This window comes from Peribacillus sp. NPDC096447, assembly GCF_044762725.1.
Lineage (GTDB): Bacteria > Bacillota > Bacilli > Bacillales > DSM-1321 > Peribacillus.
Genome location: NZ_JBIWEV010000013.1, coordinates 1 through 56,069 on the forward strand (window position 1 = coordinate 1; position 56,069 = coordinate 56,069).

Sequence of the window (56,069 nt, forward strand, 5' to 3'; positions counted from 1 at the left end):
AATGTTTGACTTGCTCATTTGCTTTTTTGATAGTGTGTGCTCACTTAAAATTTAACGTTGGCGCTTTGTTTTGTTCAGTTTTCAAAGAGCAATTTGTTTGCCGCATCTCTTAGCGACTTTAATATCTTAACATCTTATTACTACTTCGTCAATAACTTTTTTAAAAAAGTTTTTTCATTCTTTTTCAAAAGCTTTTACGTTGCAGCAACTTTTATAATATACCAGCGTATAAATCAATAGTCAATAGATTTTTTTAATATAATTCACTTTTGAATCTCATGACTGATTCCACTTGGACAAATTCTTTTTTCCCCTCATATACATTAGGCATTCCTCCTCGGAGCTCACCCTTTTAAACAGTCTGAAAAGGATGTTATATTTCTCGTTTATTGCCCTTTTGACTAAGTGATCGATTCTGTCATTCTGCAGATCGAACAGTATTTCATCCATCTCTCTTTTTAAAAGGTACTCCAATTCCATCTTTTCCTTGTCATTAATCAATAAACCGAGCATAGTTCACACCTCCACCAGACAGCATTCCCCATTGCCAGCATTTTTATGAATTTTCAACTGATTTTTTTGCATAACAATAATCCTCGCGCATAAATTTGAAGACAAGAGTACTTTGGACAAGGGGATGGATTAATGAAATTTTTCATGGTGCTTCAAGCCAAGAAGATCAAATATTATTCGTTAATATTACTTACGGCACTTTTTACCGCTTGGTTCCTTTTTGTACAAAACATTCTTCATGCCCCCGTTTTTTCTACAGAAGATGGGCCGAAAGCGGTTTATAAAGGGGAAAAGAATGTTGCGATCACGTTCAATATCGGCTGGGGTGATGAGAAAGCCGCTCCGATAATAGAGACATTAAAAAAGGAAAAGATTAAATCCGCCACCTTTTTCCTCTCCGGATCCTGGGCTGAACGTCATCCCGACATAGTTGCGGAAATTGTGAAAGAAGGATATGAAATCGGCATCCTTGGTTACGATTATAAGGATTATTCCGAAATGGAAGATCAGGAAATCATCCGGGATATTTCTAAAGCCCAGGAAGCATTTAAAAAACTTAATATAAAGAATATAGAACTTTTACGCGCTCCCACCGGTCACTTTGATAAACGCCTCTTAAAGATTAGCGAGAAATTCGGATATACCGTTGTCCATTGGAGCATCGATTCAAAGGATTGGACCAATCCGGGTGTTGATCGGATCGTACAGAACATCACCAAGGCCCAAAAGGGTGATATCATCTTATTACATGCTTCAGACTCAGCAAAACAAACGAATAAGGCTTTACCGGAGTTAATAAGTGAACTCAGATCAAAAAATTTAAACTTCGTTAACGTTTCAGAGATGATTTCCAATTCATCAGCAACCAGTGAGGAAATTCGCTGACTGAAAAAACTGCGCACTAATGGTCTCCATGAACCTTTAGTACGCAGTTTTTATGTTTTGACTTCCTTATGTATGGCCCGGCTTACATATAGATTAGCTGCCTTTACCAAGTTCACCGGATTTCATCTTTCCCTTTGCCGTAGTTTGCTTACGCCCTCTTTTACTAGCCAATTCCTTTTGTGAAATTTCAATCAATTTGCTCAGGACCAATAATTGATAAGCATTGCAGACCAGCAATGGAAACAGCATGAAGTAAAGCCAGCTTTCATCATTGGCACTTAGGACAGGTATCCACTCCAAAACCGTGAACACGACCATGAAAAATAAGGCTGGTATGAACGACTGTTTATTCGTTTGTTTCATTTTGAAATAAGCCGTAACAATCCCTGAGGCCAATACAACCAATGCTAACACGATGTAGGAACTGATCCCTTCGCCTGAACCAAAGCTAAGATACCGTAGGTAAACAAGATCGAAAACAACAAAAAGAATGAGTACAAGTTGAACCGCATTCCATAAGGAAGCGCTTTTAAATATTCCCAGACCAAAACGATGTATCGTTAAATAGGCAAAAAAGCCGGCTTGGCTTATGACACTGAAAATTAATCCAACACCGAATAACCAAATAAAAGTTGATAGGATGGCACTGACATCAAGAGAAGAGAAATAAGGTTTAAACTCACTCCACCGAGCCAAGAAACCTACAACTCCGCCCGTTACACCACCTATAAGCAATGTTGTTAAAAACAATTTAACTAAATTACGGCTGTTCATTGTTTTCCTCCATACATTTCTATTTCATTTCCTTAATTGTACCAACCAAATTTGGAAAAATCCACTTATTCCACCAAGGAATAATATCGCCGATTGGAACCATATTAACAGTAAGAAGGATGAAAGGGGCCCTGCGTATGAGAGTGGGAGTTGCTTTGCTTTTCACGTCATTCTTACTCGTTTGTTCCGGTTGTGCTCAAAATGGGGCAGGCGCAGAAAAAATGGAATATGAAGAGACAAAGAAGATGGTCGTCGATATCTTGAAGACAGATGATGGAAAAAAGGCAATCCAGGATATCATTACTGATGATAAAACGAAAGCTGAACTTATTATGGATTCGGATGACATTAAGAAATCCATTGAAGATATGGTCACTTCAGATAAAGGGAAGGAATTTTGGAAAAAGACATTTAATGATCCCGAATTCGCTTCCGCATATGCTAAAGCATTAGAAGACGAACATAAAAAGGTATTGAAGGACTTAACTGCAGATCCTCAGTATCGTGGAATGCTCATGGAAATAATGAAAGAACCGGATATGGAAAAAGAAATGAATAAGTTATTAAAAACCAAGGAGATGCGGTCGGTCTACAAAGAGCTGATCATCGAAACCATGGAGAGTCCTCTCGTCCAAGCTAAAATGCAAGAGAAATTGGATAAAGCAGCCACTAAAGCTGCCGAGAAGGAGAAAAAGTAAAAAGAACGAAAAAAGGCTGATTCCAATCGGGATCAGCCTTATTTTTATTGTAGTTTTTCAATGACTTTTTTAGCAATATCTTCGTAAATCCTGCCGAGCCTATGGTCCGCTGCGTAAATGGATGGAGCAAAGTCCTCTTCGTTCCAATCCGGCTGTTGCAGGGGAAGTTGACCTAAAACTTCTGTACGAAGCTCTTCTGCAAGCTTCTGTCCGCCGCCTTTTCCGAAGACATATTCTTTTTCACCCGTCGTTTTACTTTCGAAGAATGACATGTTCTCTATGACACCAATGACTTCGTGCTCTGTCTTGATGGCCATGGCACCAGCTCTTGCAGCAACGAAGGCTGCAGTCGGATGCGGTGTCGTAACGATGATTTCTTTACATGATGGAAGCATCGTATGAACGTCCAAAGCAACATCGCCTGTACCCGGCGGTAAGTCAAGGACCAAATAGTCCAAATCTCCCCATTCCACTTCATTAAAGAAACTGTTGAGCATTTTCCCCAGCATCGGCCCTCTCCATATGATCGGCGCGTTATCCTCTACAAAAAAGCCCATCGAGATAACTTGAACGCCAAACCGTTCTACAGGAATGATTTTTTCCCCGCGAACAACCGGTCTTTTTGTTATCCCCATCATATCAGGTACGCTGAATCCATAAATATCGGCATCAACCAGTCCGACCTTTTTACCTAAACGAGCAAGTGAAGTGGCGAAATTCACTGAAATCGTAGATTTTCCCACTCCGCCTTTACCGCTGGCGATCGCGATGAATTGTGTCTTGCTGTTAGGGCCAAGCAAACCTTGGTCCGCTTCATCCTGAGGAATGCTTTCACGGTGCTTGGCTAACTCCCCTTCTGAAAGCTCCGCGAAACGGATGCCTACCGATTCCGCTCCGTTCGTTTTCAGCAAGTCCACAACTTCCGATTGCATTTGCATTTGCTCGGCAGTCCCCGTTTTCGCAATCGCAAGTTTAACGCTTACATGATTCTTTTCAGGTTTTATTTTGATCTCTATAATTCCATTTGTCTCTTCAAGGCTTTTATGTAGAAAAGGGTCTTTAAGATCCTTTAATAAATTCAGTACTTTCTCTTCTGTTAACAAGTCGAGCACCCCTTTGAATTTTATTTTCCCATTTTTCAGTATAACATATTACGGAAAGAAAGATTATTATCTGCCCCGCATGAGAAACCTGATTATTTTCCCATGATAAAGAGGCCTTGTACCTTACAAGACCCAGACATCACTTTTCTTCCGATAGTTTTTCCTCTGTAAAGTACCGTAAAATCCCCATATAAATCGAGCTGGCAACCTTTTCTTGATACTTATCACTGATAAGGCGTTCCCTTTCCTCGGTATTGGAAAGAAAGCCAATTTCCACAAGCGCTCCCGGCTTCTTAGCATAATTCATCAAATACACATGATTAATCGTTTTTGCATCACGCTTTGTATTTTCCAGGTTTCTGATGATTTCAGTCTGAATGAATTTTGCCACCTGTTCATTTTCCTCAAACCTGCTTGTATAAAAGGTCTGGGCACCTTTCGATGACGCTGATGGAAAAGAGTTCAAATGAATGCTTAAGAATAAGTCCGCTTCCGAATTATTGATCATTTCAACCCGATTCCGTAAGTCCTCCTGTTTTCGCTGGCGGATCCCCTTTGTATTTCCAGCCAAGTCCTCATCCTTCTCACGGGTCATGATGACAAGGGCACCCTGTTCCTGCAAATAGTCCCTGACCTTTAATGAAACGGAAAGGGCAATTTCCTTTTCCATAATCTCTTGTACATTTGCCCCGCCGTCCATTCCTCCGTGACCTGCATCCAGAATGATGACCTTACCTGCCAACGGAAGGTTCCAGGAGTCCCAAGAATCATCTTCAACAAATTTAAATGTCACAATTAAAAAAAGGACAAACAATCCCATAGCGATTCCTGTATATTTCAGCTTTCTGCGCATGACCGTTCCCCTTCCATGATCTCTCTACTAAAAAGTATGGGACAAACCATGGAATTAGAACAAGGAATGGGGATTTGCCTTCTTAATGCAGTTTCATTTTATATCGTTTTTCACCAGTCTTAAAGCCGTCCAGCCACCAATCCCCCACAAATCCTTCACAGCAATAAAACAAACCTTCATCAAATGCATTATTCGCCGTAACTTCCCGCCAATACAAAATGAAGTTAAAAAGGGTATCTACCAAAAACTTCTCTTCCTTCCAGCACCTGGCCCTAACATCTTCTTCCGACTCACCATAATAGCCAAACTTACTATAGTTCGCTCCTAATAAATAAGCCTCGATGGCAACATCAAAGTAGCCTTCCTCCAAAACATCCATCAAATCCTGTCCGAAGTAACGCTGAATCCTTCCCTTCATATCCTCGATAGAAAGTTCCCTGAGCAGCCTGCGTTCGAACTTCAATTGCCTTTCCCTTTGCATCTCCTGTAAACCTAATATCACAACCATAATTCACCTCCGGGGCAATTCCCCATTTCCCAAAATTATTTCCCAAGACATAATTTAGTTTTAGCGTTCTATTTTGAACCATTCATTTATTCCATTGGCAAAAAATAATGAGGATAGGTTCGGCAAGTAAATTAATAATGCCTATCGATATGCAATATGCTATCTTCCATAAGCCTGTCAAAGGGCAGACTGCACTTATCAGATGATGTTTAATGGCAGAAAACTTGGAACTATCACCCATAACTCACCACTCAGGCCGCTACCCGAGGCTGACCTTGCCGACTTGGGTAGCGGCCTGAGCGTGTCTCTTTGGACCTTGATCAATACTATTTGAGATCTATTAAGATAAAAGGACATCCATGGTAAACGGATGTCCTTTGATATAACTTTTAAACTGTCCGAAATTCAATCGGTGATGCCTGCACAAGGTTTCCCATGTTTTACTTTATATCTGTCCGGCCCTTTTCTTTAATCGGCCAGCTAGAGGCACGACAATTATACCGGCTATTACGACCTGCATTACGTTTCCAGGGATGGAGCCAAATGGCTGTATCCAGTTACCATAAAGAATAACTTCAGCAAAATAATAGCCCACGATTTTTATGATCAATGCAACGGCAACGGCCAAAGTGTATACAAGTTCTCTTTTGCCCGGTACCTTTTCGGATATAAGGCCGGCTAAAAAGCCCATTGCTCCTACGATGACGAATGTAAACGGTGCCCATGCTGCCCAAGGAGAGATAAGATCGGAGAAGCACATTCCGAAGGCGCCTGCTATGGCTCCTGTTTTTTTGCCATATATCAAGGCTGCTATAAAAAGGGGAACGTTACCAAGATGGATCAGGCCTCCGTTACCCATTATTGGGAGCTTGATGTTGATCATTGTCGCTATAAGGGTTAATGCAATGAATAGCGCACTAATGACCAAGGCCTTTGTTTTAGTTGTTTCAATCGGTGAGTATGTTGAATTCATATGAAGTCCTCTTTCTTTTTTTAAGTATTATCATACTCCTAAACAGGAACTTAATAAATATGGATTTTACAAAAAATTCTGTATTACATAAATAAACTCATGTGTAAACAAATGGAACATGCCTGTAACCAACGTCGCCGCGGCGTTTCATTTGGATCCCATGTTGAAAATGTGGTCAAATCTTTTTCCGGGCATAAAAAAACAACCCCAACATCATTGCACCCTGTACATTAAATAAATTTGATTGGCAATATAATCTGAACTAAAATGAAGCCCCTTTCTTAACCACCATATTATAATGCCTACCAATGAGGCTGTTTTAATGTCAATGTCAACATAATCAGCAGGTAGATCCTTTTTGGTATTCTTCCTTATAATTTCTACTAATTGCTTTAACAATGAAAACAACTGGTCCTCAAACTGATTCGTTTTAAATAAAATAAGTAAATAATTCCGATGAATATATAAAAAATCAAGCAATTGTGTTAGCTGTTGTTTTTCTGATAAATCTTTTGCATGTATTAAAGCAAAAATTTTATCGGAAAGCTCATTTAAAATCTCATCGGTGATTTGCGTTAGTAAATCTTGAATATCCTGATAATGTAGGTAAAATGTTGTCCGATTTAATCCTGCTTTGGCTGCGATTTTCTGAACCGTTAAATTTGAAATAGCAGGGTCTTCGCATAACAGAGCAATGACAGCGTTCTTAAACATTTCCCTTGACCGAATTGTACGAGGATCTTCTTTTTTAGGTATAGACATTTTTAACTCCTTTATAGATTTTCTTTGACTTTCTCAACAGCATATATTTCTATGTCGAGTAGTGAACAGTTTCAAGAAAACTGTTCATGGTAAGCAACATATTTTTTTGTTACCATCGATTTTATCGACACGGTGTTGAGAATGCAAGTCAAAAATGAAGGGGTTTACGAATGATCATAACGGAAAGAAATAAAAAAGTTTTATTAATTGTACTGATTGCCGGCTGTTTTTTATCAACATTAAATCAGACTTTATTAAATGTTGCATTGAGTGGTTTAATGGACGTATTTCATGTAACGACTGCAACTGTACAATGGTTATCAACGGGATTTATGCTAGTGAACGGTGTTTTAGTGCCGATTACTGCCTTTTTAATGAAACGGTTTACAACAAGACAGCTATTTATTAGCTCGATGTTCTTTTTGTTCATCGGATCTTTACTTTGTGCATGTGCAGGGAATTTTGGTGTGCTGTTAACGGGAAGAATGATTCAAGCAATTGGTGCGGGGATTATTATGCCTCTAATGATGACAGTTATTTTATATTTATATCCTAGCGAAAAGCGTGGAAGCATTATGGGGACAATTGGCTTTGCGATGATTTTCGCTCCAGCCATAGCCCCTACATTATCTGGTTTTATCATTGAATATGTTTCATGGAGATGGCTATTTATTGGGTTAATCCCATTTATATTAATCGTCATAGCTCTAGCTTTCAAATATTTAATGAATGTTGCCGAGACAACAAAAGCAAAATTGGATATCATAAGTGTCATTTTATCGACGATTGGTTTTGGCTGTATATTATTTGGATTTAGTAGCGCAGGAAGCAAGGGATGGGATGATCCCGTTGTCATTACTGCAATACTCGTCGGAATGATCGTGTCAACTCTATTCTGTTTACGACAAATGAAATCCAGCGATCCATTATTAAATTTATCTGTATTCCATTATAAAATTTTCACTCTCAAATCTTTCATCAATGTACTAATTACGATGATCATGTATGCGGATTTAATTCTTTTACCCATTTACTTGCAAAATGGAAGAGGTTTTACGGCATTTGAAGCAGGTTTACTGTTATTACCTGGAGCTGTGATTAATGCCTTCTTATCCCCTGTCACAGGTAAAATGTATGATAAATATGGTTCTAAACCACTCTTTATTACAGGTTTGGTATTTATCATTGTTTCGATATGGGGAGTCATAGATATAAACGAATCCACAACCTATAGCTATTTAATGGTTCGTACCATTATATTACGAATTGGCTTGAGCTTTATTACCATGCCATTAAATACAGCAGGGTTGAATGCTTTACCAAGAGAATTGGGTTCCCATGGTTCAGCTGTAAATAATACCATTCGCCAATTGTCAGGTGCTATTGGAACAGCAGTTGTCATCACAGTGTATACAATGCAGGCAACTTCACATGCTTCTGAGCTATCAATGAAAAATGAAAATATTTCAGCTATCCAACTAAAGGCATTAGCTTCCATCTTTGGCTCAAGTGATGCCTATGTTTTCATGTTAATCTTATCTTTTGTGGCGTTAATTTTTACATGCCTCATGCCGGGAAAAGCCGTAATCAAAAAAAGCCAAGGTGAATCCCATAACTAAAATTATTAAATGGAGTATTTAAAATAAAAGCATATCCGGGAGATCCCAGATATGCTTTTTAATATTTCAATTACACACATTTTCCGGGCATAAAAAAGACCCCCAACCGAAATGGTTGAGAGTCTTTGAAACGGTAATAGAATTAACGTTTTGAGAACTGAGGTGCACGACGTGCGCCTTTAAGACCGTATTTTTTACGCTCTTTCATACGTGGGTCACGAGTTAGTAAACCAGCAGTTTTAAGAGATGGACGGTATTCTGGATCAACTTGAAGCAATGCACGAGCGATACCGTGACGGATTGCTCCAGCTTGACCAGTGTATCCACCACCGCTAACGTTTACTAGAACGTCGTAATTTCCAGTAGTTTCTGTTGCAACTAGTGGTTGGTTTACAACTTCACGTAATGCTGCGAAAGGAATATATTCATTGATGTCACGACCGTTAATAACGATGCGACCTTCGCCTGGTACTAAACGTACACGAGCTACTGAGCTCTTACGGCGACCAGTACCATAATATTGAACTTGTGCCAAGATAGTAACCTCCTTAGTAATTATCCGCGTAATTCGTATACTTCTGGTTGTTGAGCAGCGTGTGGGTGCTCAGCTCCAGCGTATACGTGTAATTTTTTGTAGATTTGACGACCAAGAGAATTCTTTGGAAGCATACCTTTGATAGCAAGTTCAAGCATTCTCTCAGGGTAGTTTGTACGCATTTCAAGAGCAGTTCTAGTTTTAAGACCGCCTGGATGCATAGTGTGACGGTAATAAATTTTGTCAGTCAATTTTTTACCAGTCAAGTGGATTTTTTCAACATTGATTAGAATTACATGATCACCAGTGTCAATGTTCGGTGTAAAAGTTGGTTTATGTTTACCACGTAAGATGGATGCTACTTCAGTAGAAAGGCGACCCAAAGTTTTGCCTTCAGCGTCAATCACATACCATTTACGTTCTACTTCATTAGCTTTCGCCATAAATGTCGTACGCATGGTTAACCTCCTAAAAAACTTTTTAATTTTTTATATTTATTTTCAATCACAATAAACTTCCGGGGCTTATCGTGGGATTAAAATACATACCATATTATATTAACTTCTCCCAGATTCATTGTCAAGGGAATGTTACACTAGGATAAGTTGTCTATAAAACCCTCTCTGCAACTCCATGAAAAGGTCAGTGTAGCGTCAAACCGCTCCATTACTGAGTTCATCTCGATTCCCAGTTGTAAAAAAACTGGTATCACTTCGAAAATAATTTTATTTGTAAAATACTTTCCATAAATATAAGCCTTGGGCTGGTGCTGTTTTCCCTGCAAAACTGCGGTCCTTTTTGGCCAAAATCCCGCTCATATCACGGGGTGAGATCTTGCCGCTGCCGACATCGAGGAGCGTCCCAACCAAGATACGCACCATGTTATACAAAAAACCTTCGCCAACGAAGCGGAAAACCATGAAACCATCGCTCTCTTCAAAATCAATCACTTGTATCGTTCGAACTTTATCGACCACTTCCGTTTTAGCCGAACAAAAACTAGTAAAGTCATGTGTCCCGATCAAGCAGGAGATTGCTTCCCTCATCGCCTCCCCATCTAATGGGTAGGGATAATGATAAGCGTAATTTCGCTGGAACGGATCCCGCAGTTTCGAGCGGGCTATGATATAACGGTACTCTTTCCCAGTCGTATGGAACCTTGCATGAAAATCGTCAGGCACGATGTCGACTTCCAGAACGATGATATCGGTCGGAAGAAGGGCGCTGAACGCCTTTACCCAATTTTCCGTAGGGAAAGTAAGGGGCGATTCAAAGTGAAGTACCTGTCCCTTTGCATGGACCCCTGAATCTGTCCTGCCTGAAGCAGTCACTTTTATAATTGTGCCTTTATGCATTTGGGCCAAGACTGCCTCGAATTCACTTTGTATGGTGCGTTTCTCAGGCTGCACCTGATAACCAGCAAAACCCGTGCCGTCATAAGCGATCACACATTTATATTTTGGCATAGTTCTCTTCCTTATTATGAACGTAATAAAAATAACATGACCGTTAGAACACCGATTGAGATCATCAAAAGACTATCACTCATCTTCCAGTTCAATTGGCGATATTTCGTACGGCCTTCCCCGCCACGGTATCCTCTAGATTCCATGGCAGTTGCCAATTCCTCAGCCCGTTTGAACGAACTAACAAATAAAGGAACAAGCAGCGGTACAATCGATTTAACCCTGTCCTTTATCGGGCCAGATGAAAAGTCAACGCCCCTTGCAGTTTGTGCCTTCATGATTTTTTCCGTTTCCTCCATTAGCGTTGGGATGAATCGAAGGGCAATGGACATCATCAATGCCAGTTCATGTACAGGCATCTTCCACTTTTTCAAGGGTCCCAACAGCTCTTCCATCCCATCCGTAATGGATATCGGGGATGTCGTCAAAGTTAAAAGTGACGTAACAAGGATTAATAAAGTAAATCTTACTGATATGAAAAAACCTTGAATCAGACCGCCTTCATAGATTTCAAACCAACCATATTCAAAAAGCAAATCCCCTTCTTTCGTAAAAAATATATGGAGAAGGAATGTAAATACGATCAAGAAAAAGATTGGTTTTAACCCATTATAAAGATAACGAAGCGGTATTTTGGAAAGAATGATCAAAAGGATGGTGAATACAGCAAGCAAACCGTAAGAAACGACATTATTCGCCAAAAAGACGACACAAACAAACAGGAACACGAGGAGCAATTTAGCCCTTGGATCCATCTTGTGCATCAGTGAATTTGCAGGGACATAACGCCCGATAATCATTTTATCCAGCATTAGCGGTTCCCCCGTTTCATGGCTTTATCTATTTCTATCGCTAAATCACCGATATTAAGACATGGATGATCAAATCGAACACCAAGTTCCTTCTGGAGCTTTATCTGAAAGCGGACCGTATCAGGAACATCCAGGCCAAGCTCCATTAATTGTTCCGGCTCTGAGAAAATTTCCTGGGGGGTTCCCTTTTTGAACACCGTACCCTTATGCATGATAATGATGTCATCCGCGTACTTGGCTGCATCCTCCATGCTATGAGTCACCAGAATCGTTGAAATGCCACTTGCTTTATGCAGATCATAAAACATATCCATGATTTCTTTGCGTCCTCGCGGATCCAGACCCGCTGTAGGCTCATCAAGCACCAATACTTCCGGCTCCATGGCAAGTACCCCAGCGATGGCCACCCGTCGCATTTGTCCGCCGGATAAGTCGAATGGAGATTTTTCAAGCACTTCTTCATTCAAACCGACTTGCGCGATGGCTTTCCTGGCCAGGTTCTTCGCATCGATTTCAGAGACGCCAAAATTCATCGGACCGAAACATATATCCTTTTCAACCGTTTCATCAAATAACTGATGTTCCGGAAACTGAAAAACAATTCCGACCTTTTGTCTTATTGGCCGCAAAGCCTTTTCTTTTCTTCCGGCTTCAATCGTCCGATCCCCAATGAAAACCCGACCCTTCGTCGGTTTTAAAAGAGCATTCAAATGCTGCAGTAGCGTGGATTTCCCGGACCCTGTATGCCCGATGATTGCGGTATAGGTTCCCGGCTCCATTGAAATATTGACATCATGAAGTGCTAGATGTTCAAAAGGAGTATTCACCTGATAGCGGTATTCTACATCATCGAGTGTAATTCGCATAAATCCTTCACCAACTCTTCCTCTGTCAAATGCCCATCAACTACACGAACACCATTTTTTTGTAACTCCTTGGTTAGTTTCACTGAAAAGGGAATATCCAGACCAAGAGCAATCAATTCTTCCTCTAAATCAAAAATATCCTGAGGCGATCCTTCACGATATAGCCGACCTTGGTTCATGACTATCATTCGATCAGCTTTCGCAGCTTCCTCAAGATCATGGGTGATTGATATGACAGTAATATCGTTTTCCTGCTTTAATTCCCTAACTGTTTCAAGCACTTCTTCACGGCCTCTTGGGTCAAGCATGGAGGTTGCTTCATCTAAGATGATTATGTCTGGCTGCAAGGCTATTACACCTGCTATGGCCACTCTTTGCTTTTGACCGCCGGATAGATGGTGCGGCTCTTGATTAAGAAAGGCATTCATTTTAACCTTATTTAACGCACCATGAACACGCTCCACCATAACCTGCTGAGAAACACCGGCGTTTTCTAAACCAAAAGCCACATCATCCTGAACTGTAGTGCCTACAAATTGATTATCTGGGTTTTGAAAAACCATGCCAATTTTCTGGCGTACATCCCAAACGGATTCTTCTGTCAAAAGTTGATCATTAATCGTAATGGTACCTGAGTTAGCGAACTGAAGACCATTCAGCAACTTCGCTAATGTCGACTTGCCAGAGCCATTATGTCCGACAATCGCAAGCCACTCCCCCTGATGAATATCAAAAGAAACATCATCCAAGGCGTTTCGAGACTGACCCTCATATTTAAAAACAATATTATTTAAAGAAACCAGCTTCTTCACCATGTGGCCCTCCTCATTCTCGACTGCACTCGTCTAAACTAAACTCTGCTCACTCAATATACATTTAGTAGTTTTTCCTTCTGAAAATATAAAAAAACGCTGCACCCCTTCCACCGAAAGAATTTTCGGTAAATTAAGAGCAGCTAACAGCGGGCCTGTTACGATAAACAGGTTATCTTATAATCGCTTATCAAAAGCGGGAAGGGATGCTTGAGCTAGACGTGAAGGCTCCCTGCATGATACAGGTTCCGCCAGCCATCGTAACACTCAATGCGAATTTCTAAATGAAAGAATTTCTATTTTAAAAAAAAGAAAAAGGGCATAGAACAAGTGAGTATATTCATTTGTCCCGCCCTTTTTCATCGTTGTTATTAAACTAATTCAATAACCACGACTGGTGCACCGTCACCGCGGCGTGGACCAACTTTCATGATACGAGTGTATCCACCTTGACGTTCTTCATAACGTGGAGCCACGTCACTGAATAGTTTTTGAAGGGCATCTGTGCCATTCTCAGCGTCAGCGATTTCGTTACGGATGAAAGATGCAGCTTGACGGCGTGCATGCAAGTCACCACGTTTACCAAGAGTGATCATTTTATCTACTACAGAACGTAATTCCTTTGCACGTGCTTCAGTAGTTTCAATGCGCTCATGGATAATAAGATCCGTAGCTAAATCACGAAGTAATGCTTTACGTTGTGCGCTAGTGCGTCCTAACTTTCTGTAACCCATTAGAGATTCCCTCCTTTGTTGAAGTTCTATATTGTGTGTCTATAACAAGGCTCACAACATAATGGATTGATTCCGCCATGTTATCAGTCGTCTTTACGAAGACCTAAGCCTAATTCTTCTAGTTTCGCTTTCACTTCTTCAAGTGATTTACGTCCTAGATTACGTACTTTCATCATATCTTCTTCCGTTTTATGAGCTAGCTCTTGAACGGTATTGATTCCAGCACGCTTCAAGCAGTTGTAAGAACGAACAGAAAGGTCTAATTCTTCGATCGTCATCTCAAGAACTTTTTCTTTTTGATCTTCTTCTTTTTCAACCATGATTTCAGCATTTTGAGCTTCATCGGTTAAACCAACAAAGATATTTAAATGCTCTGTTAAAATCTTAGCTCCAAGTGCTACCGCTTCTTGCGGACCAGTACTGCCATCAGTCCAAACATCGAACGTTAACTTGTCAAAGTTAGACAACTGTCCAACACGTGTATTTTCAACTTGGAAAGATACGCGTGAAACTGGAGTGTAAAGAGCATCGATTGGAATTACACCAATTGGCTGGTCTTCTCTCTTGTTTTGAACAGCAGGAGTGTAGCCGCGGCCGCGACGTGCAGATAAACGCATACGCATATGACCGTTTTTACCAATTGTAGCAATATATAAATCCGGATTAAGAATTTCTACATCACTATCATGAGTGATATCAGCAGCCGTGATGACTCCGTCACCTTGAACGTCAATTTCCAGCGTCTTCTCTTCATCAGAGTAAATCTTAAGAGCTAGTTTTTTCACATTAAGAATGATAGATGTTACATCTTCCACGACGCCTTCAATTGTTGAGAACTCATGTAGCACTCCATCAATTTGTATAGCTGTGACAGCAGCACCTGGGAGTGAGGATAAAAGGATACGACGTAAGGAGTTACCCAATGTAGTACCATACCCACGCTCTAGTGGCTCTACGACGAATTTACCGTATTTGGTATCGTCGTTGATTTCAACCGATTCGATTTTTGGTTTTTCTATTTCGATCATCAATAAACCCTCCTTCAAAACGTCAAAACCCCGGCAAGTAAACGAAGTCACTTAACCGAAATTCCCCATGTATACGTTCCCGCTGTGCGCAACAACTGAAAATTAATCCTCTGTAAGAACGCAAACTCAGTATTATATCCCATTATTGACAGGAATACAAAATCTATACAGAAAAATTAAACACGGCGACGTTTTGGTGGACGGCATCCGTTATGTGGAACTGGAGTTACATCTTTAATTGCAGTTACTTCTAGGCCAGCAGCTTGAAGTGCACGAATAGCAGCCTCACGTCCAGCACCAGGTCCTTTAACTGTAACTTCAAGAGTTTTCATACCATGTTCAATTGATGTTTTAGCAGCTGTTTCTGCAGCCATTTGTGCAGCGAACGGAGTGGATTTACGAGATCCACGGAATCCTAGAGCTCCAGCACTTGACCAAGAAATAGCATTACCATGAGAGTCAGTGATCGTAACGATAGTGTTATTGAAAGTTGAACGAATATGTGCAATACCAGTTTCTATATTCTTTTTCACACGACGTTTACGTGTATTAGTTTTACGTGCCATGAAAAGTAACCTCCTTTACTAATTATTTTTTCTTGTTAGCTACAGTACGACGAGGTCCTTTACGCGTACGAGCATTGTTTTTTGTATTTTGACCGCGAACAGGAAGACCACGACGGTGACGTAAACCACGGTAAGAACCGATTTCCATTAAACGTTTGATGTTTAGGGAGATTTCACGACGAAGGTCGCCTTCTACTTTAAGCTTGTCAATGATATCACGAATTTTGTTCAATTCGTCTTCCGTTAAGTCACGAACGCGAGTTTCTTCAGAAACGCCTGCTTCTGCAAGAATCTTGATCGCTGTTTGTTTTCCAATACCATATATATATGTTAATGAGATAACAATACGTTTGTCACGGGGAATATCTACTCCAGCAATACGTGCCATGCTTGAGTGCACCTCCTTCTATTTAGCCTTGTTTTTGTTTATGTTTAGGGTTTTCGCAAATAACCATAACTTTACCTTTTCTGCGGATAACTTTACACTTTTCGCAGATTGGTTTGACTGATGGTCTGACTTTCATTGCTATCTAACCTCCTTATACAGATCGGAGCGAAACCGGATTATTTGAACCGGTATGTGATTCTGCCGCGAGTTAGATCATACGGGGAAAGCTCAACCGTAACTTTATCTCCAGGCAAAATGCGAATAAAGTGCATACGAATTTTACCGGATACATGAGCTAAAACAGTATGACCATTTTCTAATTCTACCTTAAACATTGCATTTGGCAAAGTCTCTTGTACTGTGCCTTCTACTTCAATTACATCATCTTTCGCCATTAAAGTGATTCTCCCTTCTCTATGCGTGAACCTATTAAAGGTACACATCTTTCCGTCAACATTACTACAGTCCAATCATCCTCATAAGTCTTACAATTCTGCATCAAGTATTCACCATTTTGTAGAACCAGGCTTTAACTGAGGACCTTTATCAGTTGGACCGAAATGAGGATTTTATGGGCCCTCATGTAAGTCTTGACCGATTCCGTGACCGACATACTCTCGAAATAGAGAAGCAATTAGTCTCGACATAGGTTTGAATAGCATGGGAGATGTTTGAAAGGCGCACGCCTGACATAGCTTCTTTCAACCCTCTATATCACGACTCTTTAGGAATCCCAATAGAGTCACTGCATTTCTTCATCAATTTTGCCGACCGGATATGTCCATGAAGATCACTTAAAAAGTAATCGCCCAATTCAGGGAATACCAAGTACAAGAACCTGATTAATAAATGTGCGAATGCTCTCGCGAAATCCATTATACCCTTTGTATTATAGGAATGCACCAAGTTTAACTAGTAAGTTATAAAAATGGTATGAATTTCATAAATCAATACGAATGATTAATTTTGTAAAGCACCAAGCAACACATCGATATTTTCAAATACCTTATTAATATCTTGCTGTCCGTTAATGTTGACCAAGTATCCTTTATCTCCGTAGAAATCAAGAAGTGGCTTGGTTTGTTTCAAATTCACATCTAAGCGATTTTGAACCGTTTCTGCATTATCGTCGGCACGTTGATATAATTCTCCGCCGCAGCGGTCGCATACATCATCTTTAGCAGGAGGATTGAAAACAAGATGGTATGTCGCACCACATGATTTGCAAATACGACGTCCTGTCAATCTTTCCATTAAGATGCTTTTATCAACATCGATATTAATGACAAAATTCATTTTGCGATCTAAATCAGTAAGAATGCCCTCAAGTGCTTCCGCCTGAGCCACAGTACGTGGAAATCCATCAAGCAAAAATCCTTTGAGGCAGTCTTCCTTGCTTAACCGTTCACGTACGATGCCAATGGTAACTTCATCAGGTACCAATTCGCCTTTGTCCATGAATGATTTCGCCTTTAGACCTAATTCTGTTCCATCTTTGATAGCTGTTCGGAACATATCTCCAGTAGAGATATGAGGGATATTATATTTTTCTACGATTTGTTCAGCTTGAGTGCCCTTACCAGCACCCGGCAGACCCATTAACACTAGATTCAATTTTCTTCCCCCTCAAACTCTATAATGGGTAAAGGGAACAAGCCGTTCCCAAAACTCATTACTTTATAAAGCCTTTATAGTGTCTCTTCACAAGTTGTGATTCCAGCTGCTTCATCGTATCAAGGGCAACCCCCACTACGATCAGCAAACTGGTTCCACCAATCTGTGCAGATTGAGGCAGATCAGCAAGCTTAATGAAAAATACCGGTAAAACGGCAATGATGGCTAAAAATATAGAGCCTACAAACGTCAGACGGTATAAAACACGTGTTAAATATTCTTGTGTACTCTTACCTGGACGAATCCCCGGCACATAGCCACCTTGCTTTTTCAAATTCTCAGCCATTTGTTCAGGGTTAACCTGAATGAATGCATAAAAATACGCAAAAGCAATGATAAGAGCAACATATATGATCATACCAATTGGCTTGGTGTAATCAAGATTTGTTGATATCCAACTAGTCACGCTGTTCTTTCCAAAGAAAGAAGCGATTGTAGTGGGAGTAATGATAAATGCCATTGCAAAGATTACCGGAATAACCCCCGCAGCATTTACTTTCAATGGTAAATGAGTAGACTGGCCACCCATTTGTGTACGACCTACCGCAGCACGTTTCGCATACTGAATAGGAATTTTACGTAATGCCTGCTGAATGAAGATAACAGCAACCACGATTGCTAATACTGCTAAAACAATGAGGATAATCGTTATGATTCGTAAGAATAATTGATCACCGGCATTTTCAAATTGTTGGGCGTAAATCTGATTTGCCGTAGTTGGCAAACTAGCTACGATACCAGCAAAGATAATGATGGAGATCCCATTACCCACACCCTTAGCAGTGATCAGCTCCCCTAACCACAAAAGAAAAGCTGTTCCTGCCGTTAAGACAGTCGCAATAAGCAAGTATGTTGCAATTCCAGGATTTTCAATCAACTGTCCACCTGACATATTATTGAACCCATAAGACATACCAACAGCTTGGATAAATCCTAGGATAATAGTGAAGTAACGAGTGAATTGAGCTAATTTACGGCGCCCTGCTTCCCCTTGTTTAGACCATTCAGTGAACTTAGGAACAACATCCATCTGTAACAGCTGAACGATGATGGATGCCGTGATGTAAGGCATGATACCCATCGCTAATATCGAAAAGTTTTGCAGTGCTCCGCCGCCAAAGGTATTTAAAAGACCGATGACGCTCAGCTGGTCCTGTTCAGCGAGAAAATCGGCATTCACATGCGGTACAGGTATAAATGTACCGATGCGATAGACGATTAACATTAGAAGGGTAAAAATAATCTTATTCCTTATTTCACCCACGCGCATAAAATTGGAGATCGTGCGAAACATTAGATCACCTCTGTATTACCGCCAGCAGCTTCGATAGCTTCTTTAGCAGTAGACGAGAATTTGTGAGCTTTAACAGTAAGCTTTTTCTCAATGCTTCCTTTGGCAAGAATTTTGATTCCTGCTTTTTCTTTACTTACAACCCCAGTCTCAAGTAAAAGAGCTGGTGTTACTTCAGTACCGTCTTCGAAAAGATTTAACGTATCAAGATTCACGATAGCATAGTCTTTACGGTTGATGTTGGTAAATCCACGTTTAGGTAAACGTCTGAATAGAGGAGTTTGACCCCCTTCAAATCCAAGACGCACACCGCCGCCGGAGCGAGCGTTTTGTCCTTTGTGTCCTTTACCTGCAGTTTTACCGTTACCAGATCCAATACCGCGACCTTTACGTTTACGTTCTTTACGAGAACCTTCTGCAGCTTTTAACTCATGAAGTTTCATGTTGGCACCTCCTTGTTAAGTTAAAAATTATTTTATTGTTCTTTTACAGTAACAAGATGAGCAACTTTGGTAATCATACCGCGAATCGCAGGGTTATCTTCTTGAACAACCGTTTGATGCATTTTGCGTAAACCCAAAGTGTTAACTGTAACACGTTGATCTTCAGGACGACCAATCAAGCTGCGAGTGAGGGTGATTTCTAATTTATTAGCCATAATTCGATTTCCCTCCTTATCCTAACAGTTCTTGTACTGATTTTCCACGTAACTTAGCTACGTCTTCAGCACGTTTCAATTGCTTCAATCCTTCAATTGTTGCGCGAACCATATTAATAGGTGTATTAGTACCTAGTGATTTAGACAAGATATCGCTAACTCCGCCTAATTCAAGTACCGCACGAACAGGACCACCAGCAATTACTCCTGTACCTTCAGAAGCTGGTTTCAATAGAATGTGACCTGCGCCATAGCGACCGTTCACAAGGTGAGGAATAGTAGTACCAACCATCGGTACAGTAATTAGATTTTTCTTAGCATCCTCAATAGCTTTACGGATAGCATCCGGAACTTCTTGAGCTTTACCAGTACCAAATCCAACATGACCATTTTTATCACCAACAACAACTAGTGCAGTGAAACGGAAACGACGTCCGCCTTTAACAACTTTAGCTACACGATTTACTGTAACTACGCGTTCTTCAAGTTCTAATTTATTAGGATCAATGCTACGCATCTGTTATGTCCCTCCTTATCCATTAAAATTCTAAGCCGTTTTCACGAGCAGCGTCAGCCAATGCTTTAACACGACCATGGAAGAGGTAACCACCGCGGTCAAATACCACAGCTTTGAAACCTTTTTCAACAGCACGTTTCGCAATAAGTTCGCCAACTTTTTGAGCTGCTTCAGCATTGCTACCTGCTTCGATACTGATCTCTTTATCAAGAGTTGAAGCACTTGCCAATGTTACGCCTTTTGCATCGTCAATTAATTGTGCGTAAATGTGTTTGTTTGAACGAAACACATTTAAACGAGGACGAGCTTCTGTTCCAGAAAGCTTAGCACGTACACGCGCATGTCTTTTCTGACGAGTAGCATTTTTATCAAGCTTCGTAATCATTTACGTCACTCCTTTCGTTTACTTATGCGGCATTACTTACCAGTTTTACCTTCTTTACGACGAACGAATTCGCCTTCGTAACGGATACCTTTACCTTTATACGGTTCAGGCGGGCGAACATCACGGATATTAGCTGCTAGAGCTCCTACACGTTCTTTGCTTGCACCTTTGACGATTACTTTTGTATTAGAAGGAACTTCGACTTCAACGCCAGCTTCTGGCTCTATTTCTACAGGGTGGGAATATCCTACGTTAAGGACAAGCTTGTTACCTTGCTTTTGTGCACGGTACCCAACCCCAATAAGTTCAAGTGTTTTTACGAAACCTGTTGATACACCTTCAACCATGTTAGAGATAAGTGCGCGAGTAGTACCGTGTAAAGAACGGTGAGTCTTCTCGTCAGACGGACGTGTAACAGTTAACACGTTCTCTTCAACAACGATTGAAAGGTCAGGACTGAATGATCTAGTTAATTCACCTTTAGGTCCTTTAACAGTTACTTCACTTCCAGTAACAGTAACTGTTACGCCTGCAGGGATTTCAATAGGTTTTTTACCTATACGAGACATAATGTGCACCTCCATTCTTGTGAAAATGTATTACCAAACGTATGCTAAAACTTCTCCGCCAACTTGTTTAGAGCGAGCTTCCTTGTCTGTTAAAACTCCGTGAGAAGTAGAAACAATTGCGATACCTAAACCGTTAAGAACGCGTGGTACCTCTCCAGTTTTTGCATATACACGCAAACCAGGTTTGCTGATACGTTTTAGACCAGTGATAACACGTTCGTTGTTTGCACCGTATTTTAAGAAGATACGGATGATACCTTGTTTGTTGTCTTCGATTAATTCAAAGTCACGTACGAAGCCTTCACTTTTTAAGATCTCAGCAATTTCCTTTTTGATCTTTGAAGCAGGAACTTCCAGTTTTTCGTGACGAACCATATTCGCATTACGGATGCGAGTAAGCATATCTGCAATAGGATCTGTCATGACCATTATATTTTACCTCCTTCCCAAACTCGGGTTTTACCAGCTAGCTTTTTTAACGCCAGGAATTTGTCCTTTATATGCAAGTTCGCGGAAACAAATACGACAAAGTTTAAATTTACGTAATACTGAATGTGGACGTCCGCAACGTTCGCAACGTGTATATTCTTGTACTTTAAACTTCTGTTCGCGTTTTTGCTTTACGATCATAGACTTTTTAGCCACGATTTCGCCTCCCTTTATTTAGAGATTACTTTTGGAACGGCATTCCAACTTGAGTAAGTAGTTCACGAGCTTCTTCGTCAGTGTTGGCAGTCGTTACGATAACGATGTCCATACCACGAACTTTGCTCACTTTATCGTAATCAATCTCAGGGAAGATAAGTTGTTCTTTAACGCCTAATGTATAGTTCCCACGTCCGTCAAAGGATTTCTTTGAAACGCCGCGGAAATCACGTACACGCGGTAAAGATACAGATACTAGCTTATCAAGGAATTGATACATACGCTCTCCACGTAATGTAACTTTCGCTCCGATAGGCATACCTTCACGCAAACGGAAGCCTGCGATTGATTTTTTTGCTTTTGTTATAACTGGTTTTTGACCAGTGATCAATGTAAGTTCTTCAACAGCTGTATCTAAAGCTTTCGAGTTAGATACTGCGTCACCCACACCCATGTTAATAACGATTTTTTCAATGTTTGGTACTTGCATTACTGATTGATAGTTGAATTTACCCATCAATGACGGTGTAATTTCACTTTTGAATTTTTCTTTAAGGCGGCTCATTGCTTAGTGTACCTCCCTTCATTTATGACTTATTTATCTAAAGATTCACCTGAAATTTTAGCTACGCGTACTTTTTTACCATTTTCGATCTTATATCCAACACGAGTCGGTTTACCTGATTTAGGATCAAGTGGCATTACATTGGATACGTGAATAGCAGCTTCTTTGCTGATAATTCCACCTTGTGGATTAAGTTGAGATGGCTTGGAATGCTTTTTCACGATGTTAATTCCTTCAACAAGCACACGATTTTGTTTCGGATATGCAGAAAGAATTGTTCCTTGTTTGCCTTTGTCCTTACCAGAGATGACTACGACTTTGTCACCTTTTTTAACATGCATTAGCTTGGCACCTCCTTGAAAGGCTTTATACAAATTTTACATATTATAGAACTTCTGGAGCAAGAGAAACGATCTTCATGAAACTATTGTCACGTAATTCACGAGCAACAGGTCCAAAAATACGTGTTCCACGTGGGCTCTTATCGTCACGGATAATTACACATGCGTTTTCATCGAAACGAATGTAAGAACCGTCAGGACGACGCATACCACGTTTTGTACGGACAACAACAGCCTTAACGACTTCACCTTTTTTAACAACGCCTCCTGGTGTTGCCTGTTTGACTGTACAAACGATGATATCACCGATGTTTGCAGTTTTACGGCCAGAACCACCTAGGACTTTAATTGTTAGCACTTCACGAGCACCAGAATTGTCAGCGACTTTTAAACGAGATTCTTGTTGAATCATGTACGGTACCTCCCTTCGGAATTAGCTTAATCCGAACTATATTAAATGATTACTGCTTTTTCTACTACTTCTACAAGACGGAAGCGTTTTGTAGCTGAAAGTGGACGAGTTTCCATGATACGTACTACGTCGCCTGCTTTAGCTTCGTTTAGCTCGTCATGAGCTTTAAACTTTTTAGAGTATTTCACGCGTTTACCGTATAAAGAATGCTTTTTATAGGTTTCTACAACAACTGTAACTGTTTTATCCATTTTGTCGGATACTACGCGTCCAGTGTAGATTTTGCGTTGGTTGCGTTCGCTCATTCTGCAAACCTCCATTCATTATCGATTAGTGACACCGATCTCTCTTTGACGAACAACTGTTTTCATACGAGCAATCGATTTGCGAACTTCACGGATGCGAGCTGTATTTTCAAGTTGTCCAGTAGCTAACTGGAAACGAAGATTAAATAGTTCTTCTTTAAGAGATTTTAGTTTTTGTTCAATTTCAGCAGTGGTTAGATCTTTGATTTCATTAGCTTTCATTTGTTTCACCACCAATTTCCTCTCTTTTTACAAACTTGCATTTGATTGGAAGTTTGTGTGCTGCAAGGCGCAATGCTTCTCTTGCCACCTCTTCAGATACACCAGAGATTTCAAACATAACTTTGCCCGGTTTAACTACTGCTACCCAACCTTCAGGAGCACCTTTACCGGAACCCATCCGTACTTCAAGCGGCTTAGCTGTGTAAGGTTTGCTTGGGAAGATTTTGATCCAAACTTTCCCTCCACGTTTCATATAACGAGTCATCGCAATACGAGCTGCTTCGATTTGGCGGTTCGTGATCCAGGAAGCTTCTTGAGCTTGAAGTCCAAATTCTCCGAAATGAACTTCAGTGCCGCCTTTAGCCATCCCTCTCATCTTACCGCGGTGTTCACGACGGTATTTTACGCGTTTTGGCAATAACATATTATTTTCCTCCTTCCTCAGATTTCTTCTTAGTAGGAAGAACTTCTCCACGGTAGATCCAAACTTTCACGCCTAGCTTACCGTAAGTAGTATCTGCTTCAGCATGAGCATAGTCTATGTCTGCACGAAGTGTGTGAAGTGGAACTGTTCCTTCGCTGTAATGTTCAGCACGAGCAATATCAGCACCGCCAAGACGACCAGAAACTTGAGTTTTGATTCCTTTTGCTCCAGAACGCATAGTACGTTGGATAGCTTGCTTTTGAGCGCGACGGAATGAAACACGGTTTTCTAATTGACGAGCGATGTTTTCTGCAACCAATTTTGCATCAAGATCTGCTCTTTTAATTTCGATGATATTGATATGAACTCTTTTGCCAGTCAACTGGTTCAAAGCTTTACGAAGTGCTTCGACTTCAGTACCGCCTTTACCGATAACCATTCCTGGTTTAGCAGTGTGGACAGATACATTGATACGGTTAGCTGCACGTTCGATTTCAACTTTTGAAACAGAAGCATCATTTAGACGTTTCGCGATATATTCACGAACTTTGATGTCTTCATGCAAAAGAACTGCGTAGTCTTTATCAGCGTACCATTTGGATTCCCAGTCACGGATTATCCCGATACGCATACCGATTGGATTTACCTTTTGACCCACAGATTACCCCTCCTTCTTTTCTGATACAACGATTGTAATATGACTAGTACGTTTGTTAATTGCACTCGCACGACCTTGAGCGCGAGGACGGAAACGTTTTAATGTTGGTCCTTCGTTAACGTATGCCTCTGAAACGACTAGGTTATTAATATCCATTTCGTAGTTGTGTTCTGCATTTGCGATAGCAGATTTCAGAATTTTTTCTACGACTGGAGAAGCAGATTTTGGTGTTAAGCGAAGAATCGCTACTGCTTCACCTACTTGTTTTCCTCGAATTAAATCTGCGACTAAACGCACTTTACGAGGAGCAATACGAACTGTTTTAGCGACAGCTTTAGCTTGCATGAGATGCCCTCCTCTCATTAACGTCTTGTTTTCTTGTCATCACTTGCGTGACCTTTATAAGTGCGTGTAGGCGCGAATTCGCCTAGTTTGTGACCTACCATATCTTCTGTTACATAAACCGGCACATGCTTACGACCGTCATAAACGGCGATTGTGTGTCCGATGAATTGCGGGAAGATTGTTGAGCGACGAGACCAAGTTTTTACTACCTGTTTCTTGTCAGCTTCATTTAATTTTTCAACTTTTACCAATAAATGATCATCAACAAAAGGCCCTTTTTTTAAGCTACGACCCATGCGAGTACCTCCCTTCGTGACTGTTCTACGGTTCTATATATGAACCGTAGGTCAATCCCGTTATTTTTTACGACGACGTACGATAAATTTATCGGATTTGTTTTTCTTCTTACGAGTTTTGAATCCAAGAGTAGGTTTACCCCATGGAGACATTGGTGATTTACGTCCGATTGGCGCTTTACCTTCACCACCACCGTGTGGGTGATCATTCGGGTTCATTACAGATCCACGAACTGTTGGGCGTTTACCTAACCAACGGTTACGGCCAGCTTTACCAATGTTGATAAGTTCATGTTGTTCGTTACCAACTTGACCGATTGAAGCACGGCAAGTAGCAAGAATCATACGAACCTCACCTGAGTTTAAACGTACAAGTACATAACGACCTTCTTTACCAAGTACTTGAGCAGATGTTCCTGCTGAACGGACTAATTGTCCACCTTTTCCTGGTTTAAGTTCGATGTTATGAATTACTGTACCAACTGGGATGTTAATAAGAGGAAGTGCGTTACCCACTTTGATGTCAGCTTCTGGACCTGACATAACTTCCAAACCTACTTCTAGGTTTTTCGGAGCTAGGATATAACGTTTTTCTCCATCAACGTAATTAATTAATGCAATGTTTGCAGAACGATTTGGATCGTACTCAATAGTAGCAACGCGTCCTGGTATACCATCTTTATTCCGTTTGAAATCGATGATACGGTATTGACGCTTATGGCCGCCACCTTGATGACGAACTGTTAACTTACCTTGGTTATTACGGCCGCCTTTGCTGTGTAAAGGAGCAAGTAATGATTTTTCCGGTTTGTCTGTAGTGATCTCAGCAAAATCGGAAGTTGTCATATTACGTCGACCGTTAGAGGTAGGTTTATACTTCTTAATCGCCATTTGTATTTCCCTCCTTCTCTAATGAATTAAGCCTCGAATAGCTCGATTTCTTTGCTGTCAGCAGTTAATTTAACAATAGCTTTACGGCGCTTGTTAGTATAGCCTGCATGTTTGCCCATGCGTTTGAATTTACCTTTGTAGTTCATGATGTTTACTTTCTCAACTTTAACGCCGAAAATTTCTTGAACAGCATCTTTAACTTGAGTTTTATTAGCTCTAACATCAACTTCAAAAGTATATTTCTTTTCAGCCATTATGTCTGAAGAGCGTTCAGTGATTACGGGGCGCTTAATGATATCGCGTGCATCCATTATGCAAGCACCTCCTCTACTTTTTCGACAGCTGATTTAGTCAAGATCAATTTGTTGTGTGAAACAACATCAAGAACATTAAGACCATCAGCTTCAACTACAGTAACACCAGGGATGTTACGTGCAGAAAGAGCAACTTTCTCATCTAAACCGTCAGTAACGACTAACGTTTTAGTATCAACAGAAAGGTTTTTAAGTACAGCTACAAACTCTTTTGTTTTTGGAGCTTCGAAAGACAAGCTTTCAAGTACCAAAATGTTCTCTTCCAATGCCTTTGCAGACAATGCAGATTTAATAGCTAAACGACGTACCTTTTTAGGTAGCTTGTAAGCGTAAGATCTTGGAGTTGGTCCAAAAACAACGCCACCGCCACGCCATTGTGGAGAACGGATAGAACCTTGACGCGCACGTCCAGTTCCTTTTTGTTTCCAAGGTTTACGTCCACCGCCTGCAACTTCAGAACGGTTTTTAACTTTATGAGTTCCTTGACGTAAGGAAGCTCGTTGCATGATGATTGCTTCAAATAATACGTGATTATTAGGTTCGATACCAAAGATGGATTCATTTAGTTCGATGTCGCCAACTTGTGAACCTGTTTGGTTGAACAATGTAACTTTTGGCATTCTATTGCTCCTCCTTTCTCAGAAATTACTTTGCTTTAACAGCAGTTTTAACTTTGATCAATGCTTTTCTAGCACCAGGTACATTACCTTTGATCAATAGTAGGTTACGTTCAACATCAACTTTAACGATAGCTAAGTTTTGAACAGTGATTTGCTCTCCACCCATACGTCCTGGTAATAGTTTACCTTTGAATACGCGGTTTGGAGCTACAGGACCCATTGAACCTGGGCGACGGTGGTAACGAGAACCATGAGACATAGGTCCGCGGGATTGTCCATGACGCTTGATAGAGCCTTGGAATCCTTTACCTTTTGAAATTCCTGATACATCTACTAAATCGCCTTCAGCGAAAATACTTACATTGACTTCTTGACCGATCTCATATTCAGTAAGATCCGTTCCGCGGAATTCGCGAATGAAGCGCTTAGGAGTAGTATTTGCTTTTTCAACATGGCCCTTTTCAGGTTTGTTAGAAAGCTTTTCACGTTTGTTTTCAAAACCAACTTGAACTGCTTCATAGCCATCAGTTTCAACAGTTTTCTTTTGAAGAACCACGTTATTAGCAGCTTCGATAACTGTTACCGGAATAAGTTCACCGTTTTCAGCAAAAACTTGAGTCATACCGATTTTTCTTCCTAAGATTCCTTTGGTCATAAGTCACACCTCCTAGAGTAATTGTTCATATTTATATGAATTATAATTTGATTTCAATGTCAACGCCTGATGGTAAATCTAAACGCATCAATGAATCAACTGTTTGTGGAGTTGGATTAACGATGTCGATTAGACGTTTATGCGTACGCATTTCGAATTGTTCACGAGAATCTTTGTATTTATGAACCGCACGTAGGATCGTATATACCGATCTTTCAGTAGGTAATGGGATCGGACCAGATACAGCCGCACCAGAACGTTTTGCAGTTTCAACAATTTTCTCAGCAGATTGATCAAGGATTCTGTGATCATATGCTTTTAAACGGATACGAATTTTTTGTTTTGCCATAATTTTCCCTCCTTTTCGCCTATTTTGAAATAGACCTTCTCAATGGAAATTTCCCACACACTCGCCATGGCAAAGCGGCCGGGTGTGTCAGCAACCTTCCATATCATCGCAGTCAAAGACCAACATTGTCTATTATACATAAAACACAAGCAGAATGCAAGTTAAACTTGAATTTTTCTTGTGCAGCACACTTTTATTATTATACATACTATCACAAGTATTTACAAGTACATTCTATATGGACTTTCATATCCATTTTCTTCAATTCGGAAAATCTCGTGATATCCAAAAATACACTTCGTTATTTACAGGTATTATAGAAGAAAAGGTTCTTTAGAAATAGAAAAGAAGCAGATGGCGTCCCATCTGCTTCTCCCGGAAGGCGTCCCTTCCAATATTGTTTTATGAATCAATTATTCTTGGATTGTAGCAACTACGCCAGCGCCTACAGTACGTCCACCCTCACGGATAGAGAATTTAGTACCTTCTTCGATAGCGATTGGAGCGATAAGTTCTACAGTCATTTCGATGTTGTCTCCAGGCATAACCATTTCTACGCCTTCAGGAAGGTTACAAATACCAGTTACGTCAGTTGTACGGAAGTAGAACTGAGGACGGTAGTTTGTAAAGAATGGAGTGTGACGTCCACCTTCTTCTTTAGAAAGAACATAAACTTCAGCTTTGAACTTTGTGTGTGGAGTGATTGTACCTGGTTTAGCAAGTACTTGTCCACGTTGGATATCTTCACGGGATACACCACGAAGTAGTGCACCGATGTTGTCACCAGCTTCAGCATAGTCAAGAAGTTTACGGAACATTTCAACACCAGTTACTGTTGTTGGTTTAGACTCTTCGTTGAAACCGATGATGTCAACAACGTCACCGACTTTAACTTGTCCACGCTCAACACGGCCAGTAGCAACTGTTCCACGACCAGTGATTGAGAATACATCCTCAACTGGCATCATGAATGGTTTTTCAGTGTCACGAGTAGGTTCTGGGATATACTCGTCAACAGCTGTCATTAATTCATGAATTTTTTCTTCCCATTCAGCATCTCCTTGAAGAGCTTTAAGAGCAGAACCTTTGATAACTGGAATGTCATCGCCAGGGAATTCGTATTCAGATAAAAGATCACGGATTTCCATTTCTACTAATTCAAGAAGTTCTTCGTCATCAACCATGTCGCATTTGTTCATGAATACTACTAGGTATGGTACACCTACTTGACGAGAAAGAAGGATGTGCTCACGAGTTTGTGGCATTGGGCCATCAGCAGCAGATACTACTAGGATCCCGCCGTCCATTTGTGCAGCACCAGTGATCATGTTTTTAACATAGTCAGCATGTCCTGGGCAGTCAACGTGTGCATAGTGACGAGTAGCTGTTTCGTACTCAACGTGTGCAGTAGAGATTGTGATACCACGTTCTCTTTCTTCTGGAGCACCATCGATTTGGTCATAAGCGCGAGCTTCTGCTCCACCAGATTTAGCAAGTACAGTTGTGATTGCAGCAGTTAGAGTTGTTTTACCATGGTCAACGTGACCAATTGTTCCAACGTTAACGTGCGGTTTTGAACGATCAAATTTAGCTTTTCCCATTAGGAATTCCTCCTTAAAATTATAAATAAAAGATTAAGTATATAGGGGCTGTGAAAGAAGACTAATTCTTCCATCACAGCTTACATAAGATAGTTATACTTTAATAAGAGATGAAAATCAATTATTCACCTTTATTTTTTTTGATGATTTCTTCAGAAATGCTCTTAGGTACTTCTTCATAATGATCGAAGTGCATAGAGAATGTTCCGCGTCCTTGAGTGTTAGAACGTAGAGATGTAGCATATCCGAACATTTCAGATAGTGGAACCATCGCTTTAACCATTTGCGTGTTGCCGCGAGCTTCCATACCTTCTACACGACCACGACGAGATGTGATATCTCCCATGATGTCGCCTAGGTAATCTTCTGGAATAACTACTTCCACTTTCATGATCGGTTCAAGGATGACAGGACTACATTTAGATGCTGCATTTTTAAGTGCCATAGATGCAGCGATTTTAAATGCCATTTCATTGGAGTCAACGTCATGGTAAGATCCGTCAAATAATTTTGCTTTGATGTCGACTAGCGGGTAACCAGCAAGTACACCACGGTCAAGTGAATCAACTAATCCAGCTTGTACAGCAGGGATGTATTCACGTGGTACTACACCACCGACGATAGCATTTTCAAATTCGAATCCTTTACCTTCTTCGTTTGGACCAAATTCGATCCATACGTGTCCGAATTGTCCACGACCACCAGATTGGCGAACGAATTTACCTTCAACTTTAGCTGAACCACGGAAAGTTTCACGGTATGCTACTTGAGGAGCACCAACGTTTGCTTCCACTTTGAATTCGCGACGCATACGGTCAACAAGGATGTCCAAGTGAAGTTCACCCATACCAGCGATGATTGTTTGACCAGTTTCTTGATCAGTATGCGCACGGAATGTTGGATCTTCATCTTGTAGCTTTTGTAAAGCTTGAGACATTTTGTCTTGGTCTGCTTTTGATTTCGGTTCAACTGATAGTGAGATAACTGGTTCTGGGAACACCATGGATTCAAGAATTACTTGGTTCTTGTCATCACATAGAGTATCTCCAGTTGTAGTATCTTTCAATCCGACAGCAGCTGCGATATCCCCTGCATATACAGTAGAGATTTCTTCACGGCTGTTTGCGTGCATTTGAAGGATACGTCCAATACGCTCACGTTTTCCTTTAGTTGAGTTGATTACATAAGATCCTGATTCTAATGTACCTGAGTACACACGGAAGAATGTAAGTTTACCAACGTAAGGGTCAGTCATAACTTTAAACGCTAAAGCAGAGAACGGTTCAGAATCGTCTGAATGACGTTCTACTTCTTCTTCTGAATCCGGTAATGTACCTTTGATAGCTGGTACATCCAATGGAGATGGAAGGAAGTCGATAACGTTATCAAGCATTAATTGAACACCTTTGTTTTTGAAAGCTGATCCACAAATAACAGGGAAGAATTCAACATTAACGGTTGCTGTACGAATAGCTGCTTTCAATTCAGCAATGCTGATTTCTTCGCCGCCAAGGTATTTTTCCATTAGGTCTTCATTAACTTCCGCTACTGCTTCAATTAGCTTTTCACGGTATTCTTCAGCTAATTCCCGGTGTTCTTCAGGAATTTCACCGATAGTGATGTCAGTTCCTAGGTCATTACCGTAGAAATGAGTTTTCATTTCAATAAGGTCGATGATTGCAGAGAATTGATCCTCTGCTCCGATTGGTAACTGAACTGGGTGAGCGTTAGCTTGTAAACGATCGTGGATTGTTCCAACTGAATACAAGAAATCTGCACCGATTTTGTCCATTTTATTTACGAATACGACACGTGGTACACCGTAAGTTGTAGCTTGGCGCCAAACTGTTTCAGTTTGAGGCTCAACACCTGATTGGGCATCAAGTACAGCTACAGCTCCATCAAGTACGCGCAAAGAGCGTTCAACTTCAACTGTGAAGTCTACGTGTCCTGGTGTATCGATGATATTTACACGGTGACCTTTCCACTGTGCAGTTGTTGCAGCGGAAGTGATCGTGATTCCGCGTTCTTGTTCCTGTTCCATCCAGTCCATTTGAGATGCACCTTCGTGCGTTTCACCAATTTTGTGGATTTTACCAGTGTAATATAGAACACGTTCTGTTGTTGTCGTTTTACCGGCATCGATGTGAGCCATGATACCGATATTACGAGTGTTTGCTAAGGAGAACTCTCTTGCCATTTGTCTTTCTCCTTCCTTCTATAAGGATTTTATAGTGATTAATCTTACCAGCGATAATGTGCGAAAGCTTTGTTGGCTTCAGCCATTTTGTGTGTATCTTCACGTTTCTTAACTGCTGCTCCAGTATTGTTGGCAGCATCCATGATTTCATAAGCTAAACGCTCTTCCATCGTTTTTTCTCCACGAAGGCGAGAGTAGTTTACTAACCAACGAAGTCCTAGAGTCGATTTACGGTCTGGACGCACCTCAACTGGTACTTGGTAGTTAGCTCCACCCACACGGCGTGCTTTTACTTCTAGTACAGGCATGATGTTTTTAAGTGCTTGATCGAAAACTTCGATCGGCTCATTGCCAGTACGTTCTTTGATTAAATCAAATGCAGAGTAAAGAATTTTTTGTGATTTACCTCTTTGTCCATCAACCATTAATTTGTTGATTAAGCGAGTCACAAGTTTTGAATTATATATTGGATCTGGTAATACGTCTCTTTTCGTTACAGGTCCTTTACGAGGCATTGTATTTCCTCCTTTCAAGAAAGTTCAATTTTTGTTTAAGATTATTTTTTTGCTGCTTTCGGACGCTTAGTACCGTATTTAGAACGGCCTTGCATACGATTGTTAACTCCAGCTGTATCAAGAGCACCACGTACGATATGGTAACGTACCCCTGGTAAATCTTTTACACGACCGCCACGGATAAGAACCACGCTGTGTTCTTGTAGGTTGTGACCGATACCTGGGATATAAGCTGTTACCTCGATACCGTTTGTTAAACGTACACGCGCATATTTACGTAACGCGGAGTTTGGTTTTTTCGGTGTCATAGTACCCACACGAGTGCAAACACCACGTTTTTGCGGAGATGATACGTTAGTTTGTGCTTTTTTAAAGCTGTTGTAGCCTTTGTTAAGTGCTGGAGATTTTGAATTAACCTCTTTAGACTCGCGTCCTTTACGCACTAATTGATTAATAGTAGGCATTACATTTTTCCTCCCTTCACGTTTTCATTTCTAGTACCACACATCCAGGTGGTTCATAAATGGGTAAAAACAAAGTCTTTGCAAATATAATTGCAAAAACATCTTTACTTTTTGATGGCAACAGTTGCTGCTCCGACATCAATACCACATGCTTTGCCAAGCATTCTCATCGAATCAACATATGTGATAGGAACATCCAATTCTTTGGCAGTCTCAACGACACGCCCAGTCAAGTATATATCTGCATCATCAGCGATGATAACTTCTTGAATTAAATTGTTTTTAAGAGCTCTAACTGCTTGCTTCGTCCCTATAATCACTGACTTTGCCTGTATTACTTTTTCATAAGACATGGTCCATATCCTCCAAAGTTACAGGGTAACATAGGAGCACCTTTGCTATAGTATCATTATAAGTCGGATACTGTCAACTTCTTTCAAAAAAATAATTAAAGCAAAAGGTTTTCCTTACATAATTCTATCAAGATTATCAATGTGCCTAAACGGAATATATCAAATCCCCATACGGCTTTTCAACCGGCCATGAGTAATAAGAGAGACCAGCTCAATAAATTCTGATCCTTCAGCTCCAATAGGAAACAGGAGTGCGGTTTTCAGTATAAATGACTGAGCTGGTCCTTTTTCCTTTAATCCACTGTTACTGTATCGGCACTTTCGTCACCAACGACGACAGGGTTTGCTTTTCTGTATCTAAGCATTCCCGTTCCCGCAGGGACAAGTTTACCGATGATGACATTTTCTTTAAGACCAAGCAATTCATCACGTTTTCCTTTTATTGCTGCATCAGTCAAGACTCTAGTCGTTTCTTGGAATGACGCTGCGGACAAGAAGGAATCCGTTTCTAGAGATGCTTTTGTGATACCTAGCAATACAGGGCGGCCTGTAGCTGGTAATTTATTGGTCAGCAATGCATCTGTGTTTGCAGTAGTGAACTGGTTAACATCCAATAATGTTCCTGGAAGCACTTCAGTTTCACCTGCATCAAGCACACGGACTTTACGCATCATTTGTCTAACCATTACCTCGATATGTTTATCACCGATTTCAACACCTTGCATCCGGTATACTTTTTGAACTTCATGTAGCAGGTATTCCTGAACAGTAAGCACGTCTGTAACCTTAAGCAATTCTTTCGGATCGATGGAACCCTCTGTCAACTCTTCACCACGACGGACAGGTGTATCAACAGTTACTCTTAAACGAGCTGTGTACGGTGCAGTATACGTGCGTGATTCAACAGCACCCTGAACGACGATTTCCTGTTGTTTATCCCGAATTTCATTGATCGAAACAATCGTTCCTTCAATTTCGGAAATGACAGCTTGACCTTTAGGATTTCTCGCTTCAAATATTTCTTGGATACGAGGAAGACCTTGAGTGATATCGTCCCCGGCAACCCCACCTGTATGGAATGTACGCATCGTCAACTGTGTACCAGGTTCTCCGATTGATTGAGCGGCAATGATACCGACTGCTTCGCCCACTTCAACTTCTTGACCTGTAGCCAAGTTGCGTCCATAACATTTTTTACATACACCATGGCTGGTGTTACATGTAAAGGCAGAACGGATCCAGGCCGTTTCAATTCCAAGTGATTCAATATAATTAGCAAGATCTTCAGTAATAAGATCGTTTTCAGCCACGATTACTTCATTTGTTTCAGGATGTCTGATCGCTTTTCTTGCATAACGGCCTACTAGGCGCTCTTCAAGATGCTCGATTATTTCTGTACCCTCTCTCAAGGCTGAAATTTTCAAGCCGCGGTCCGTTCCACAATCGTCATCACGGATGATGACATCTTGGGCAACGTCAACAAGTCGACGGGTAAGGTAACCGGAATCGGCTGTTTTAAGCGCTGTATCGGCAAGACCTTTACGCGCACCATGTGTAGAGATGAAGTACTCCAACACTGTTAAACCTTCACGGAAACTTGATTTGATCGGTAACTCAATGATACGTCCAGCCGGGTTGGCCATCAAACCACGCATACCCGCAAGCTGCGTAAAGTTGGAAGCATTACCACGGGCACCGGAGTCACTCATCATGAAGATCGGGTTGCGTCGGTCCAGTGAGTCCATAAGTTTGGACTGGATGGTATCCTTGGCAGCACTCCAGATTGAAATGACGCGATCATAACGCTCATCCTCTGTAATTAGACCACGTCTGAACTGTTTCAAGACGTTATCCACTTTGGTTTGAGCCTCAGTAATGATTTCTTGTTTTTCTTTTAGAACGACAATATCAGCCACACCAACGGTAATACCAGCTTTTGTCGAATATTTGAATCCAAGATCTTTCATCCGGTCAAGCATTTTGGATGTTTCCGTAATTTTAAAGCGTTTAAAGACTTCAGCGATGATATTTCCAAGAATTTTTTTCTTGAAAGGATCGATAGCAGGTTGTGCCTTAATCAATTCAGGGATATTAGCGCCTTTTTCCACAAAATATTTCTCTGGAGTTTTGGTTTCCAAATTATATCGTGTCGGCTCGTTAATATACGGGAATGATTTTGGTAAAATTTCATTGAAGATCAATTTACCGACAGTGGTAATAAGCAGTTGGCGGTTTTGTTCTTCAGTGAATGTTTCATTATTCAGTGATGATGCATGTACGGCACAACGGGAATGTAAGTGTACATATCCGTTTTGGTATGCAAGCAATGCTTCACTTGTATCTTTAAAGATCATACCTTCGCCGATAGCGCCTTCTCTTTCCAATGTTAAGTAATAGTTACCTAATACCATATCTTGAGAAGGTGTAACGACAGGTTTACCATCTTTAGGGTTCAAAATGTTCTGTGCTGCAAGCATAAGCATGCGTGCTTCGGCTTGGGCTTCAGAAGATAGAGGAACGTGGACCGCCATTTGGTCACCGTCAAAGTCAGCGTTGTAAGCTGTACATACGAGCGGATGCAAACGAATTGCGCGACCTTCAACCAACGTTGGTTCAAACGCTTGGATACCAAGTCTATGAAGAGTCGGTGCACGGTTCAATAGTACTGGGTGTTCTCTAATAACTTCTTCAAGCACATCCCATATTTCAGGAGATAAACGTTCAATTTTGCGCTTAGCGGATTTGATGTTATGCGCTAGGCCTCTTTGAACAAGCTCCTTCATAACGAATGGTTTGAATAATTCAATCGCCATTTCTTTAGGAAGACCACATTGGTACATCTTTAAGTTTGGTCCTACTACGATAACGGAACGGCCAGAGTAATCAACACGTTTACCAAGAAGGTTTTGACGGAAACGACCTTGTTTACCTTTTAACATGTGAGATAAAGATTTTAACGGACGGTTACCAGGTCCAGTTACCGGACGGCCGCGACGGCCATTATCGATAAGAGCATCGACAGCTTCTTGCAGCATACGCTTCTCATTTTGAACGATAATGCTTGGTGCTCCAAGATCCAGTAATCGTTTCAAACGATTATTACGGTTGATAACACGGCGATATAAATCATTTAGATCAGATGTGGCAAAACGTCCTCCATCAAGTTGAACCATAGGACGAAGTTCCGGTGGAATGACCGGAAGCACGTCAAGGATCATCCATGAAGGCTCATTTCCGGAGTTACGGAATGCCTCAAGCACTTCCAAGCGTTTGATTGCACGGGTTCTGCGTTGTCCTTGAGCTGTTTTAAGCTCCTCTTTCAACGACTCTACTTCCTTTTCCGTATCAATATCTTGTAAAAGTTTTTTAATAGCTTCAGCACCCATGGCAGCTTGGAATTTCTTACCGTATTTTTCACGGTATGTACGATATTCCTTTTCGGAAAGAAGCTGTTTCTTTTCTAAAGTTGTATCGCCCGTTTCAGTTACGACGTAAGATGCAAAGTAAATAACTTCTTCCAAAGCCCGTGGAGACATGTCAAGTACAAGTCCCATACGGCTAGGAATTCCTTTAAAATACCATATGTGTGAAACTGGAGCTGCCAGCTCAATATGACCCATACGCTCACGACGCACCTTCGCACGAGTGACTTCAACGCCACACCGGTCACAGACTACGCCTTTATAACGAACACGTTTATATTTTCCGCAATGACATTCCCAGTCCTTTTGAGGTCCAAAAATTCTCTCACAGAATAAACCGTCTTTTTCTGGCTTTAGCGTACGATAGTTGATTGTTTCTGGTTTTTTAACTTCTCCATGGGACCAAGAACGAATCTTGTCTGGTGAAGCAAGACCAATTTTCATATACTCAAAATTATTAACGTCTAACAAGGGGCCTACCTCCCTTTTAATCTCCAGGTTTAACCCTTGACTGCCGTCAAATATCAGGCAATCTTACACCGGATGATGGTTGATTGAATCAATAAGGCTCTAACAAGGCAGCATGATCTTCAAATGAACATCTCGCTGCCAGTCAGAGCGGGTAATATATAACTAGATATGTTTATATTTAATTTTATTCTTTGACAGGTGCCCCTACTTCGGAAGCAACCATATCTTTAGTTTCTGAATCAAGGCTTAATTTGTCTGCTTGGTTGGCTTCATCTTCATCTTCCAAATCACGCATTTCGATTTCACGATCTTCGGCATTGAGGATTTTAACATCCAATCCTAAACTTTGAAGCTCCTTAATCAATACTTTGAAGGACTCAGGAACACCTGGTTCAGGGACATTTTCACCTTTGACAATCGCTTCGTACGTTTTCACACGACCCACGACATCATCTGATTTAACGGTTAGGATTTCTTGTAATGTATAAGCAGCACCATAAGCTTCAAGTGCCCATACTTCCATCTCACCGAAACGCTGTCCACCAAATTGCGCTTTACCACCAAGTGGCTGCTGCGTAACAAGGGAGTAAGGACCAGTTGAACGTGCATGAAGTTTATCATCGACCATATGTGCCAGTTTGATCATATACATGACACCAACTGATACACGGTTATCGAATGCTTCACCTGAACGGCCATCATACAGGACAGTTTTTGCATCACGGGACATCCCGGCTTCTTCAATCGTACCCCAAACATCTTCCTCTGTGGCACCATCGAATACAGGAGATGCTACATGGATGCCAAGTGCGCGTGCAGCCATACCTAAGTGAAGCTCAAGCACCTGACCGATGTTCATACGTGAAGGTACACCCAATGGGTTTAACATGATGTCGACTGGAGTGCCATCCGGTAAATAAGGCATATCTTCTTCAGGAAGAATCCTGGAGATTACCCCTTTGTTACCATGTCGTCCAGCCATTTTATCGCCTTCATGGATTTTACGTTTTTGAACGATATATACACGTGCGAGTTGGTTTACACCAGGAGGCAGTTCATCGCCGTCTTCTCTGTTGAATACTTTAACATCAAGAACGATTCCGCCGCCGCCGTGAGGTACACGAAGTGATGTATCCCTTACTTCACGTGCTTTTTCACCGAAGATTGCATGTAATAGACGTTCCTCGGCAGTCAGTTCCGTTACACCTTTAGGCGTTACTTTACCAACGAGAAGGTCTCCGTCTTTCACTTCAGCACCCACACGGATAATTCCGCGCTCATCAAGATTACGAAGCGCATCTTCCCCTACGTTAGGGATATCGCGGGTGATTTCTTCAGGCCCTAATTTTGTATCGCGTGATTCAGATTCATATTCTTCAATATGAATGGAAGTGTACACATCATCTTTAACCAATCGTTCACTCATGATGATGGCATCTTCATAGTTATATCCATCCCATGTCATGAAGGCAACCAATACGTTACGTCCAAGTGCCAACTCACCTTTTTCCATTGAAGGACCATCAGCAAGAATTTCACCTTTTACGACGTTGTCGCCAACACTGACGATAGGGCGTTGATTATAGCACGTTCCTTGGTTGGAACGAATGAATTTTAATAGACGATATTTATCAAGATTTCCTTTTACTTGCTGTCCGTCTACTTCACTTACCCTACGTACCCATACTTCACGTGATTCAACGTGCTCTACGATACCAGGGTGTTTACAGATTACAGCAGCACCGGAGTCTTTCGCTGAAACATACTCCATACCCGTTCCGACTCGAGGGGCTTCCGGTTGAAGCAAAGGAACTGCTTGACGTTGCATGTTCGCTCCCATAAGGGCACGGTTGGAGTCATCGTTTTCCAAGAAAGGAATACATGCAGTCGCAGCAGATACAACTTGTTTAGGAGATACATCCATGTAATCTACGCGGTCACGCGGAACAACGGTATTTTCACCGCGGAAACGTGCAACAACATCATTATCAAGGAATGAGCCGTCATCTGACAGTCGTACATTCGCTTGGGCAACTACATAATTATCTTCCTCATCAGCCGTTAAGTAATCGATTTGGCTTGTGATTTTACCTGTTTCAGGGTCCACACGACGATATGGCGTTTCAATGAAGCCATATGGGTTAACCTTTGCAAAACTGGATAACGAGTTAATCAAACCAATATTCGGTCCCTCAGGCGTTTCAATCGGACACATGCGGCCATAGTGGGAATAATGAACGTCACGTACTTCAAAGCCAGCACGCTCACGTGTCAGACCACCAGGTCCCAATGCAGATAGACGACGTTTATGCGTCAATTCAGCAAGCGGATTCGTTTGATCCATGAATTGGGAAAGCTGCGAGCTTCCAAAGAACTCTTTAATTGATGCAATGACCGGGCGAATGTTGATTAGTTGCTGCGGAGTGATTGTATTCGTATCCTGAATGGACATTCTTTCACGAACAACACGCTCCATACGGGATAAACCAATTCTAAATTGGTTTTGCAGCAATTCACCAACGGAACGCAGACGACGGTTACCTAAATGGTCAATGTCATCCGTGATTCCCACACCATGCAATAAGTTAAAGAAATAACTGATGGAAGAAATGATATCAGCCGGTGTAATGTTTTTGACCTGGTCGGTCACATATGCATTACCGATGATATTGATCACTTTTTCGCCTTCAGCATCGTTTGGTGCAAACACTTTAATAGGTTGTAGAAGAGTTTCTTCTTCCACTACACCACCTGATGGATGGAATGTTTTGAATCCGATTCCACCTTCGATATGAGGCAGGATCCTATCTAGAGTCCGACGATCAAGCATTGTACCTTTTTCAACGATGATTTCACCTGTTTCAGGATCAATCAAAGTTTCTGCAATACGTTGTCCGAATAAACGGTTCTTGATATGCAGTTTTTTGTTTATTTTATAACGGCCTACATTAGCTAAATCATAACGTTTTGGATCAAAAAAGCGTGATACTAAAAGACTTTTCGCGTTTTCGACAGTAGGCGGTTCACCTGGGCGTAGACGCTCATAGATTTCCAGTAATGCTTTTTCCACACTCTCGGTGTTATCCTTTTCAAGAGTGTTGCGAAGGTATTCGTTGTCTCCGATCAAATCGATGATTTCTTGATCTGTTCCGAATCCAAGGGCACGCATCAATACCGTGATCGGTAATTTCCTGGTGCGATCGATTCGAACATACACAACATCCTTGGCGTCTGTTTCATATTCGAGCCATGCGCCACGGTTAGGAATAACGGTCGCAGAGAATCCCAACTTACCGTTTTTATCCATTTTCCCATTGTAGTAAACACTCGGTGAGCGCACTAATTGGGATACAATTACCCGTTCAGCACCATTGATGACAAATGTACCTGTTTCAGTCATCAGCGGGAAGTCACCCATAAATACATCCTGGTCTTTCACTTCCCCTGTTTCTTTGTTAACAAGGCGCACTTTCACTCGAAGTGGTGCAGAATACGTAACATCGCGTTCTTTTGTTTCTTCCACAGAATACTTCGGCTCAGCTAAGCTGTAATCGATGAATTCTAACGATAAATTACCTGTAAAATCCTCAATAGGAGAAATATCCTGGAACATTTCCTTTAAACCTACATCTAGAAACCATTGATAAGAAGCTGTTTGAATTTCAATCAGATTCGGAAGGTCCAAAACCTCACTGATTCTTGCATAACTTCTACGTTGGCGGTGTCGTCCATACTGAACAAGTTGACCTGTCAACTGATTCACCCCTTAAATCAAGCGTTATAAGGATCCATTTGCCTCGGAAAAGGAATCATTTCCATAGACAAAAAGAAAATGGTTTTTATTTTAAAAACCACTATTTCTCATAAAACGAACTATTATTTATATATTTTTCCCATATTATCCATTGATTATACACCAATGGTATAAAAATTGCATAGTTACGGAATTATATATATGCATTTTATAATACTAACATAGCGAAAATTTAGAGTCAAACCTTTTTGGATAATAGTATATAGTAACCCTTTTTCTTAACGGGCACTTCAACATTTCCAAATAATTGCTCCATTTTATCCATTGCAGATGGAGCTCCTTGTTTTTTTTGAATGACAACCCATAATTCTCCACCAGCTACCAAACTGCGATAGCTTTCTTCTAAAATTTCGTGGACTACACTTTTACCTGCGCGAATGGGAGGGTTCGTAAGAATCGCTGCGAATTGATTGGAGGCAACTTTGTCAAAACGATCACTTTCGTAAATCTTCACGTTTGTGATCCCATTAGATGCAGCATTCTCTTTTGACAATTCAACTGCCCGGCTATTTATATCAATCATTTCTATCGTTCTATCGGGATAAGCTGCCGAAATCGATATTCCAATTGGTCCATAACCGCAACCAACATCGAGGATATTTCCTTCCACAGCCTCATTAAGGTTAAAACTCTCAACCAAAAGACGCGATCCGAAATCAACTTCCTTTTTCGAAAAAACACCATTATCACTTTTGAAGCGAAATGTACGTCCCTTTAATGTGAAATCCCAAAATTTCGGATTGCTTACGACATCCGGTTTTTGTGAGTAGTAATGCTCTGTCAGAGTCATCTCCCCCTATCAGAAAGGAATATTGAAGATTTAATGAGAGAAGAGAATTGAAGAATGGATGCTTGCATGCCGGAATGTCGGAATAACGAAATCCTCGTTATCAAACCATTAACGGCTAATTTCCGTTCATTTCTTTAAAAATGAAGAAAAAAAGCCCGCCAGTGATAGCGAGCTTTTTGTTTATGCAAGATTACTTAACTTCAACGCCAGCTCCAACTTCTTCAAGTTTAGCTTTGATTTCTTCAGCTTCTTCTTTAGAAGCGCCTTCTTTGATTGCTTTTGGAGTGTTGTCAACAAGTTCTTTTGCTTCTTTAAGTCCAAGACCTGTAACTTCACGTACAGCTTTGATAACTTTGATTTTTTGATCTCCAGCAGATGTAAGGACTACATCAAACTCAGTTTTTTCTTCAGCAGCAGCGCCACCAGCAGCAGCTACAGCTACAGGTGCAGCAGCAGTTACGCCGAATTCTTCTTCGATTGCTTTTACAAGGTCGTTTAATTCTAAAACAGTCATATTTTTAACTGCTTCAATGATTTGATCTTTAGTCATTTTTATTTCCTCCTCGAAATGGTTGGTTTTTTTTGAATCAGCAGGCTAAATAAGCGGTCAGCTTACGCGCCTTGTTCTTCTTTTTGCTCTGCAACAGCTTTTGTAGCAAGAGCAAGTCCGCGCATAGGTGCTTGTAGCACGCTGAGTAGCATTGAAAGTAGGCCTTCGCGTGAAGGTAGTTCTGCAAGAGCTTTAATTTCTTCAGCAGTTGCAACATTTCCTTCGATAACTCCAGCTTTGATTTCTAAAGCTTCATGTTTTTTCGCAAAATCGTTAAGGATTTTTGCTGGCGCAATAACATCTTCAGTTGAGAATGCAATTGCGTTTGGACCTGTTAATGATTCGTTCAAAGCGCTAAGTTCAGCACTTTCAGCAGCACGGCGAGTCATAGAGTTTTTGTAAACTTTAAACTCAACGCCAGCTTCACGAAGTTGCTTACGAAGTTCTGTTACTTCAGCAACAGTCAATCCACGGTAGTCAACAACTACTGTTGATTGGCTTGAAGTTAACTTTTCAGAAATCTCAGCAACGATTTTTTGCTTTTGTTCAATAATTGCGTTCATCCTTACACCTCCTGTAGATTTGCTTGAAAACATTTATACCGTTTCAAAGAAAAAGCCTTCATCTCTATTGCAGACATGAAGGCAGTAATTTCAAAAGTCATAGTCCAGGACTATTATTATCGAATTACCTCGGCAGGGAATTAAGCTCGTAATGAGCACCTACTGTCTACGGTACAAATAGTATTCATTTATTCACAACAAAACTTATTATAACAATAATAGTTTTGGTATGTCAATTATTTATTTGAAAGAAGAAGGATCAACTTTCACACCAGGGCCCATTGTAGTTGTTACAGAAACGTTTTTCATGTAAGTTCCTTTAGCAGCCGCAGGTTTAACTTTCAATAATGTATCATAGATAGTAGTGAAGTTTTCCACTAGTTTAGCATCTTCGAAAGATACTTTACCGATTGGAGCGTGGATGTTACCAGCTTTATCTACGCGGTATTCAACTTTACCAGCTTTGATTTCATTAACAGCTTTCGTTACATCGAAAGTTACTGTGCCAGTTTTAGGGTTAGGCATTAAACCTTTAGGTCCTAATACACGGCCAAGTTTACCAACTTCACCCATCATGTCTGGAGTCGCAACGATTACATCGAATTCGAACCATCCTTGTTGGATTTTGTTGATGTAGTCAGATTCGCCAACGTAGTCAGCACCAGCAGCTTCCGCTTCTTTTGCTTTTTCGCCTTTTGCGAATACTAATACGCGTTGAGTTTTACCAGTACCATTCGGAAGAACAACAGCTCCACGAATTTGTTGGTCGGCTTTCTTAGGGTCTACGCCTAAACGGAAAGCAACTTCAACAGTCGCATCGAATTTTGCGAAGTTTGCTTTTTTAGCAACTTCGATTGCTTCAGTTACAGCATAAGCCTTAGATACTTCTACAAGCTTAGCTGCTTCAAGATACTTTTTACCTTTTTTAGCCATGATATAAATCCTCCTAAATTGTGGTTTTAACGGAATGACCTCCCACGAATAAAGGTTGCGAGTATCAATCGCAACCCCGTAGAAACAAATAGCAATTACATGGATTAGTCTTCGATGACAATACCCATGCTGCGAGCAGTACCTTCAACCATACGCATTGCAGCTTCAACGCTTGCAGCGTTTAGGTCAGGCATTTTAGTTTCAGCAATCTCGCGCACTTGATCACGCTTGACTGTAGCAACTTTATTACGGTTAGGTTCACCAGAACCAGACTCGATACCAGCTACTTTCTTAAGCAATACTGCAGCCGGTGGAGTTTTTGTAATGAATGTAAATGAACGGTCTTCAAATACCGTGATTTCAACAGGAATAATTAGACCAGCTTGATCTGCTGTACGAGCGTTGAACTCCTTACAGAATCCCATGATGTTTACACCAGCTTGACCTAATGCAGGACCGACTGGCGGTGCCGGATTCGCTTTACCAGCAGGAATTTGCAATTTAACCATTTTAATTACTTTTTTAGCCACGAGACACACCTCCTTATAAGTCCGTGATGTGGTAATAGGGTAATACCCTCCCACTCATCTTGAATTCTTTATCTATTAATAAAGAATGCTTGTATCGTTGAGGCCTAAAAATTGAAACATACTGACCTTTGAAATTTTACCACTTTCAAAAGGCAATTTCAAGTTTTTTTCCGTTTATAATTTTTCCACTTGATTAAAATCAAGTTCAACCGGTGTATCACGGCCGAACATATTGACTAGAACCCTTACTTTACCTTTATCTTTATCAAGTTCTTCAATAGGGCCGGCAAATGTTGCAAATGGTCCTTCCTTAACTTGAACCGTATCACCGATTTCAAAATCAACCTCGATTTTGCTTTCATCTACGCCCATTCGCTTAAGAACGACTTCAATTTCTTCCGGCAGCAATGCAGTCGGTTTTGAACCAGCTCCAGATGAACCTACGAAACCTGTTACTCCAGGCGTATTCCGGACAACATACCATGAATCATCAGTCATGATGATCTCAACCAGCACATATCCTGGAAATACTTTCTTTTTAGTTACTTTCTTTTTGCCATCTTTCACTTCTGTTTCTTCTTCTTCTGGAACTACAACGCGAAAGATCTTGTCTTCCATCCCCATAGTTTCAACACGTTTTTCCAAGTTAGCCTTAACTTTGTTCTCATAACCTGAATAGGTGTGAACTACATACCAATTCTTTTCCATGTGTTAGGACTTTAACGTCCTTCCCTCCCTGCAATCAATCATTTTCTTTATTAATCTTTATCTTTGAACGTTTTAGCCAAAAAACCATACGGCGTCATTCCGACTTAACTAGAATATATTGTGATGAACATATTACAGCAGTGCTCGATTTTGAACTTCTTCACTTATTAAAAAAGACAAATTAAAAAACCCGTTTCCGGGCTTTTCTGCTGACACATATTATTCTATCACTATTATACCTTATTTTCGAATCTCTTATTCAATAACTAAGCGAATTAATTCGGAAATGCCCAAATCCACCACTGTAAAGAATAAAGCCATAAATACTACAGTCGTTACCACCACGATTGTATACTTGGTAAGCTCCTTGCGTTTCGGCCAGCTTACTTTTTGCATTTCGCGAGCGACTCCGCTGAAAAATTCGGTAAAACGTTTCATGAATGTACCTCCAAGCATTAGAAGCTTCTGTCAATCTATTTATAGAACGGTTATTTCGTTTCTTTATGAATCGAGTGTGAGTTGCACGTACTGCAAAATTTCTTGATTTCCAGTCGTTCGCCGCTTGTCGATTGTTTGCTCTCATAACTATAATTCCTTGTACCGCAATCAGTGCAGGCAAGAACTATTTTTTTTCGCATTAGATACACCTATCCTATCTACTATATCCATAAAACCTTATCACGGCTGTTTTTTATTGTCAATATCAAAGCGGGTTTCGACGATTATGGACACCGGAAATCAGAATATCGGTTTACTTGACATCCATTAAAAATCTTTGTGAATAATAAACTTCCATGTGGAGAAGGGACAGATGAAATTAAGCGGAAAAAGCGGAGGGATTATAAACTGATTTCCCTTACTTCCAGATAGCGCTCGAGCTTTCTTTTCACCCGTTGAAGGGCGTTGTCGATTGACTTAACATGCCGGTTCAACTCTTCCGAAATTTCTTGGTAGGTTTGTCCATCCAGGTAAAGAGCTAACACTTTTCTCTCAAGATCACTCAGGAGCTCGGCCATCTTTAATTCGATATCGTCAAACTCTTCTTGGTTGATGATCAGTTCTTCCGGGTCCAAAACTTTCGTACCCGATATAATATCCATTAGAGTTCGATCCGATTCCTCATCGTAAATGGGCTTGTCCAGGGAAACATAGGAATTGAGCGGAATATGTTTTTGACGTGTTGCTGTTTTGATAGCTGTAATGATCTGCCTCGTAATGCATAGTTCTGCAAATGCTTTAAAAGAAGATAACTTATCCCCTTTGAAATCACGGACGGCTTTATATAAACCAATCATACCTTCTTGCACGATGTCTTCCTTATCGGCACCAATCAAGAAATAAGTCCTTGCCTTAGCTCTTACAAAATTACGATACTTTTGGATCAAATAATCCAGCGCTTCACTGTCTCCAGTGTGCACCAACCCTATCAATTCATCATCCTCAAACTGCAGATACTTTTCGTTCAGCTTCATTCCGAATTTGAGACCCACATTATATCCCCCTGACCTGACTCAGATAGAAATATTATACAGCAGGTAAAATTTACCCGTCAATGGTTCAAATTTTACCCCGGCGCCATTTTTCGAAAATTTCTGCCACTTCTTCACTTAAAGGAATTTTAGCCACGGGTCTTATCGTCGTTGTTTTTCTTACATCTTTCTTGATTTCGCCTTGAATTTCTTCCATTTCAACAAGCAGTTCACGAGCGGATTTCCTTAGGGCCCCTTGGCCGAAGATCACCCACTGTTCCGTGAAGTCAGAGGTTGCCACTTGAATTTGCGTTTTGACATTATTCAGTTCAATGGCCATCTTTTCAATTCTTTCATCCGCAGTTTCATTTTCTTTTGTAAAAATTACGTCAACTTTGTGATTTTTGAATATGCGGGCAATTCCCTGAACATATTGAGCGTCAAATACGACAATTACACGGTATCCGGTAAATGCTTGATATTCCGCCATCATTTCTATCAACCGGTCCCTTGCAGCAGCAAGATCCCTTTCCTTTAATTCTCTCAGTTCCGGCCAAGCTCCAATAATGTTATAACCGTCCACCAACAGAATATTCATTCCATCATTGCCCTAGAGGATTTCTTTTTCTATAAACCTCATACATCAATAAACCGGCTGCTACCGATGCATTTAACGAAGTTACTTGACCTGCCATAGGGAGACGGACGAGAAAATCACATTTATCCTTCATTAACCGGGCCATGCCTTTTCCTTCGCTACCGATAACAAGCCCGATAGGCATCTTTCCATCCATGTTACGGTAATCATCGCTGCCTTTCGCATCGGTACCGACTATCCATACCCCACGCTCTTTCAACTCTTCAACCGCTCTTGCCAAATTTGTAACGCGAGCTACCGGAATATACTCGATTGCACCCGTCGAGGCTTTTGCCACTGTTGCCGTCAAGCCAACCGCTCTCCTTTTTGGAATGATGATTCCATGGGCTCCGACTGCATCAGCCGTCCTCATGATCGAGCCTAGATTATGCGGATCTTCAACTTCATCAAGGATCATGAAAAAAGGTGCTTCGTCCCGTTCAGCCGCTTTTGCGAATAGGTCATCCAGCTCCACATATTCATATGCAGCCACTTGTGCGATAACGCCTTGATGGATGCCTTCTGCCATTTGGTCAATTTTTTTCTTCGGTACGATTTGCACGAATACCTTCTTTTCCTTCGCCAGACCGATGAGTGGCTGCATCGAGCCTTTTTGCGAGCCTTCGGCTATCCAAATTTTATTAATATCCCGTTCGGAACGAAGAGCTTCCAATACGGGGTTTCTGCCAATGATATATTCTTCGCTCATGGGTTACTCCCCTTTTCTTCTTCAATGTATTCAATGGATTTTTTGATTAGTTCTTCCATTCTTTCTATACGGCCGGATAAATACAAAAATCCCATAAGTGCCTCGAAGGCTGTACTGTAACGATACGTTTGCACATCTGTATTTTTCGGTACAGAACCGGATTTTGCATTTCGGCCGCGCCGAACGACAGCGGATTCCTCTTCCGATAACCAATCTGACTCCAGGAAAAAGTGAATGATTTTATTTTGCGCTTTAGCCGCTACAAAAGATGTAGCTTTTTTGTGAAGTAGATTGGGCTTGACCGATCCTTTTTGAATGAGGTGATGCCGTATATATGTTTCGTATACGGCATCACCTATATATGCTAAAGCAAGACTGTTCAGCATTTTTGCATCTACCTTACTATCGTAATGAAGCATTAATTACCCTCTTTTCCATCTTGTACCTTGAGGGGTATCCTCTAATATGATATTCATGTTTTTCAAGCGATCACGAATTTCATCAGATAACCCAAAATTGCGGTCTTTCCGCGCTTGAATTCTCTGCTGTATCAACCCTTCAATTTCTTCATCCAAAAGCCCCTCTTCTTCAAGGGATAAACCCAGGACAGAAAATAAGATGTTGAATTTTTCAAGGAAAGCATTAATCACTTCCTTGTCTGTGTTTTTCTCCATCAAGTAATAATTCGCCTGTTTGGAAAGTTCAAAGAGCATGGATATTGCATTAGCTGTGTTGAAATCATCGTCCATTTCCTTAATGAATTGTTCATGTAATTCATTAAGCTTCTCCAACCAAACATCATTATTCTCAGTCAATCCGTCACTTACTTGAAGGCGGTGCTTTAAGTTTTGATAAGATGTCCTTAAGCGTTCAAGGGACGCTTTTACATTTTCAAGCACTTCTTCGCTATAATTGATGGGATGACGGTAATGTACAGATAACATGAAGAAGCGTAACACTTGTGGATCATGCTTCTGAATGATGTCATGCACAAGGACGAAATTGCCTAAGGACTTAGACATTTTTTCATTCTCAATATTTATATACCCGTTATGCATCCAATAATTCGCAAAGGTCTTACCCGTCAATGCTTCGGATTGTGCAATTTCATTTTCATGATGCGGGAAAGCCAGATCTTGACCCCCTGCATGAATATCGATCGTATCGCCCAAATACTTTTTGACCATTGCGGAGCATTCGATATGCCAGCCAGGACGCCCCTTACCCCATGGGCTCTCCCAAGATATTTCATCATCCTTGGCCGTTTTCCAAAGGGCAAAATCAAGGGCATCTTGTTTTTTCTCCCCTATTTCAATACGGGCCCCCACACGCAGCTCATCGATGGACTGATGCGAAAGCTTTCCATATCCCTCAAACTTACGAGTGCGGTAATACACATCCCCTTCAGATTCATAAGCGAATCCTTTCTCAATTAATGCCGAGATGAATTCAATGATTGCATCCATGTTCTCCATTACGGTTGGGTGAGCATCCGCTTTTTTGCAGCCCAATGCCGACACGTCTTCAAAATAAGCCTTGATGAAACGCTCTGAGATGGTCGGGACATCTTCACCCAATTCTTTTGCAGCGCGAATCAGCTTATCATCCACATCCGTAAAGTTCGAAACGAATTGCACATCATATCCACGGTAATCCAAATACCTACGAACGGTATCGAATACGATTGCCGGTCTTGCATTACCTATATGAATGTAATTATAGACAGTGGGCCCGCATACATACATCTTCACCTTTCCCTCTTCAATCGGGACGAAGGTTTCCTTTTTTCTTGTTGCTGTGTTATATATTTTAATCGCCATTTTATAGACTCCTTTCTTCCTGCTTCTGTTCAGCCAGCTTCTCTCTTAAGGCCCTGAGTTCACTATCCAATTCCTTAAAGCGATCAGCGATTGGATCAGGAAGATCACAATGATTTAGGTCTTTGTTGATTTTGATACCATCTTGAATGACCACTTTACCTGGAATGCCAACCACTGTAGAATTAGGTGGCACCTCCTTTAAAACAACCGATCCTGCACCGATTTTTGAGTTTTCCCCAACAGTGATGGAACCCAGCACTTTTGCTCCTGTAGCAATCAGGACATTATCCTTTATCGTAGGATGACGTTTTCCCTTTTCCTTTCCTGTTCCCCCAAGGGTTACACCTTGAAAGACTGATACATTGTCGCCAATTTCACAAGTTTCGCCAATGACGATCCCCATTCCATGGTCAATGAAGAAACGACGGCCAATCGTAGCCCCTGGATGAATTTCAATTCCGGTAAAAAACCGACTGATTTGAGATATACTTCTTGCCAGGAAAAAGAATTTCTTCTTGAATAGTGCGTGAGCCATCCTATGACTCCAAATCGCATGTAAACCCGCGTACGTCAATATGACTTCCAAATAGCTGCGCGCAGCAGGATCTTGATCAAAAACCACTTCGATATCCTCTTTAAACATCTTTAACAAAATGATTCCCCCCTATGTTCCGTCCTTTTCCAACATCCCCTTTTGAAGCTTTTAAAGCATATAAAAAAGCGTCTCTGTCCAAATAGACAGAGACGCTTGAAGCGCGGTTCCACTCTGTTTGGAATGTTAAAACCAGATAAAGCTTTTTCCTGTTTTTTCATCCCCAACTTTAATCCCTGTAACGGAGGAAATTCCGCCTGTGCCTACTATAAGTTAGTTCAGCAAAGGACTCAAGGGTGCATTTCAGGAAAACGAGAGGCTTGAACCACTTTCAGCAGGTTATGGTTCTCTCTAAAAAGCTTCGTTTACTTACTTCTCCCCATCTACGCGTTCTTTTGTAAGATTATTAAATACTATATTACATTTTCGACAAATTGTTAATATAAAATACTCTGAATACGCTGTTTAATTTTTTCCTTGCCCAGCAATGAAATCGCCTTAGGCAAGTCAGGACCATGTGTTTGACCCGTGACTGCAGCCCTTATCGGCATGAATAATTTTTTTCCTTTATGACCTGTGCCTTTTTGTACGGCTTTAATCGACTTCTTGATTTCATCCGCGTTAAATTCTTCAAGTCCTTCAATCTCCTGAAGGAAAGCTTTCATGACTTCCGGTACCTGTTCTTCAGCCAGCACTTCCTTAGCTTCTTCCTCGAACACGACCTCATCCTTGAAAAACAGTTCAGATAGCTCGACTATTTCCGCTCCATAGCTCATCTGCTCTTGAAAAAGGGAAACTAGCCCATGTACCCACTCTTCTTCTTCGGCGGTCAGTGTCTCTGAAACCTTCCCGGCTTTAATTAAGTGAGGCATTGACAATTCCACTGCACGATTGACGTCCAATTGCTTCACATATTGGTTATTCATCCATGTAAGCTTTTGTTTATCGAAAAGTGCAGGTGATTTAGACAGCCGGTCAGCATCAAAAATATTAATGAATTCTTCCTTCGTGAAAATCTCTTCCTCCCCGACCGGAGACCATCCTAGTAATGTAATGAAATTGAATAACGCTTCTGGTACATAACCAAGCTCTTCATATTGCTCAATGAATTGAATGATCGACTCATCACGTTTACTCAGTTTCTTCCTGCTTTCGTTTACAATCAGCGTCATATGTCCGAATACCGGCGGTTCCCAACCGAAAGCTTCATAAATCATCAATTGTTTTGGAGTATTGGAGATATGATCATCACCGCGAAGGACATGGGAAATCTTCATCAAATGATCATCGACGGCCACTGCAAAGTTATAGGTTGGAATGCCATCTTTTTTAACGATAACAAAATCACCAAAGCCATCTGTTTCAAACGAAACCTCATCCTTGACCATATCTTTGAAAGTAAGGACCTTCCCAGCCGGAACGGCAAAGCGAATGCTCGGTTTTCTTCCTTGAGCCAATAGTTCCGCTTGCTCTTCCTCAGTTAAATGCTTGCACTTCCCTGAATATTTTGGTGTTTCATTGCGTTCGACCTGTCCTTCACGCTCTGCTTCAAGTTCTTCTTCCGTACAATAGCATTTATATGCCAAACCCTTATCTAAAAGCTCTTGATACAGTTCCTGATAAAGGTCGTTCCTTTCGGATTGACGATATGGCCCGTATTCACCGCCAACATCAACACCTTCATCCCAATCCATACCAAGCCATTTCAAATATTTAAGCTGACTATCCTCTCCGCCTTCAATATTTCTCTTTTGGTCGGTATCTTCAATACGAATGATGAATTTCCCGCCTTTATTTCGTGCGTATAAATAATTAAATAAAGCAGTCCGTGCATTACCAATATGTAAATGTCCAGTCGGACTCGGTGCATAGCGAACTCGAATATCACTGCTCATGATATATATAGACCTCCCAGTCGTTCTATTCTATTGTATATATTATCATTTAAATACATTGGGATAAAGGCATCCACCCTAAAAACGAATTTAGTTTGATTTAACCAATAAGACTACAGCCTGTGCCGCGATTCCTTCGCTCCTGCCTGTAAATCCAAGTTTCTCGGTAGTGGTCGCCTTTACATTAATTCTGTCTGTCGACGCATCTAAAAGTTCAGCAATCCTGCCTCGCATCTCCTCAATATACGGTGCCATTTTCGGGCTTTGTGCAATGATTGTACAGTCCGCATTGCCTAGGGAATATCCTTCCTTTTTTACAATTGCCCAAATATACTGCAGCAGTTTTGCCGAATCGGCATCTTTAAATTCAGGATCGGTATCCGGAAAATGCTTACCGATATCCCCTGCACCAATTGCACCCAAGCAGGCATCAGCAACAGTATGCAGAAGGACATCCGCATCAGAATGCCCTAGCAAACCTTTCTCATACGGAATCGTAATCCCGCCAATAATCAAAGGTCTACCCTCTACAAGCTGATGAACGTCATATCCTTGTCCTATTCTAAACATATCATTCTCCCCAATCATCTTTTTCCATGTTGTTGTTTATGTAAAATCGCTTCTGCAAAATAAAGGTCTTCCTGAGTCGTAATTTTAATATTATCATAATTGCCCTCAATAATAACTACCTGTTCATTGATCCGCTCTAGCAAACTTGCATCATCCGTCCCTAAAAATGCTTCAGCTTCTGCCTGTTCATACGCACTTTTTAATATGGATACACGAAAAGCTTGTGGAGTTTGCACCGCCCACAAGCTTGATCGTTCCACTGTTTCCACTACCTCTTTGTTTGCCGCTTTTTTAATCGTATCCTTAACGGGCACTGCAATTACGGCACCTCCATGCAGGGAGGCGGCAGTAGTCAATTCACTGATTTGCCCAATATTGATAAAAGGGCGGGCACCGTCATGGACCAGGATGATGTCTTCTTCTGCATGTTGCAGTCCATTATACACGCTTTGTTGGCGCTCCTTGCCACCCATGACCAGTGTCTTGACCTTTTTAAGCCCATACGCTGCTATCAATTGATTGAAATAATCCTTTTCTGCCGGGTTTATCGAAAGGATAATCCCCCGACAGTCAGGATCTTCTTCGAAGACACGCAGTGTATAAACAATGATCGGGATACCCGATAGTTCAATAAAAAGTTTATTCTTGCCCGCCTTCATTCTTTTGCCTTGTCCAGCTGCAGGTATCACTACTTCATAAAACATAACGGTTTCTCCTACTCTTCTTTATAATGCTTTTTCTAATAGTTTCGGCTTAGCGAATATCATCCGGCCTGCTGAGGTTTGCAATACACTTGTGACAAGTACATCGATCCGTTTCCCGATATGGTCACGGCCACCCTCGACTACGATCATGGTACCATCGTCCAAATAAGCGATGCCTTGGTTCTGCTCTTTCCCGTCCTTGATGACTTGAACATTCATCTCTTCCCCGGGAAGTACAACAGGTTTAACGGCATTGGCCAGGTCATTGATATTAAGGACCGCCACATTTTGAAACTCGCATACTTTGTTTAAATTGAAATCATTGGTAACGACCATACCGCCCGATATTTTGGCAAGCTTCACTAGTTTACTGTCCACTTCCTGGATGTCTTCAAAATCCCCCTCGTACATCTCCACTTTAATCGGTAGGTCTTTTTGAATCCGATTCAAGATATCCAAACCGCGTCTTCCGCGATTCCTTTTCAATGCATCAGAAGAATCGGCAATGTGCTGCAGTTCGTTTAATACGAATTGAGGAATGACTATGGTACCCTCCAGAAAGCCCGTCTGACAGATATCCGCAATTCTACCATCAATGATGACACTAGTATCGAGAATCTTCAGCCGCTTGCTATACCCCTCTTCATCCTCTTCGCTTGCTTCACCATCAGTATTCTTTTTCTTATTGCTTTTCATGAATAAACTCAATAGCTCATCACGTTTTTTAAAGCCCACCTGAAAACCAAGATAACCAAATAAAAGCGTAAGGATGATAGGTACCACTGTATTTAAAATAGGAACCTTGATGGCACTGAAGGCGGAGCCAACCAAGAACGCCGCAAGCAGTCCCACTAAAAGGCCGACGCTGCCAAAGATTATATCCGTAATCGGTATCTTAACAAGCTGTTCCTCCAGCCACTTCATAAAATAGATCACATGATCTACTGCCCAAAAAGTTATAAGATAAAAGATAATGGCACCCAACAGTACACTTACATAAGGATTGTTTAATAAAGCAATATCGTCTGCATGTAAAACAATTAATAATTCAGGAATTAGTAACATACCAAGTGTTCCGCCGACTATTAAGAAGCATGCTTGTATAATGCGTTTTAACATCCCTTTCACCTCCCTCTACTCATTATTGACCAATAAAATAAAATGAAACCTTCGAAAATTCGTTTTCATTATATACGTTAAATTCACTTAAGGAATTAGTGGATTTACAAATACGACTTCTTCTCTTTTTCGTAATATTAGCCTAGCACCCTGAGTTTTGAGTGTCAAAAATAAACACCAATCAATTTCAAGCTGGTTCAGGTGAATGTTAAAAGGCCAGCGGCTCCTTACATCCTTCTATTTGTGACCAGCTGATTTTTTAAAATGCGGAGTCCTTCTTTGATTTTATTGGCGCGGACTTCACCTATACCCTCCACATCGTCAAGGTTTTCAACCGTAGCTTTATTGACTTCACTAAAGCTTCCGAACTGTTTCACTAAATTTTCGATGATCAAACCCGGCAGGCGTGGGATTTTATGAAGAATACGGTAACCACGGGGATGTACTGACTCATCAAGATGTATGTATCCATGATAGCCCAGCACCTTCAGAAGAATGCTTTCATCCAGTTTTTCCTGCATGGCCAACTCTTGAAGCCTAAAAATGATTTCCTCGGGATTTTCATCATTACTGGAGGTATAATCCTTGATAAGCCATTTTCCTTCCGTTTCAATATCTGCCAGGATTTCATTCATTTGCAAACGGATCAATCTTCCTTCCGTACCAAGTTCATTAAGGTACGTTAGTAGCTCGGCCTTGATCCTGAGCACCATTACATAACGGTGAAATACCTGCAAAAGGTCGGCATAGGTCACGATTTCCTCAAACTCGAGCGCTCCTAAGACCGATATGCTCTGCTGCAGGACCACCTTGTATTTTTCCAGGGTCTGGATGGCCAAATTAGCCTTAGCGAGTATGACACCTATATCTTTAAGGGCATACCGGAAATTGCCCTGATATAAAGTGATGACATTCCGGCGTTGTGAGATTGCGATGACCAACGACTTGGTCTCCCTTGCCACACGTTCCGCTGTCCTATGCCGCATTCCCGTTTCAGTGGAAGGTGTGCTATTATCCGGCACTAATTGGGCATTTGCAAAAATGATCTTATCGGCCGTTTCATTTAAAATGATGGCCCCGTCCATCTTCGCCAACTCATATAATGTGCTGGGGGTACAGTTGCAGTTGATTTCGAAGCCGCCATCCACGATCGTTCGCACTTTCTCGTTATATCCGACCACTATCAAACCACCTGTATTTGCCCTCAGGACATTTTCAATGCCCTCCCGAAGCGGGGTACCCGGTGCTACAATTTGCAGAATTTCCAATTTTGTTTTCTCATACCCTTTTTTATCTGTCATACTTAACCCCCTAACGTTTGTTTAAGAGCCTCCGAAACCGATGAAACACCAACGATCTTAATACCTTTCGGGGCGGTCCATCCCCCTATATTATTAGCCGGTATGATAACCCGCTCAAACCCTAACTTCGCTGCTTCCTGCACCCTTTGTTCTATCCGTGACACCCTTCTAACTTCCCCAGTCAGCCCCACTTCACCAATGATGCAATCGGCAGGGTTTGTTGGTTTATCACGGAAGCTTGATGCAATGCTTATTGCGACAGCGAGGTCAATTGCCGGTTCATCAAGCTTGACCCCACCAGCAACCTT

71 protein-coding genes and 2 other annotated features (1 of these 73 running past the window's edge) are annotated in these 56,069 nt (G+C 41.1%); of the genes, 3 read left to right on the forward strand and 68 right to left on the reverse strand.

Going from position 1 to position 56,069, the window contains the following annotated elements; genetic code table 11:
• Positions 1-645 precede the first annotated feature (645 nt).
• Entirely contained in the window at positions 646-1,398 is a 753-nt protein-coding gene (gene pdaB, locus ACIQZD_RS24570) for a polysaccharide deacetylase family sporulation protein PdaB (RefSeq protein ID WP_402907231.1), read from the forward strand.
• Between the two features lie 93 nt (positions 1,399-1,491).
• On the opposite strand, the gene ACIQZD_RS24575 is transcribed toward pdaB, so the two are convergent.
• On the reverse strand, positions 1,492-2,172 hold the full coding sequence (locus tag ACIQZD_RS24575; RefSeq protein ID WP_402907233.1) for a KinB-signaling pathway activation protein: 681 nt from the start codon (positions 2,170-2,172) through the stop codon (positions 1,492-1,494).
• Between the two features lie 137 nt (positions 2,173-2,309).
• Between ACIQZD_RS24575 and gerD the strand changes: the two genes are divergently transcribed.
• On the forward strand, positions 2,310-2,870 hold the full coding sequence (gene gerD / locus ACIQZD_RS24580) for a spore germination lipoprotein GerD (RefSeq protein WP_101225885.1): 561 nt from the start codon (positions 2,310-2,312) through the stop codon (positions 2,868-2,870).
• Positions 2,871-2,914: 44 nt separating this feature from the next.
• Here the strand turns inward: gerD and ACIQZD_RS24585 are convergent, their stop codons facing one another.
• The 5 genes from ACIQZD_RS24585 to ACIQZD_RS24605 all read right to left on the reverse strand — a co-directional run bounded on the left by ACIQZD_RS24585 (position 2,915) and on the right by ACIQZD_RS24605 (position 7,069).
• Positions 2,915-3,973 (reverse strand): P-loop NTPase, encoded by a 1,059-nt coding sequence (locus tag ACIQZD_RS24585; protein ID WP_402907236.1) that lies wholly within the window; start codon positions 3,971-3,973, stop codon positions 2,915-2,917.
• 139 nt (positions 3,974-4,112) lie between these two features.
• Positions 4,113-4,826, reverse strand: coding sequence for an N-acetylmuramoyl-L-alanine amidase CwlD (cwlD, locus tag ACIQZD_RS24590; RefSeq protein ID WP_402907238.1), 714 nt, complete (start codon positions 4,824-4,826; stop codon positions 4,113-4,115).
• Positions 4,827-4,908: 82 nt separating this feature from the next.
• On the reverse strand, positions 4,909-5,334 hold the full coding sequence (locus ACIQZD_RS24595) for a DUF2521 family protein (RefSeq protein WP_402907240.1): 426 nt from the start codon (positions 5,332-5,334) through the stop codon (positions 4,909-4,911).
• A 445-nt stretch (positions 5,335-5,779) separates the two neighbouring features.
• A complete protein-coding gene (locus ACIQZD_RS24600; RefSeq protein ID WP_402907242.1) occupies positions 5,780-6,307 on the reverse strand; it encodes an ECF transporter S component in 528 nt (175 codons plus the stop codon).
• 213 nt (positions 6,308-6,520) lie between these two features.
• Positions 6,521-7,069, reverse strand: a complete 549-nt coding sequence (locus ACIQZD_RS24605) for a TetR/AcrR family transcriptional regulator (RefSeq protein ID WP_402907244.1) — start codon at positions 7,067-7,069, stop codon at positions 6,521-6,523.
• A 170-nt stretch (positions 7,070-7,239) separates the two neighbouring features.
• Between ACIQZD_RS24605 and ACIQZD_RS24610 the strand changes: the two genes are divergently transcribed.
• Positions 7,240-8,688, forward strand: coding sequence for a DHA2 family efflux MFS transporter permease subunit (locus tag ACIQZD_RS24610; RefSeq protein ID WP_402907246.1), 1,449 nt, complete (start codon positions 7,240-7,242; stop codon positions 8,686-8,688).
• Between the two features lie 142 nt (positions 8,689-8,830).
• On the opposite strand, the gene rpsI is transcribed toward ACIQZD_RS24610, so the two are convergent.
• From rpsI to radA, 62 genes are all read right to left on the reverse strand, one after another.
• Positions 8,831-9,223, reverse strand: coding sequence for a 30S ribosomal protein S9 (rpsI, locus tag ACIQZD_RS24615; RefSeq protein ID WP_034304957.1), 393 nt, complete (start codon positions 9,221-9,223; stop codon positions 8,831-8,833).
• A 20-nt stretch (positions 9,224-9,243) separates the two neighbouring features.
• Positions 9,244-9,681 carry a 50S ribosomal protein L13 gene (rplM, locus tag ACIQZD_RS24620; protein WP_034304960.1) on the reverse strand — a complete coding sequence of 146 codons (438 nt, stop codon included), beginning with the start codon at positions 9,679-9,681 and terminating at the stop codon, positions 9,244-9,246.
• A 267-nt stretch (positions 9,682-9,948) separates the two neighbouring features.
• Positions 9,949-10,689 (reverse strand): tRNA pseudouridine(38-40) synthase TruA, encoded by a 741-nt coding sequence (gene truA, locus ACIQZD_RS24625; RefSeq protein ID WP_402907248.1) that lies wholly within the window; start codon positions 10,687-10,689, stop codon positions 9,949-9,951.
• A gap of 14 nt (positions 10,690-10,703) precedes the next feature.
• Positions 10,704-11,501 carry an energy-coupling factor transporter transmembrane component T family protein gene (locus tag ACIQZD_RS24630; protein ID WP_402907250.1) on the reverse strand — a complete coding sequence of 266 codons (798 nt, stop codon included), beginning with the start codon at positions 11,499-11,501 and terminating at the stop codon, positions 10,704-10,706.
• Positions 11,501-12,367, reverse strand: a complete 867-nt coding sequence (locus ACIQZD_RS24635; RefSeq protein ID WP_402907252.1) for an energy-coupling factor ABC transporter ATP-binding protein — start codon at positions 12,365-12,367, stop codon at positions 11,501-11,503. The genes ACIQZD_RS24630 and ACIQZD_RS24635 overlap by 1 nt, the downstream gene beginning before the upstream one ends.
• Positions 12,343-13,182: an energy-coupling factor ABC transporter ATP-binding protein gene (locus ACIQZD_RS24640; protein ID WP_402907254.1), complete on the reverse strand. Its 840-nt coding sequence runs from the start codon at positions 13,180-13,182 to the stop codon at positions 12,343-12,345. The genes ACIQZD_RS24635 and ACIQZD_RS24640 overlap by 25 nt, the downstream gene beginning before the upstream one ends.
• Positions 13,183-13,550: 368 nt before the next feature.
• The gene (rplQ, locus tag ACIQZD_RS24645; RefSeq protein ID WP_034304973.1) at positions 13,551-13,913 is read right to left on the reverse strand and encodes a 50S ribosomal protein L17; all 363 of its coding nucleotides are present in this window, start codon (positions 13,911-13,913) and stop codon (positions 13,551-13,553) included.
• A gap of 83 nt (positions 13,914-13,996) precedes the next feature.
• The gene (locus ACIQZD_RS24650; RefSeq protein ID WP_402907256.1) at positions 13,997-14,941 is read right to left on the reverse strand and encodes a DNA-directed RNA polymerase subunit alpha; all 945 of its coding nucleotides are present in this window, start codon (positions 14,939-14,941) and stop codon (positions 13,997-13,999) included.
• Positions 14,942-15,117: 176 nt separating this feature from the next.
• Positions 15,118-15,507 (reverse strand): 30S ribosomal protein S11, encoded by a 390-nt coding sequence (gene rpsK, locus ACIQZD_RS24655; RefSeq protein WP_028390438.1) that lies wholly within the window; start codon positions 15,505-15,507, stop codon positions 15,118-15,120.
• A gap of 22 nt (positions 15,508-15,529) precedes the next feature.
• Positions 15,530-15,895, reverse strand: coding sequence for a 30S ribosomal protein S13 (gene rpsM / locus ACIQZD_RS24660; RefSeq protein WP_034304978.1), 366 nt, complete (start codon positions 15,893-15,895; stop codon positions 15,530-15,532).
• 22 nt (positions 15,896-15,917) lie between these two features.
• Entirely contained in the window at positions 15,918-16,031 is a 114-nt protein-coding gene (gene rpmJ / locus ACIQZD_RS24665) for a 50S ribosomal protein L36 (protein ID WP_003156543.1), read from the reverse strand.
• A 40-nt stretch (positions 16,032-16,071) separates the two neighbouring features.
• Positions 16,072-16,290 (reverse strand): translation initiation factor IF-1, encoded by a 219-nt coding sequence (gene infA / locus ACIQZD_RS24670; RefSeq protein ID WP_028390440.1) that lies wholly within the window; start codon positions 16,288-16,290, stop codon positions 16,072-16,074.
• A 565-nt stretch (positions 16,291-16,855) separates the two neighbouring features.
• On the reverse strand, positions 16,856-17,509 hold the full coding sequence (locus ACIQZD_RS24675) for an adenylate kinase (protein WP_402907258.1): 654 nt from the start codon (positions 17,507-17,509) through the stop codon (positions 16,856-16,858).
• 58 nt (positions 17,510-17,567) lie between these two features.
• Positions 17,568-18,863 (reverse strand): preprotein translocase subunit SecY, encoded by a 1,296-nt coding sequence (gene secY / locus ACIQZD_RS24680; RefSeq protein WP_034304981.1) that lies wholly within the window; start codon positions 18,861-18,863, stop codon positions 17,568-17,570.
• Entirely contained in the window at positions 18,863-19,303 is a 441-nt protein-coding gene (gene rplO / locus ACIQZD_RS24685; protein ID WP_034304982.1) for a 50S ribosomal protein L15, read from the reverse strand. The genes secY and rplO overlap by 1 nt, the downstream gene beginning before the upstream one ends.
• Before the next feature lie 32 nt (positions 19,304-19,335).
• On the reverse strand, positions 19,336-19,518 hold the full coding sequence (rpmD, locus tag ACIQZD_RS24690; RefSeq protein ID WP_034304984.1) for a 50S ribosomal protein L30: 183 nt from the start codon (positions 19,516-19,518) through the stop codon (positions 19,336-19,338).
• 16 nt (positions 19,519-19,534) lie between these two features.
• Entirely contained in the window at positions 19,535-20,035 is a 501-nt protein-coding gene (gene rpsE, locus ACIQZD_RS24695; RefSeq protein WP_034304987.1) for a 30S ribosomal protein S5, read from the reverse strand.
• A 22-nt stretch (positions 20,036-20,057) separates the two neighbouring features.
• A complete protein-coding gene (gene rplR, locus ACIQZD_RS24700; RefSeq protein WP_076372859.1) occupies positions 20,058-20,420 on the reverse strand; it encodes a 50S ribosomal protein L18 in 363 nt (120 codons plus the stop codon).
• A 32-nt stretch (positions 20,421-20,452) separates the two neighbouring features.
• The gene (gene rplF / locus ACIQZD_RS24705; protein ID WP_402907260.1) at positions 20,453-20,989 is read right to left on the reverse strand and encodes a 50S ribosomal protein L6; all 537 of its coding nucleotides are present in this window, start codon (positions 20,987-20,989) and stop codon (positions 20,453-20,455) included.
• A gap of 30 nt (positions 20,990-21,019) precedes the next feature.
• Positions 21,020-21,418 carry a 30S ribosomal protein S8 gene (gene rpsH, locus ACIQZD_RS24710; RefSeq protein ID WP_034304995.1) on the reverse strand — a complete coding sequence of 133 codons (399 nt, stop codon included), beginning with the start codon at positions 21,416-21,418 and terminating at the stop codon, positions 21,020-21,022.
• Between the two features lie 30 nt (positions 21,419-21,448).
• Positions 21,449-21,634, reverse strand: a complete 186-nt coding sequence (locus tag ACIQZD_RS24715) for a type Z 30S ribosomal protein S14 (protein ID WP_034304998.1) — start codon at positions 21,632-21,634, stop codon at positions 21,449-21,451.
• 25 nt (positions 21,635-21,659) lie between these two features.
• On the reverse strand, positions 21,660-22,199 hold the full coding sequence (gene rplE, locus ACIQZD_RS24720) for a 50S ribosomal protein L5 (protein WP_048677889.1): 540 nt from the start codon (positions 22,197-22,199) through the stop codon (positions 21,660-21,662).
• 29 nt (positions 22,200-22,228) lie between these two features.
• The gene (gene rplX, locus ACIQZD_RS24725; protein ID WP_034305002.1) at positions 22,229-22,540 is read right to left on the reverse strand and encodes a 50S ribosomal protein L24; all 312 of its coding nucleotides are present in this window, start codon (positions 22,538-22,540) and stop codon (positions 22,229-22,231) included.
• Positions 22,541-22,583: 43 nt separating this feature from the next.
• Positions 22,584-22,952 (reverse strand): 50S ribosomal protein L14, encoded by a 369-nt coding sequence (gene rplN / locus ACIQZD_RS24730; RefSeq protein ID WP_034305005.1) that lies wholly within the window; start codon positions 22,950-22,952, stop codon positions 22,584-22,586.
• Positions 22,953-22,993: 41 nt separating this feature from the next.
• Entirely contained in the window at positions 22,994-23,257 is a 264-nt protein-coding gene (rpsQ, locus tag ACIQZD_RS24735) for a 30S ribosomal protein S17 (protein ID WP_048677887.1), read from the reverse strand.
• A gap of 18 nt (positions 23,258-23,275) precedes the next feature.
• On the reverse strand, positions 23,276-23,479 hold the full coding sequence (gene rpmC / locus ACIQZD_RS24740; RefSeq protein ID WP_034305010.1) for a 50S ribosomal protein L29: 204 nt from the start codon (positions 23,477-23,479) through the stop codon (positions 23,276-23,278).
• Entirely contained in the window at positions 23,469-23,903 is a 435-nt protein-coding gene (gene rplP / locus ACIQZD_RS24745) for a 50S ribosomal protein L16 (RefSeq protein WP_034305012.1), read from the reverse strand. Before rplP ends, rpmC begins: the two co-directional genes overlap by 11 nt.
• A 1-nt stretch (position 23,904) precedes the next feature.
• Positions 23,905-24,561 carry a 30S ribosomal protein S3 gene (gene rpsC / locus ACIQZD_RS24750; RefSeq protein ID WP_034305014.1) on the reverse strand — a complete coding sequence of 219 codons (657 nt, stop codon included), beginning with the start codon at positions 24,559-24,561 and terminating at the stop codon, positions 23,905-23,907.
• A 3-nt stretch (positions 24,562-24,564) separates the two neighbouring features.
• Complete coding sequence (rplV, locus tag ACIQZD_RS24755; protein ID WP_034305017.1) at positions 24,565-24,906, reverse strand: 50S ribosomal protein L22; 342 nt, start codon at positions 24,904-24,906, stop codon at positions 24,565-24,567.
• 17 nt (positions 24,907-24,923) lie between these two features.
• Positions 24,924-25,202, reverse strand: a complete 279-nt coding sequence (gene rpsS, locus ACIQZD_RS24760) for a 30S ribosomal protein S19 (RefSeq protein WP_034305018.1) — start codon at positions 25,200-25,202, stop codon at positions 24,924-24,926.
• A gap of 60 nt (positions 25,203-25,262) precedes the next feature.
• Positions 25,263-26,093 carry a 50S ribosomal protein L2 gene (rplB, locus tag ACIQZD_RS24765; protein ID WP_034305021.1) on the reverse strand — a complete coding sequence of 277 codons (831 nt, stop codon included), beginning with the start codon at positions 26,091-26,093 and terminating at the stop codon, positions 25,263-25,265.
• Between the two features lie 26 nt (positions 26,094-26,119).
• Positions 26,120-26,404, reverse strand: coding sequence for a 50S ribosomal protein L23 (rplW, locus tag ACIQZD_RS24770; protein ID WP_034305023.1), 285 nt, complete (start codon positions 26,402-26,404; stop codon positions 26,120-26,122).
• Positions 26,404-27,027 (reverse strand): 50S ribosomal protein L4, encoded by a 624-nt coding sequence (gene rplD / locus ACIQZD_RS24775; RefSeq protein WP_034305025.1) that lies wholly within the window; start codon positions 27,025-27,027, stop codon positions 26,404-26,406. Before rplD ends, rplW begins: the two co-directional genes overlap by 1 nt.
• A gap of 25 nt (positions 27,028-27,052) precedes the next feature.
• The gene (rplC, locus tag ACIQZD_RS24780; protein WP_034305028.1) at positions 27,053-27,682 is read right to left on the reverse strand and encodes a 50S ribosomal protein L3; all 630 of its coding nucleotides are present in this window, start codon (positions 27,680-27,682) and stop codon (positions 27,053-27,055) included.
• A gap of 40 nt (positions 27,683-27,722) precedes the next feature.
• Entirely contained in the window at positions 27,723-28,031 is a 309-nt protein-coding gene (gene rpsJ, locus ACIQZD_RS24785) for a 30S ribosomal protein S10 (protein ID WP_019244375.1), read from the reverse strand.
• 413 nt (positions 28,032-28,444) lie between these two features.
• Positions 28,445-29,632, reverse strand: a complete 1,188-nt coding sequence (tuf, locus tag ACIQZD_RS24790) for an elongation factor Tu (RefSeq protein ID WP_144529705.1) — start codon at positions 29,630-29,632, stop codon at positions 28,445-28,447.
• 121 nt (positions 29,633-29,753) lie between these two features.
• On the reverse strand, positions 29,754-31,832 hold the full coding sequence (gene fusA, locus ACIQZD_RS24795; RefSeq protein ID WP_101225871.1) for an elongation factor G: 2,079 nt from the start codon (positions 31,830-31,832) through the stop codon (positions 29,754-29,756).
• A gap of 44 nt (positions 31,833-31,876) precedes the next feature.
• Positions 31,877-32,347 (reverse strand): 30S ribosomal protein S7, encoded by a 471-nt coding sequence (gene rpsG, locus ACIQZD_RS24800; protein ID WP_048677878.1) that lies wholly within the window; start codon positions 32,345-32,347, stop codon positions 31,877-31,879.
• 41 nt (positions 32,348-32,388) lie between these two features.
• Positions 32,389-32,811, reverse strand: a complete 423-nt coding sequence (gene rpsL, locus ACIQZD_RS24805) for a 30S ribosomal protein S12 (protein ID WP_034305038.1) — start codon at positions 32,809-32,811, stop codon at positions 32,389-32,391.
• Between the two features lie 104 nt (positions 32,812-32,915).
• Positions 32,916-33,164 carry a 50S ribosomal protein L7ae-like protein gene (locus ACIQZD_RS24810; RefSeq protein ID WP_034305040.1) on the reverse strand — a complete coding sequence of 83 codons (249 nt, stop codon included), beginning with the start codon at positions 33,162-33,164 and terminating at the stop codon, positions 32,916-32,918.
• A gap of 293 nt (positions 33,165-33,457) precedes the next feature.
• Positions 33,458-37,057, reverse strand: coding sequence for a DNA-directed RNA polymerase subunit beta' (rpoC, locus tag ACIQZD_RS24815; protein WP_241593944.1), 3,600 nt, complete (start codon positions 37,055-37,057; stop codon positions 33,458-33,460).
• 184 nt (positions 37,058-37,241) lie between these two features.
• A complete protein-coding gene (gene rpoB, locus ACIQZD_RS24820) occupies positions 37,242-40,811 on the reverse strand; it encodes a DNA-directed RNA polymerase subunit beta (RefSeq protein ID WP_048677874.1) in 3,570 nt (1,189 codons plus the stop codon).
• A gap of 238 nt (positions 40,812-41,049) precedes the next feature.
• A complete protein-coding gene (locus ACIQZD_RS24825) occupies positions 41,050-41,655 on the reverse strand; it encodes a class I SAM-dependent methyltransferase (protein WP_402907293.1) in 606 nt (201 codons plus the stop codon).
• 196 nt (positions 41,656-41,851) lie between these two features.
• Positions 41,852-42,211 (reverse strand): 50S ribosomal protein L7/L12, encoded by a 360-nt coding sequence (gene rplL, locus ACIQZD_RS24830; RefSeq protein WP_048677872.1) that lies wholly within the window; start codon positions 42,209-42,211, stop codon positions 41,852-41,854.
• A 62-nt stretch (positions 42,212-42,273) separates the two neighbouring features.
• The gene (gene rplJ / locus ACIQZD_RS24835) at positions 42,274-42,774 is read right to left on the reverse strand and encodes a 50S ribosomal protein L10 (RefSeq protein WP_048677870.1); all 501 of its coding nucleotides are present in this window, start codon (positions 42,772-42,774) and stop codon (positions 42,274-42,276) included.
• A 39-nt stretch (positions 42,775-42,813) separates the two neighbouring features.
• Positions 42,814-42,964 (reverse strand) — a sequence feature (ribosomal protein L10 leader region).
• A gap of 50 nt (positions 42,965-43,014) precedes the next feature.
• Complete coding sequence (gene rplA / locus ACIQZD_RS24840; protein ID WP_048677868.1) at positions 43,015-43,707, reverse strand: 50S ribosomal protein L1; 693 nt, start codon at positions 43,705-43,707, stop codon at positions 43,015-43,017.
• 104 nt (positions 43,708-43,811) lie between these two features.
• Positions 43,812-44,237: a 50S ribosomal protein L11 gene (rplK, locus tag ACIQZD_RS24845; protein WP_034305057.1), complete on the reverse strand. Its 426-nt coding sequence runs from the start codon at positions 44,235-44,237 to the stop codon at positions 43,812-43,814.
• Positions 44,238-44,411: 174 nt separating this feature from the next.
• Positions 44,412-44,945 carry a transcription termination/antitermination protein NusG gene (nusG, locus tag ACIQZD_RS24850; RefSeq protein ID WP_048677866.1) on the reverse strand — a complete coding sequence of 178 codons (534 nt, stop codon included), beginning with the start codon at positions 44,943-44,945 and terminating at the stop codon, positions 44,412-44,414.
• Positions 44,946-45,200: 255 nt separating this feature from the next.
• On the reverse strand, positions 45,201-45,383 hold the full coding sequence (gene secE / locus ACIQZD_RS24855) for a preprotein translocase subunit SecE (RefSeq protein WP_034305062.1): 183 nt from the start codon (positions 45,381-45,383) through the stop codon (positions 45,201-45,203).
• A gap of 50 nt (positions 45,384-45,433) precedes the next feature.
• Entirely contained in the window at positions 45,434-45,583 is a 150-nt protein-coding gene (gene rpmG, locus ACIQZD_RS24860) for a 50S ribosomal protein L33 (protein WP_101225867.1), read from the reverse strand.
• Between the two features lie 201 nt (positions 45,584-45,784).
• Positions 45,785-46,417, reverse strand: a complete 633-nt coding sequence (sigH, locus tag ACIQZD_RS24865; RefSeq protein ID WP_094246690.1) for an RNA polymerase sporulation sigma factor SigH — start codon at positions 46,415-46,417, stop codon at positions 45,785-45,787.
• Between the two features lie 85 nt (positions 46,418-46,502).
• Positions 46,503-47,012, reverse strand: a complete 510-nt coding sequence (locus tag ACIQZD_RS24870) for an NYN domain-containing protein (protein WP_402907268.1) — start codon at positions 47,010-47,012, stop codon at positions 46,503-46,505.
• Between the two features lie 4 nt (positions 47,013-47,016).
• Positions 47,017-47,760 carry a 23S rRNA (guanosine(2251)-2'-O)-methyltransferase RlmB gene (rlmB, locus tag ACIQZD_RS24875; protein ID WP_137016895.1) on the reverse strand — a complete coding sequence of 248 codons (744 nt, stop codon included), beginning with the start codon at positions 47,758-47,760 and terminating at the stop codon, positions 47,017-47,019.
• Positions 47,757-48,179, reverse strand: coding sequence for a Mini-ribonuclease 3 (locus ACIQZD_RS24880; RefSeq protein ID WP_402907271.1), 423 nt, complete (start codon positions 48,177-48,179; stop codon positions 47,757-47,759). Before ACIQZD_RS24880 ends, rlmB begins: the two co-directional genes overlap by 4 nt.
• Before the next feature lie 3 nt (positions 48,180-48,182).
• Positions 48,183-49,580 (reverse strand): cysteine--tRNA ligase, encoded by a 1,398-nt coding sequence (cysS, locus tag ACIQZD_RS24885; protein ID WP_402907273.1) that lies wholly within the window; start codon positions 49,578-49,580, stop codon positions 48,183-48,185.
• 1 nt (position 49,581) lies between these two features.
• Positions 49,582-50,232: a serine O-acetyltransferase gene (gene cysE / locus ACIQZD_RS24890; protein WP_101225864.1), complete on the reverse strand. Its 651-nt coding sequence runs from the start codon at positions 50,230-50,232 to the stop codon at positions 49,582-49,584.
• 85 nt (positions 50,233-50,317) lie between these two features.
• Positions 50,318-50,567 (reverse strand) — a binding site (T-box leader).
• Between the two features lie 42 nt (positions 50,568-50,609).
• Positions 50,610-52,067, reverse strand: coding sequence for a glutamate--tRNA ligase (gene gltX / locus ACIQZD_RS24895; RefSeq protein ID WP_402907275.1), 1,458 nt, complete (start codon positions 52,065-52,067; stop codon positions 50,610-50,612).
• 90 nt (positions 52,068-52,157) lie between these two features.
• Positions 52,158-52,637, reverse strand: a complete 480-nt coding sequence (gene ispF / locus ACIQZD_RS24900) for a 2-C-methyl-D-erythritol 2,4-cyclodiphosphate synthase (protein WP_402907277.1) — start codon at positions 52,635-52,637, stop codon at positions 52,158-52,160.
• A gap of 14 nt (positions 52,638-52,651) precedes the next feature.
• Complete coding sequence (ispD, locus tag ACIQZD_RS24905) at positions 52,652-53,341, reverse strand: 2-C-methyl-D-erythritol 4-phosphate cytidylyltransferase (RefSeq protein WP_402907279.1); 690 nt, start codon at positions 53,339-53,341, stop codon at positions 52,652-52,654.
• A 21-nt stretch (positions 53,342-53,362) separates the two neighbouring features.
• Complete coding sequence (locus tag ACIQZD_RS24910) at positions 53,363-54,460, reverse strand: PIN/TRAM domain-containing protein (protein WP_137016904.1); 1,098 nt, start codon at positions 54,458-54,460, stop codon at positions 53,363-53,365.
• Between the two features lie 227 nt (positions 54,461-54,687).
• Positions 54,688-55,761: a DNA integrity scanning diadenylate cyclase DisA gene (gene disA, locus ACIQZD_RS24915; RefSeq protein WP_402907282.1), complete on the reverse strand. Its 1,074-nt coding sequence runs from the start codon at positions 55,759-55,761 to the stop codon at positions 54,688-54,690.
• 2 nt (positions 55,762-55,763) lie between these two features.
• Positions 55,764-56,069, reverse strand: the end of a protein-coding gene (gene radA / locus ACIQZD_RS24920) for a DNA repair protein RadA (RefSeq protein ID WP_402907284.1). Its footprint extends 1,083 nt past the window's final position; only the last 306 of its 1,389 coding nucleotides appear in the window; its start codon lies beyond the right edge, outside the window; the stop codon is at positions 55,764-55,766.

Bases quoted from the DNA above. Each gene is read 5' to 3' on its own strand.
- pdaB (WP_402907231.1), top strand. From the start codon at position 646: ATGAAATTTTTCATGGTGCTTCAAGCCAAGAAGATCAAATATTATTCG.
- ACIQZD_RS24575 (WP_402907233.1), bottom strand. From the start codon at position 2,172: ATGAACAGCCGTAATTTAGTTAAATTGTTTTTAACAACATTGCTTATA.
- gerD (WP_101225885.1), top strand. From the start codon at position 2,310: ATGAGAGTGGGAGTTGCTTTGCTTTTCACGTCATTCTTACTCGTTTGT.
- cwlD (WP_402907238.1), bottom strand. From the start codon at position 4,826: ATGCGCAGAAAGCTGAAATATACAGGAATCGCTATGGGATTGTTTGTC.
- ACIQZD_RS24595 (WP_402907240.1), bottom strand. From the start codon at position 5,334: ATGGTTGTGATATTAGGTTTACAGGAGATGCAAAGGGAAAGGCAATTG.
- ACIQZD_RS24600 (WP_402907242.1), bottom strand. From the start codon at position 6,307: ATGAATTCAACATACTCACCGATTGAAACAACTAAAACAAAGGCCTTG.
- ACIQZD_RS24605 (WP_402907244.1), bottom strand. From the start codon at position 7,069: ATGTCTATACCTAAAAAAGAAGATCCTCGTACAATTCGGTCAAGGGAA.
- ACIQZD_RS24610 (WP_402907246.1), top strand. From the start codon at position 7,240: ATGATCATAACGGAAAGAAATAAAAAAGTTTTATTAATTGTACTGATT.
- rplM (WP_034304960.1), bottom strand. From the start codon at position 9,681: ATGCGTACGACATTTATGGCGAAAGCTAATGAAGTAGAACGTAAATGG.
- truA (WP_402907248.1), bottom strand. From the start codon at position 10,689: ATGCCAAAATATAAATGTGTGATCGCTTATGACGGCACGGGTTTTGCT.
- ACIQZD_RS24630 (WP_402907250.1), bottom strand. From the start codon at position 11,501: ATGCTGGATAAAATGATTATCGGGCGTTATGTCCCTGCAAATTCACTG.
- ACIQZD_RS24635 (WP_402907252.1), bottom strand. From the start codon at position 12,367: ATGCGAATTACACTCGATGATGTAGAATACCGCTATCAGGTGAATACT.
- ACIQZD_RS24640 (WP_402907254.1), bottom strand. From the start codon at position 13,182: ATGGTGAAGAAGCTGGTTTCTTTAAATAATATTGTTTTTAAATATGAG.
- rplQ (WP_034304973.1), bottom strand. From the start codon at position 13,913: ATGGGTTACAGAAAGTTAGGACGCACTAGCGCACAACGTAAAGCATTA.
- ACIQZD_RS24650 (WP_402907256.1), bottom strand. From the start codon at position 14,941: ATGATCGAAATAGAAAAACCAAAAATCGAATCGGTTGAAATCAACGAC.
- rpsK (WP_028390438.1), bottom strand. From the start codon at position 15,507: ATGGCACGTAAAACTAATACACGTAAACGTCGTGTGAAAAAGAATATA.
- rpsM (WP_034304978.1), bottom strand. From the start codon at position 15,895: ATGGCACGTATTGCTGGAGTAGATATTCCCCGTGACAAACGTATTGTT.
- rpmJ (WP_003156543.1), bottom strand. From the start codon at position 16,031: ATGAAAGTCAGACCATCAGTCAAACCAATCTGCGAAAAGTGTAAAGTT.
- infA (WP_028390440.1), bottom strand. From the start codon at position 16,290: ATGGCGAAAGATGATGTAATTGAAGTAGAAGGCACAGTACAAGAGACT.
- secY (WP_034304981.1), bottom strand. From the start codon at position 18,863: ATGTTTCGCACGATCTCCAATTTTATGCGCGTGGGTGAAATAAGGAAT.
- rplO (WP_034304982.1), bottom strand. From the start codon at position 19,303: ATGAAACTTCATGAGTTAAAAGCTGCAGAAGGTTCTCGTAAAGAACGT.
- rpmD (WP_034304984.1), bottom strand. From the start codon at position 19,518: ATGGCTAATAAATTAGAAATCACCCTCACTCGCAGCTTGATTGGTCGT.
- rpsE (WP_034304987.1), bottom strand. From the start codon at position 20,035: ATGCGTAGCATTGATCCTAATAAATTAGAACTTGAAGAACGCGTAGTT.
- rplR (WP_076372859.1), bottom strand. From the start codon at position 20,420: ATGATTACGAAGCTTGATAAAAATGCTACTCGTCAGAAAAGACATGCG.
- rplF (WP_402907260.1), bottom strand. From the start codon at position 20,989: ATGTCTCGTATAGGTAAAAAACCTATTGAAATCCCTGCAGGCGTAACA.
- rpsH (WP_034304995.1), bottom strand. From the start codon at position 21,418: ATGGTCATGACAGATCCTATTGCAGATATGCTTACTCGCATCCGTAAT.
- rplE (WP_048677889.1), bottom strand. From the start codon at position 22,199: ATGAGCCGCCTTAAAGAAAAATTCAAAAGTGAAATTACACCGTCATTG.
- rplX (WP_034305002.1), bottom strand. From the start codon at position 22,540: ATGCATGTTAAAAAAGGTGACAAAGTCGTAGTCATCTCTGGTAAGGAC.
- rplN (WP_034305005.1), bottom strand. From the start codon at position 22,952: ATGATTCAACAAGAATCTCGTTTAAAAGTCGCTGACAATTCTGGTGCT.
- rpsQ (WP_048677887.1), bottom strand. From the start codon at position 23,257: ATGAGCGAACGCAACCAACGCAAAATCTACACTGGACGCGTAGTATCC.
- rpmC (WP_034305010.1), bottom strand. From the start codon at position 23,479: ATGAAAGCTAATGAAATCAAAGATCTAACCACTGCTGAAATTGAACAA.
- rplP (WP_034305012.1), bottom strand. From the start codon at position 23,903: ATGTTATTGCCAAAACGCGTAAAATACCGTCGTGAACACCGCGGTAAG.
- rplV (WP_034305017.1), bottom strand. From the start codon at position 24,906: ATGCAAGCTAAAGCTGTCGCTAAAACAGTTCGTATTGCTCCTCGTAAA.
- rpsS (WP_034305018.1), bottom strand. From the start codon at position 25,202: ATGGGTCGTAGCTTAAAAAAAGGGCCTTTTGTTGATGATCATTTATTG.
- rplB (WP_034305021.1), bottom strand. From the start codon at position 26,093: ATGGCGATTAAGAAGTATAAACCTACCTCTAACGGTCGACGTAATATG.
- rplW (WP_034305023.1), bottom strand. From the start codon at position 26,404: ATGGATGCACGCGATATCATTAAGCGCCCCGTAATCACTGAACGCTCT.
- rplD (WP_034305025.1), bottom strand. From the start codon at position 27,027: ATGCCAAAAGTTACATTGTTCAACCAAACAGGTTCACAAGTTGGCGAC.
- rplC (WP_034305028.1), bottom strand. From the start codon at position 27,682: ATGACCAAAGGAATCTTAGGAAGAAAAATCGGTATGACTCAAGTTTTT.
- rpsJ (WP_019244375.1), bottom strand. From the start codon at position 28,031: ATGGCAAAACAAAAAATTCGTATCCGTTTAAAAGCATATGATCACAGA.
- tuf (WP_144529705.1), bottom strand. From the start codon at position 29,632: ATGGGAAAAGCTAAATTTGATCGTTCAAAACCGCACGTTAACGTTGGA.
- fusA (WP_101225871.1), bottom strand. From the start codon at position 31,832: ATGGCAAGAGAGTTCTCCTTAGCAAACACTCGTAATATCGGTATCATG.
- rpsG (WP_048677878.1), bottom strand. From the start codon at position 32,347: ATGCCTCGTAAAGGACCTGTAACGAAAAGAGACGTATTACCAGATCCA.
- rpsL (WP_034305038.1), bottom strand. From the start codon at position 32,811: ATGCCTACTATTAATCAATTAGTGCGTAAAGGACGCGAGTCTAAAGAG.
- ACIQZD_RS24810 (WP_034305040.1), bottom strand. From the start codon at position 33,164: ATGTCTTATGAAAAAGTAATACAGGCAAAGTCAGTGATTATAGGGACG.
- rplL (WP_048677872.1), bottom strand. From the start codon at position 42,211: ATGACTAAAGATCAAATCATTGAAGCAGTTAAAAATATGACTGTTTTA.
- rplJ (WP_048677870.1), bottom strand. From the start codon at position 42,774: ATGAACGCAATTATTGAACAAAAGCAAAAAATCGTTGCTGAGATTTCT.
- rplA (WP_048677868.1), bottom strand. From the start codon at position 43,707: ATGGCTAAAAAAGGTAAAAAGTATCTTGAAGCAGCTAAGCTTGTAGAA.
- nusG (WP_048677866.1), bottom strand. From the start codon at position 44,945: ATGGAAAAGAATTGGTATGTAGTTCACACCTATTCAGGTTATGAGAAC.
- secE (WP_034305062.1), bottom strand. From the start codon at position 45,383: ATGAAACGTTTTACCGAATTTTTCAGCGGAGTCGCTCGCGAAATGCAA.
- rpmG (WP_101225867.1), bottom strand. From the start codon at position 45,583: ATGCGAAAAAAAATAGTTCTTGCCTGCACTGATTGCGGTACAAGGAAT.
- sigH (WP_094246690.1), bottom strand. From the start codon at position 46,417: ATGAAGCTGAACGAAAAGTATCTGCAGTTTGAGGATGATGAATTGATA.
- ACIQZD_RS24870 (WP_402907268.1), bottom strand. From the start codon at position 47,012: ATGAATATTCTGTTGGTGGACGGTTATAACATTATTGGAGCTTGGCCG.
- rlmB (WP_137016895.1), bottom strand. From the start codon at position 47,760: ATGAGCGAAGAATATATCATTGGCAGAAACCCCGTATTGGAAGCTCTT.
- ACIQZD_RS24880 (WP_402907271.1), bottom strand. From the start codon at position 48,179: ATGCTTCATTACGATAGTAAGGTAGATGCAAAAATGCTGAACAGTCTT.
- cysS (WP_402907273.1), bottom strand. From the start codon at position 49,580: ATGGCGATTAAAATATATAACACAGCAACAAGAAAAAAGGAAACCTTC.
- gltX (WP_402907275.1), bottom strand. From the start codon at position 52,067: ATGAGCAGTGATATTCGAGTTCGCTATGCACCGAGTCCGACTGGACAT.
- ispF (WP_402907277.1), bottom strand. From the start codon at position 52,637: ATGTTTAGAATAGGACAAGGATATGACGTTCATCAGCTTGTAGAGGGT.
- ispD (WP_402907279.1), bottom strand. From the start codon at position 53,341: ATGTTTTATGAAGTAGTGATACCTGCAGCTGGACAAGGCAAAAGAATG.
- ACIQZD_RS24910 (WP_137016904.1), bottom strand. From the start codon at position 54,460: ATGTTAAAACGCATTATACAAGCATGCTTCTTAATAGTCGGCGGAACA.
- disA (WP_402907282.1), bottom strand. From the start codon at position 55,761: ATGACAGATAAAAAAGGGTATGAGAAAACAAAATTGGAAATTCTGCAA.